The 55,910-nt window shown below is 73.5% G+C and carries 58 protein-coding genes and 2 pseudogenes (2 of these 60 running past the window's edge); 25 read left to right on the top strand and 35 right to left on the bottom strand.

Annotation, left to right across the window (positions count from 1 at the left end):
• From PSD17_RS26705 to PSD17_RS26695, 3 genes are all read left to right on the top strand, one after another.
• Positions 1-769 carry the 3' portion of a cytochrome P450 gene (locus PSD17_RS26705; protein WP_339125058.1) on the top strand. The gene continues 449 nt to the left of window position 1, outside the view, so the window shows 769 of its 1,218 coding nt (coding positions 450-1,218); the start codon falls outside the window, past its left edge; its stop codon occupies positions 767-769.
• Between the two features lie 112 nt (positions 770-881).
• Positions 882-2,156 (top strand): aminotransferase family protein, encoded by a 1,275-nt coding sequence (locus tag PSD17_RS26700; protein ID WP_339125057.1) that lies wholly within the window; start codon positions 882-884, stop codon positions 2,154-2,156.
• A 43-nt stretch (positions 2,157-2,199) separates the two neighbouring features.
• Entirely contained in the window at positions 2,200-2,457 is a 258-nt protein-coding gene (locus PSD17_RS26695) for a hypothetical protein (protein ID WP_339125056.1), read from the top strand.
• On the opposite strand, the gene PSD17_RS26690 is transcribed toward PSD17_RS26695, so the two are convergent.
• Complete coding sequence (locus PSD17_RS26690; protein WP_339125055.1) at positions 2,454-3,233, bottom strand: alpha/beta fold hydrolase; 780 nt, start codon at positions 3,231-3,233, stop codon at positions 2,454-2,456. The two genes, PSD17_RS26695 and PSD17_RS26690, sit on opposite strands and share 4 nt — an antisense overlap.
• A 120-nt stretch (positions 3,234-3,353) precedes the next feature.
• Here PSD17_RS26690 and PSD17_RS26685 point away from each other — a divergent pair, with 120 nt between their 5' ends.
• The 4 genes from PSD17_RS26685 (at position 3,354) to PSD17_RS26670 (ending at position 6,964) form a co-directional block, all read left to right on the top strand.
• On the top strand, positions 3,354-4,613 hold the full coding sequence (locus tag PSD17_RS26685; protein WP_339125054.1) for a cytochrome P450: 1,260 nt from the start codon (positions 3,354-3,356) through the stop codon (positions 4,611-4,613).
• A 96-nt stretch (positions 4,614-4,709) separates the two neighbouring features.
• Positions 4,710-5,531, top strand: coding sequence for a polysaccharide deacetylase family protein (locus PSD17_RS26680; RefSeq protein ID WP_339125053.1), 822 nt, complete (start codon positions 4,710-4,712; stop codon positions 5,529-5,531).
• A 103-nt stretch (positions 5,532-5,634) separates the two neighbouring features.
• Positions 5,635-6,243, top strand: coding sequence for a sulfite oxidase-like oxidoreductase (locus tag PSD17_RS26675; RefSeq protein ID WP_339125052.1), 609 nt, complete (start codon positions 5,635-5,637; stop codon positions 6,241-6,243).
• Entirely contained in the window at positions 6,233-6,964 is a 732-nt protein-coding gene (locus tag PSD17_RS26670) for an FAD-binding oxidoreductase (RefSeq protein WP_339125051.1), read from the top strand. The genes PSD17_RS26675 and PSD17_RS26670 overlap by 11 nt, the downstream gene beginning before the upstream one ends.
• A 21-nt stretch (positions 6,965-6,985) precedes the next feature.
• On the opposite strand, the gene PSD17_RS26665 is transcribed toward PSD17_RS26670, so the two are convergent.
• Positions 6,986-8,488, bottom strand: a complete 1,503-nt coding sequence (locus PSD17_RS26665; protein WP_013677942.1) for a carboxylesterase/lipase family protein — start codon at positions 8,486-8,488, stop codon at positions 6,986-6,988.
• Between the two features lie 108 nt (positions 8,489-8,596).
• Positions 8,597-9,169 carry a QsdR family transcriptional regulator gene (locus PSD17_RS26660; RefSeq protein WP_339125050.1) on the bottom strand — a complete coding sequence of 191 codons (573 nt, stop codon included), beginning with the start codon at positions 9,167-9,169 and terminating at the stop codon, positions 8,597-8,599.
• 102 nt (positions 9,170-9,271) lie between these two features.
• On the opposite strand from PSD17_RS26660, the gene PSD17_RS26655 reads away from it, so the two are divergent.
• The 5 genes and pseudogenes from PSD17_RS26655 to PSD17_RS26635 form a co-directional block, all read left to right on the top strand.
• Entirely contained in the window at positions 9,272-11,095 is a 1,824-nt protein-coding gene (locus PSD17_RS26655; protein ID WP_013677944.1) for a glycoside hydrolase family 15 protein, read from the top strand.
• Between the two features lie 36 nt (positions 11,096-11,131).
• Complete coding sequence (locus PSD17_RS26650; protein WP_339125049.1) at positions 11,132-12,133, top strand: cation diffusion facilitator family transporter; 1,002 nt, start codon at positions 11,132-11,134, stop codon at positions 12,131-12,133.
• A 47-nt stretch (positions 12,134-12,180) separates the two neighbouring features.
• Entirely contained in the window at positions 12,181-13,557 is a 1,377-nt protein-coding gene (locus PSD17_RS26645; RefSeq protein ID WP_339125048.1) for a phenylacetate--CoA ligase family protein, read from the top strand.
• Positions 13,558-13,575: 18 nt separating this feature from the next.
• Positions 13,576-14,562, top strand: coding sequence for a phosphotransferase (locus PSD17_RS26640; RefSeq protein ID WP_013677947.1), 987 nt, complete (start codon positions 13,576-13,578; stop codon positions 14,560-14,562).
• Positions 14,563-14,648: 86 nt separating this feature from the next.
• Positions 14,649-15,035: pseudogene (locus tag PSD17_RS26635) on the top strand (mycothiol transferase); the annotation flags it as partial.
• Positions 15,036-15,038: 3 nt separating this feature from the next.
• Here PSD17_RS26635 and PSD17_RS26630 read toward each other — a convergent pair.
• Genes PSD17_RS26630 through PSD17_RS26605 form a run of 6 tightly spaced genes read right to left on the bottom strand, consistent with a single transcriptional unit; the run spans position 15,039 to position 23,141 of the window.
• Positions 15,039-16,241 (bottom strand): serine hydrolase domain-containing protein, encoded by a 1,203-nt coding sequence (locus tag PSD17_RS26630; protein WP_339125047.1) that lies wholly within the window; start codon positions 16,239-16,241, stop codon positions 15,039-15,041.
• A 45-nt stretch (positions 16,242-16,286) separates the two neighbouring features.
• Positions 16,287-17,495 (bottom strand): 2Fe-2S iron-sulfur cluster-binding protein, encoded by a 1,209-nt coding sequence (locus PSD17_RS26625; protein WP_339125046.1) that lies wholly within the window; start codon positions 17,493-17,495, stop codon positions 16,287-16,289.
• A 59-nt stretch (positions 17,496-17,554) separates the two neighbouring features.
• Entirely contained in the window at positions 17,555-18,427 is an 873-nt protein-coding gene (locus tag PSD17_RS26620; protein WP_339125045.1) for an FAD binding domain-containing protein, read from the bottom strand.
• Positions 18,427-19,206: an enoyl-CoA hydratase/isomerase family protein gene (locus PSD17_RS26615; protein WP_339125044.1), complete on the bottom strand. Its 780-nt coding sequence runs from the start codon at positions 19,204-19,206 to the stop codon at positions 18,427-18,429. Before PSD17_RS26615 ends, PSD17_RS26620 begins: the two co-directional genes overlap by 1 nt.
• Before the next feature lies 1 nt (position 19,207).
• Positions 19,208-21,634: a xanthine dehydrogenase family protein molybdopterin-binding subunit gene (locus PSD17_RS26610; RefSeq protein WP_339125043.1), complete on the bottom strand. Its 2,427-nt coding sequence runs from the start codon at positions 21,632-21,634 to the stop codon at positions 19,208-19,210.
• The gene (locus PSD17_RS26605) at positions 21,627-23,141 is read right to left on the bottom strand and encodes a class I adenylate-forming enzyme family protein (RefSeq protein WP_339125042.1); all 1,515 of its coding nucleotides are present in this window, start codon (positions 23,139-23,141) and stop codon (positions 21,627-21,629) included. The genes PSD17_RS26610 and PSD17_RS26605 overlap by 8 nt, the downstream gene beginning before the upstream one ends.
• Positions 23,142-23,314: 173 nt before the next feature.
• Between PSD17_RS26605 and PSD17_RS26600 the strand changes: the two genes are divergently transcribed.
• Complete coding sequence (locus tag PSD17_RS26600) at positions 23,315-23,935, top strand: PadR family transcriptional regulator (RefSeq protein ID WP_013677955.1); 621 nt, start codon at positions 23,315-23,317, stop codon at positions 23,933-23,935.
• Between the two features lie 25 nt (positions 23,936-23,960).
• On the opposite strand, the gene PSD17_RS26595 is transcribed toward PSD17_RS26600, so the two are convergent.
• Positions 23,961-24,629 (bottom strand): peroxiredoxin-like family protein, encoded by a 669-nt coding sequence (locus PSD17_RS26595; RefSeq protein WP_339125041.1) that lies wholly within the window; start codon positions 24,627-24,629, stop codon positions 23,961-23,963.
• 88 nt (positions 24,630-24,717) lie between these two features.
• Between PSD17_RS26595 and PSD17_RS26590 the strand changes: the two genes are divergently transcribed.
• Positions 24,718-25,338 (top strand): TetR/AcrR family transcriptional regulator, encoded by a 621-nt coding sequence (locus tag PSD17_RS26590; protein ID WP_103382585.1) that lies wholly within the window; start codon positions 24,718-24,720, stop codon positions 25,336-25,338.
• 111 nt (positions 25,339-25,449) lie between these two features.
• A complete protein-coding gene (locus PSD17_RS26585; RefSeq protein WP_013677958.1) occupies positions 25,450-25,737 on the top strand; it encodes an isoamylase early set domain-containing protein in 288 nt (95 codons plus the stop codon).
• 60 nt (positions 25,738-25,797) lie between these two features.
• Here the strand turns inward: PSD17_RS26585 and PSD17_RS26580 are convergent, their stop codons facing one another.
• Positions 25,798-26,022: a DUF5652 family protein gene (locus PSD17_RS26580; RefSeq protein WP_013677959.1), complete on the bottom strand. Its 225-nt coding sequence runs from the start codon at positions 26,020-26,022 to the stop codon at positions 25,798-25,800.
• A 113-nt stretch (positions 26,023-26,135) separates the two neighbouring features.
• On the opposite strand from PSD17_RS26580, the gene PSD17_RS26575 reads away from it, so the two are divergent.
• From PSD17_RS26575 to PSD17_RS26560, 4 genes are all read left to right on the top strand, one after another.
• Positions 26,136-27,191 carry an NAD-dependent epimerase/dehydratase family protein gene (locus PSD17_RS26575; protein ID WP_339125040.1) on the top strand — a complete coding sequence of 352 codons (1,056 nt, stop codon included), beginning with the start codon at positions 26,136-26,138 and terminating at the stop codon, positions 27,189-27,191.
• Positions 27,192-27,265: 74 nt separating this feature from the next.
• The gene (locus tag PSD17_RS26570; RefSeq protein ID WP_339125039.1) at positions 27,266-27,913 is read left to right on the top strand and encodes a glycosyltransferase family 2 protein; all 648 of its coding nucleotides are present in this window, start codon (positions 27,266-27,268) and stop codon (positions 27,911-27,913) included.
• Positions 27,910-28,581, top strand: a complete 672-nt coding sequence (locus PSD17_RS26565; RefSeq protein ID WP_103382589.1) for a TIGR04282 family arsenosugar biosynthesis glycosyltransferase — start codon at positions 27,910-27,912, stop codon at positions 28,579-28,581. Before PSD17_RS26570 ends, PSD17_RS26565 begins: the two co-directional genes overlap by 4 nt.
• Positions 28,578-29,189: a class I SAM-dependent methyltransferase gene (locus tag PSD17_RS26560; RefSeq protein WP_339125038.1), complete on the top strand. Its 612-nt coding sequence runs from the start codon at positions 28,578-28,580 to the stop codon at positions 29,187-29,189. The genes PSD17_RS26565 and PSD17_RS26560 overlap by 4 nt, the downstream gene beginning before the upstream one ends.
• 26 nt (positions 29,190-29,215) lie before the next feature.
• On the opposite strand, the gene PSD17_RS26555 is transcribed toward PSD17_RS26560, so the two are convergent.
• The 3 genes from PSD17_RS26555 to PSD17_RS26545 all read right to left on the bottom strand — a co-directional run bounded on the left by PSD17_RS26555 (position 29,216) and on the right by PSD17_RS26545 (position 31,450).
• Positions 29,216-29,548 carry a hypothetical protein gene (locus PSD17_RS26555; RefSeq protein WP_339125037.1) on the bottom strand — a complete coding sequence of 111 codons (333 nt, stop codon included), beginning with the start codon at positions 29,546-29,548 and terminating at the stop codon, positions 29,216-29,218.
• 71 nt (positions 29,549-29,619) lie between these two features.
• Positions 29,620-30,666 (bottom strand): sensor histidine kinase, encoded by a 1,047-nt coding sequence (locus tag PSD17_RS26550; protein ID WP_339125036.1) that lies wholly within the window; start codon positions 30,664-30,666, stop codon positions 29,620-29,622.
• Position 30,667: 1 nt separating this feature from the next.
• The gene (locus PSD17_RS26545; protein ID WP_013677966.1) at positions 30,668-31,450 is read right to left on the bottom strand and encodes a response regulator transcription factor; all 783 of its coding nucleotides are present in this window, start codon (positions 31,448-31,450) and stop codon (positions 30,668-30,670) included.
• 46 nt (positions 31,451-31,496) lie between these two features.
• Here PSD17_RS26545 and PSD17_RS26540 point away from each other — a divergent pair, with 46 nt between their 5' ends.
• Both PSD17_RS26540 and PSD17_RS26535 read left to right on the top strand, forming a co-directional pair.
• Entirely contained in the window at positions 31,497-32,687 is a 1,191-nt protein-coding gene (locus PSD17_RS26540) for a molybdopterin-dependent oxidoreductase (protein WP_339125035.1), read from the top strand.
• Positions 32,684-33,148, top strand: a complete 465-nt coding sequence (locus tag PSD17_RS26535; RefSeq protein ID WP_339125034.1) for a hypothetical protein — start codon at positions 32,684-32,686, stop codon at positions 33,146-33,148. Before PSD17_RS26540 ends, PSD17_RS26535 begins: the two co-directional genes overlap by 4 nt.
• Here PSD17_RS26535 and PSD17_RS26530 read toward each other — a convergent pair.
• The 21 genes from PSD17_RS26530 to PSD17_RS26430 form a co-directional block, all read right to left on the bottom strand.
• Complete coding sequence (locus PSD17_RS26530) at positions 33,120-34,469, bottom strand: hypothetical protein (RefSeq protein WP_339125033.1); 1,350 nt, start codon at positions 34,467-34,469, stop codon at positions 33,120-33,122. The genes PSD17_RS26535 and PSD17_RS26530 overlap by 29 nt on opposite strands.
• A gap of 88 nt (positions 34,470-34,557) precedes the next feature.
• Positions 34,558-35,982, bottom strand: a complete 1,425-nt coding sequence (locus PSD17_RS26525) for an amidase (protein ID WP_013677970.1) — start codon at positions 35,980-35,982, stop codon at positions 34,558-34,560.
• Positions 35,979-36,221, bottom strand: coding sequence for a hypothetical protein (locus PSD17_RS26520; protein ID WP_013677971.1), 243 nt, complete (start codon positions 36,219-36,221; stop codon positions 35,979-35,981). The genes PSD17_RS26525 and PSD17_RS26520 overlap by 4 nt, the downstream gene beginning before the upstream one ends.
• Positions 36,218-36,646 carry a nitrile hydratase accessory protein gene (locus PSD17_RS26515; protein ID WP_103383822.1) on the bottom strand — a complete coding sequence of 143 codons (429 nt, stop codon included), beginning with the start codon at positions 36,644-36,646 and terminating at the stop codon, positions 36,218-36,220. The genes PSD17_RS26520 and PSD17_RS26515 overlap by 4 nt, the downstream gene beginning before the upstream one ends.
• Before the next feature lie 4 nt (positions 36,647-36,650).
• Entirely contained in the window at positions 36,651-37,280 is a 630-nt protein-coding gene (nthA, locus tag PSD17_RS26510) for a nitrile hydratase subunit alpha (protein WP_103383821.1), read from the bottom strand.
• Positions 37,281-37,321: 41 nt separating this feature from the next.
• Positions 37,322-38,002 carry a nitrile hydratase subunit beta gene (nthB, locus tag PSD17_RS26505; protein WP_013677974.1) on the bottom strand — a complete coding sequence of 227 codons (681 nt, stop codon included), beginning with the start codon at positions 38,000-38,002 and terminating at the stop codon, positions 37,322-37,324.
• Between the two features lie 138 nt (positions 38,003-38,140).
• Positions 38,141-39,577, bottom strand: coding sequence for a substrate-binding protein (locus tag PSD17_RS26500; RefSeq protein ID WP_339125032.1), 1,437 nt, complete (start codon positions 39,575-39,577; stop codon positions 38,141-38,143).
• A gap of 41 nt (positions 39,578-39,618) precedes the next feature.
• On the bottom strand, positions 39,619-39,966 hold the full coding sequence (locus tag PSD17_RS26495; protein ID WP_339125031.1) for an ArsR/SmtB family transcription factor: 348 nt from the start codon (positions 39,964-39,966) through the stop codon (positions 39,619-39,621).
• Positions 39,967-40,069: 103 nt separating this feature from the next.
• A complete protein-coding gene (locus tag PSD17_RS26490) occupies positions 40,070-40,942 on the bottom strand; it encodes a hypothetical protein (RefSeq protein ID WP_339125030.1) in 873 nt (290 codons plus the stop codon).
• On the bottom strand, positions 40,939-42,054 hold the full coding sequence (locus tag PSD17_RS26485; RefSeq protein WP_339125029.1) for an agarase: 1,116 nt from the start codon (positions 42,052-42,054) through the stop codon (positions 40,939-40,941). The genes PSD17_RS26490 and PSD17_RS26485 overlap by 4 nt, the downstream gene beginning before the upstream one ends.
• A 109-nt stretch (positions 42,055-42,163) precedes the next feature.
• Positions 42,164-43,324 carry a hypothetical protein gene (locus PSD17_RS26480; RefSeq protein ID WP_013677979.1) on the bottom strand — a complete coding sequence of 387 codons (1,161 nt, stop codon included), beginning with the start codon at positions 43,322-43,324 and terminating at the stop codon, positions 42,164-42,166.
• A gap of 97 nt (positions 43,325-43,421) precedes the next feature.
• Complete coding sequence (locus PSD17_RS26475; protein ID WP_339125028.1) at positions 43,422-44,147, bottom strand: nitrile hydratase subunit alpha; 726 nt, start codon at positions 44,145-44,147, stop codon at positions 43,422-43,424.
• Between the two features lie 332 nt (positions 44,148-44,479).
• A complete protein-coding gene (locus PSD17_RS26470; RefSeq protein ID WP_339125027.1) occupies positions 44,480-45,247 on the bottom strand; it encodes a hypothetical protein in 768 nt (255 codons plus the stop codon).
• Complete coding sequence (fdxA, locus tag PSD17_RS26465; RefSeq protein WP_339125026.1) at positions 45,244-45,582, bottom strand: ferredoxin; 339 nt, start codon at positions 45,580-45,582, stop codon at positions 45,244-45,246. Before fdxA ends, PSD17_RS26470 begins: the two co-directional genes overlap by 4 nt.
• Before the next feature lie 25 nt (positions 45,583-45,607).
• The gene (locus PSD17_RS26460; RefSeq protein ID WP_339125025.1) at positions 45,608-46,399 is read right to left on the bottom strand and encodes an ABC transporter ATP-binding protein; all 792 of its coding nucleotides are present in this window, start codon (positions 46,397-46,399) and stop codon (positions 45,608-45,610) included.
• Entirely contained in the window at positions 46,396-47,373 is a 978-nt protein-coding gene (locus PSD17_RS26455; protein WP_013677983.1) for an ABC transporter permease, read from the bottom strand. The genes PSD17_RS26460 and PSD17_RS26455 overlap by 4 nt, the downstream gene beginning before the upstream one ends.
• A gap of 13 nt (positions 47,374-47,386) precedes the next feature.
• Entirely contained in the window at positions 47,387-48,775 is a 1,389-nt protein-coding gene (locus tag PSD17_RS26450) for an ABC transporter substrate-binding protein (RefSeq protein ID WP_339125024.1), read from the bottom strand.
• 50 nt (positions 48,776-48,825) lie between these two features.
• Complete coding sequence (locus PSD17_RS26445) at positions 48,826-49,053, bottom strand: 4Fe-4S dicluster domain-containing protein (RefSeq protein WP_013677985.1); 228 nt, start codon at positions 49,051-49,053, stop codon at positions 48,826-48,828.
• A gap of 58 nt (positions 49,054-49,111) precedes the next feature.
• Complete coding sequence (locus tag PSD17_RS26440) at positions 49,112-50,020, bottom strand: HEAT repeat domain-containing protein (protein WP_202946322.1); 909 nt, start codon at positions 50,018-50,020, stop codon at positions 49,112-49,114.
• A complete protein-coding gene (locus PSD17_RS26435; protein WP_202946323.1) occupies positions 50,017-51,777 on the bottom strand; it encodes a fumarate reductase/succinate dehydrogenase flavoprotein subunit in 1,761 nt (586 codons plus the stop codon). Before PSD17_RS26435 ends, PSD17_RS26440 begins: the two co-directional genes overlap by 4 nt.
• Positions 51,778-52,117: 340 nt before the next feature.
• Positions 52,118-52,930 carry a GntR family transcriptional regulator gene (locus PSD17_RS26430; RefSeq protein ID WP_339125023.1) on the bottom strand — a complete coding sequence of 271 codons (813 nt, stop codon included), beginning with the start codon at positions 52,928-52,930 and terminating at the stop codon, positions 52,118-52,120.
• Between the two features lie 382 nt (positions 52,931-53,312).
• Here PSD17_RS26430 and PSD17_RS26425 point away from each other — a divergent pair, with 382 nt between their 5' ends.
• The 4 genes and pseudogenes from PSD17_RS26425 to PSD17_RS35450 form a co-directional block, all read left to right on the top strand.
• Positions 53,313-54,083: an aromatic ring-hydroxylating dioxygenase subunit alpha gene (locus tag PSD17_RS26425; RefSeq protein WP_339125022.1), complete on the top strand. Its 771-nt coding sequence runs from the start codon at positions 53,313-53,315 to the stop codon at positions 54,081-54,083.
• A 5-nt stretch (positions 54,084-54,088) separates the two neighbouring features.
• Positions 54,089-54,934, top strand: a pseudogene (locus PSD17_RS35460) (Rieske 2Fe-2S domain-containing protein); the annotation flags it as partial.
• Between the two features lie 16 nt (positions 54,935-54,950).
• A complete protein-coding gene (locus PSD17_RS35455) occupies positions 54,951-55,271 on the top strand; it encodes a 2-oxo-4-hydroxy-4-carboxy-5-ureidoimidazoline decarboxylase (protein ID WP_379653013.1) in 321 nt (106 codons plus the stop codon).
• Positions 55,272-55,549: 278 nt separating this feature from the next.
• Positions 55,550-55,910: the 5' portion of a tautomerase family protein gene (locus PSD17_RS35450; protein ID WP_013677988.1), read on the top strand. The gene runs 134 nt beyond the window's last position; only the first 361 of its 495 coding nucleotides appear in the window; the start codon lies at positions 55,550-55,552; the stop codon falls past the right edge of the window.

The following is a 55,910-nucleotide window of genomic DNA, read 5'->3' as shown; positions in this document are numbered from 1 at the left end:
GCTGCCCGTGCTCGTCATCTGCGAGCTGCTCGGGGTGCCCTACGCCGACCGCGACCGGTTCCGGGCGGCGTCCGAGGGTGCGGGCGGGCTGACCGACCGGGAGGCGTCGGCCCGCGCGATGGGCGAGCTCGTCGCCTACATCCACGAGATCGTCGACCGCAAACGCCACGAGCCGGGCGAGGACGTCCTCAGCGACCTCGCCCTCCGGATCCCGCGCGGCGACGACGGGTCCGGCGACGCCGCCGTCGCCCAGCTGGGCGCGGGCCTGCTGTTCGCGGGCCATGAGACGACGGTGACCCGCATCGACGTCGGCACGGTCCTGCTGCTCACCGACCCCGGGCAATGGTCGGCGCTGGCCGCCGACCCGGGCCGCGTCCGCGGCGCCGTCGAGGAGATCCTGCGGCTCGCCGCGCCGTCGGCCGGCGGCGGGCTGCCCCGCTACGCCCAGGCCGACATCGAGATCGGCGGGGTGAGGATCGCGACCGGCGACGCCGTCCTGCTCTCCCCCGGTGCGGCGAACCGCGACCCGGCACGGTTCGACGAGCCCGACCGCTTCGACGCGGCGCGCCCGTCGAACCTGCACCTGGCCTTCGGGCACGGCGCGCGCTACTGCGTCGGCGCCGCGCTGGCCCGCGTCGAGCTGGCCGCGGTGTTCACCGAACTGCCGCGGCGCTTCCCCGGCCTCGCGCTCGCCGTGGACCCCGCCGACCTCGCCCTGCGGACCGACCTGCTGACCGGCGGATTCGACGCCCTGCCCGTGCGGTGGTGACGACGCCCCGTCCCGGTCCCCGGCGCCCGGTCCGGGACCGGACGGGGCGGTCCGCATAGGGTCGACCAGGAGCTGCTCCGACCGCGCGCACCCGGTGAAAGGACGACACATCGTGTCCCGCACCCCCACCGTCCTCGACGGACCCGCCCTCTGGCCCGCCCAGGCCCATCTCCCGTCGGTGCTGGGGCGCCAGATCGTGATCGACCGCGCAGCCGGGTCCTACCTGCACGCCGTCGACGGACGCCGGTTGTTCGACGGCACCGCCGGGCTCTGGTACGCCAACATCGGGCACGGGCACCCGGCCCTCGCCGAGGCCGCGCGCGAGCAGATGCTCCGGCTGGAGACCTACCACGTCTTCTCCCGGTTCGTGAACGACCAGGCGATCGCGCTCGGCGAACGGCTCGCCGGGCTGTCGCCGATCGCCGACCCCAAGGTCATCCTCAACTCCGGTGGGTCCGACGCGATCGACGTCGCGTGCAAGCTCGCGCGCCGGCACTGGCAGCGCGAGGGACGGCCGGGCAAGACCGTCGTCATCAGCCGCGAGCACGCCTACCACGGCCTGCACGCCTTCGGCACCAGCATCGCCGGGATCGAGGTCAACCGGGAGGGCTACGGCACCGAGTCGCTCGTCCCGGAGACCGTCCGGGTCCCGGTGCACGACGTCGACGCCCTCGCCAAGACGATCGCCGAGCTGGGGGCGGACACGATCGCCGCGTTCGTGACCGAACCCGTCCAGGGCACCGGCGGCGTCAACCCGCCCGCGCCGGGCTACCTCGAGGCCGTCCAGGAGCTGTGCCGCGACAACGACATCCTGTTCGTCCTCGACGAGGTCATCACCGGCTTCGGCCGCACCGGCACGATGTTCGCCGCCGAGCGCTACGGCCTGCAGCCCGACCTGGTCACCTTCGCCAAGGGTGTGACGTCGGGCTACGCGCCGCTCGGCGGCGTCCTCGTCGCCCCGCGGATCTGGGAGCCGTTCTACGCCGACGGCGCCGACACCCCGGCCTTCCGCTACGGCGCCACCTACTCCGGCCACGCCACCGCGTGCGCCGTCGCGCAGGCCAACCTCGACGTGCTGGAGCGGGACGGTCTGGTCGCCCGCGCCGCCGAGCTCGAGCAGCTGCTCGACACCCGGCTCGCGCAGCTCGCCGCGAACCGCCCGAGCGTGGCCGAGGTCCGGGTCGGTGGCTTCCTGGGCGGCGTCACCGTCGTCGACGAGATCCGCGCCGAGGACGTCACCGACGCGCTGCTCGACCTCGGGTTCGTCTCCCGGCCCCTGCGCGGCAACAACCTGCAGATCAGCCCGCCGTTCATCACCACCGACGACGAGCTGGTCGCCTTCGTCGACGCGATCGACCACGTGCTCGCCGAGCAGGAACGCGGCTGACGCGGCCGGGCGTCGTCGCGGCCCGGACCGGGTACCGGGTTGCGTGCCGGTCTTCCTCGCCTGGACCTCCCAGCCGCCCACCGACCTCACCGGGCCGTGGGAGGAGACGCGCCCGGTCGCGCCGGGACTGTTGCTGATCGAGAGCACCGCGTCCCTCTCGGCGGTGTACCACGCCGTGAAGTGGTGCCTGCCCGACGACGCCGCTCTCGTCGTCACGCCGGTGGAGCACACCCCGAAGTCGCGGGGGCTGGCGCCCGGGACCACGTCCTGGCTGCGCGCACGGACCCGGCGGGCAGGTTAGGACATGCCCTCCAGCAGCCTCCACACCTCGTCGGGCCGCTCCCAGTGCGCGTTGTGGCCGGCGCCGTCGATCACCGTCGCGGACGGGTCGACGAGGCGCATCGCGTCGAGCGACGTCCCGGGGTCGGCCGACCCCGCGGCGAGGCGCAGCGGTGCGCGGCACAGTGCCATCAGCGCGCGGACGTCGGCGCCCACGACGGAGAAGGTCCTCGGGTCGACCGCCGCGGCGAACCCGCCCGGCACCTCGACGACGTCCTGCTGCGCCCGCGGGTCGCCGGGGTCGAGCAGGCCCTGCAGACCCGCGAACCTCAGGGCCTGCCCGGCGGCCTCGGCCCGCGTCGCGAACACGCGGCGGTCCCGCTGCGCGACCCTGTGGCCGCCGGCGATCTCGTCGTCGGTCCAGTCGAGCTTGACGCCCACCGCCAGGACCCCGCGGACGGGCAGGCCGAACACCTCGCTCGCGAGCACGGCGCCGAGCACCCCGCCGAACGAGTGGCCCACGACGGTGACGCTCTCGGCGCCGGTCTCCGCGACCACCGTCGCCACGTCGGCGACGTGCACGCCGACGCTGTACGGCGGCCCGTGCGGCGAGCGTCCGTGGCCGCGCAGGTCGGGCACCGCCCACGTCCCGTCCCAGCGGTCGAGACCCCGCGCCGTCGCGCGGGCGTCGCCCAGCATCGGGTCCCAGACGGCGCCGGACGCACCCAGGCCGTGCAGGAACAGCAGGAGGTCGGGGCCCTCACCGCCGCGGTCGAGGACGAGTCGGCCGGGTTCCACGGGACCTCCTCGTCGCCGGCCGGTGCGCGCCGGGCGATCACGGACACTACGCCGTGGCGCCGGCCCGCCGGAGCGGGCGATCCTGGGTGGCATCGGCACCTGACCCGCAGGAGAAGCTCGATGCCCGCGTCACCGTCCGCCGTGAACGTCTTCGACCCGCACGTCTTCGCGCGTGGCCTGCCGCACGCGCAGCTCGCCCACCTGCGCGACCACGAGCCCGTGTCCTGGCAGGACGAGCACCCCGTCGGCGACTGGCCGGCCGGCCCGGGGTTCTGGGCGGTCACCCGGCACGCCGACGTCAGGCACGTGCTGCGGACGCCCGCGGTCTTCTCCTCGTGGGCCGGCGCGACGCAGATCCGCGATCCCGAGGGCGCCGATCTCGACTTCATCCGACGGATGATCCTCAACATGGACGCGCCGGAGCACATGCGCCTGCGCAGCCTCGTCGCGGGCGCCTTCACCCGGCGGCGCCTCGAGGAGTCCGCGACCCGCATCGCCGAGCGGGCCGGACGGCTGATCGACGCCGTCGCCGGGACTGGTCGCTGTGACCTCCCGCGCGACGTCACCGACGGGTTCCCGCTGGCCAACCTCGCCGACCTGCTCGGCGTCCCGGCCGCCGACGAGCCGCTGCTGCTGCAGTGGACGAACCGGGTCATCGGCTACCAGGACCCCGAGCACGCGCAGGTCGTGCGCGACGAGGCCGGGCGCCCGATCAACCCGCGGTCACCGGCGATGCTCGCGGACATGTTCGCCTATGCCCTCGAGCTGGCCGAACGCAAGCGCGCGGAGCCCGGACCCGACGTCATGACCGCACTGGTCGAGGCCGAGGTCGACGGCCGGACGCTCAGCGAGCCCGAGCTCCAGATGTTCTTCTTCCTGCTGGTCATCGCGGGCAACGACACCGTCCGCAGCGCGTTGCCGGGCGGCGTCGTCGCGTTGTGCGAGCACCCCGACGAGTACGCGCGGCTGCGCGCCGATCCGGGGCTGCTGCCGACCGCGGTCGAGGAGATGCTGCGCTGGCACCCGCCGGTGCTGACGTTCCGCCGCACGGCCGTCGCCGACACCGAGCTGGGGGGCGTGCCGATCCGGGCGGGCGACAAGGTCGTCGTCTACCACGCCTCCGCGCACTACGACGAACGCGAGTTCCCCGAGCCGCACCGCTTCGACGTCGGACGCACGCCGAACAACCACCTCGCCTTCGGGCAGGGCCCGCACCAGTGCCTCGGCGCGTACTTCGGCCGGCTGCAGATGCGGATCTTCTTCACCGAGCTCCTGCGGCGGCTCCCCCAGGTCGAGCTCGACGGGGCGCCCACGCACCTGACGTCGAACTTCATCAACGGCTTCACCCACGTCCCACTGCGCTGGGCGGCCACCGCCTGACACCGCCACCGCGCTTCCCGTTCGGCCACCCGGCCGACACCCGGTGCCGGTGCCGGGGGCTACGGTCGGCCGGTGCTGCCGCAAGAGGGTTCGGACGTGCCGAGGCGCCCCGGGTCGCCCCTGCTGCGCCGCACCGTCGACCGCCGCTCGTTGCTGATGCTCGCCGTCGGGACGGCGGCGCTGCTGTCGGGCTGCGGCCATCCCGGCGACACTCCCGGTCCCACGCCGGGCGCGCCGGCCGCGGTCCCGCCGCTGCCACCCGTCCCGGGGCCGCACCCCGGGCCGAACCAGGTCCTCAGCCACGGCCCGACGGGCGCGACCGACCGGCGCATCGCGCTCACCGTCGACGACGGGACCGCACCCGACGTCGTCGCGGGCTACGTGGACTTCGCCCAGCGCACCGGCATCCACCTCACGTTCAGCCCCAACGGCACCTACAACCGCTCGTGGGCCCCGCACGCGCCCGTCCTGCGCCCGCTCGTCGCCACCGGTCAGGTGCAGATCATCAACCACACGTTCACCCACCGCGACCTGCGCAAGCTCGGCGACGCGGACCGGCGCACCGAGCTCGAGCGCAACGACGACTGGGTCGTCACCACCTTCGGCGTCACGACCCGGCCCTACTACCGGCCGCCCTTCGGGTTCCGCACCCCGGCGATCGACGCCCTCGCGGGCGAGCTCGGCTACACCCGCACCGTGCTGTGGGACGGCTCCTTCTCGGACTCGGAGACGGTCACCCCCGAGTTCCTGATGGGCATGGCGCGCAAGTACCTCCAGCCCGGGGTCATCAACCTCGGGCATGCCAACCACCCGACGATCCTGGGACTGTTCGACCAGGTCACCGACCTGATCCGGCAGCGGCGGCTCACCCCGGTGACCCTCGACGAGATGTTCGGGACGAGCCGCGCCACGGGCTGACGCCCGACACCCGCCCTGCCCGGTACCGTCTGCGCGGGACCGCCACCGGGACCCGGGCGGGCCGTAGGCTCACCCCGACGACGCGACGACTGCGAGGTGGATCATGGCCGTCACGAGGGGGTTCGTCGGACGACGGGCCTCGGCGCGCGACCCCCGGCTGCCACCGGGCCAGTACGACGTCGGCTCCTCGTGGCCGGTGCTGACCGCGGAGTCCACGCCGAGCATCGGCACGGACCGGTTCCGGCTCACCGTCGACGGGGCGGTCGAGGAACAGGTCACGTGGGACTGGGCGCAGCTGCGCGCGCTGCCCGCATCGACCTGGCGCGGCGACATCCACTGTGTGACGACGTGGTCGAAGCTCGACACGTGGTTCACCGGCGTGCCGGTCGACGTGCTGCTCGACGCGGCGCGCCCGCTGCCGACGGCCACCCACGTCATGGTGACCTCGTCGACCGGTTACACCACGAACCTCCCGCTCGCCGACGTCGTCGACGAGAAGGCCTGGGTGGTCTGGGAGCACGAGGGCGCACCGCTGGCCCGGGAGCACGGCGGCCCGGTGCGGTTGATCGTCCCGCACCTGTACTTCTGGAAGTCCGCGAAGTGGATCAGCCGGATCACCCTGCGGGACTCCGACGAGCCGGGGTTCTGGGAGCGCAACGGCTACCACATGCGCGGTGACCCCTGGCTGGAGCAGCGTTTCGATGGTGACTGACGACCTGACCAGAGCCGCGGCCGCGCGGGCGACCCGGTGGCGCGACGCCCGCGTCGTCGACGTGACCCACCACGGCGACCGCGGCGTGGTGCTGCGCCTCGACGTCCCGGACCGGATCCCGCACCGGCCCGGCCAGCACTACGTGCTGCGGCTGCGCGCCGAGGACGGCTACACCGCGAGCCGGTCGTACTCGGTGGTCTCGGCGCCGTCGGAGGACCTGGTCGAGCTCTACGTGGAGCGCATCCCCGACGGGGAGGTCTCGACGTTCCTTGCCGACGTCGTCGAGCCGGGGGACCTGCTCGAGACCCGCGGCCCGATCGGGCGCTGGTTCGTGTGGGACGGGCGGAGCCGGGCGCTCGGCATCGGCGGCGGCAGCGGGGTCGCGCCGCTGGTGTCGATGCTGCGGCACGCCCACGAGATCGGCCGTCCCGAGCTGCTGTCGCTGGCTGTGACGGCCCGGTCCGCGGCCGAGCTGCCCTACGTCGACGAGCTGCGCGCCGCGAAGGCGCTCGTCGCGCTCACCCGGGTGAACGACCTGCCGCCCGGGCCGACCCGGCTCGACGCGGCGGTGCTCGGCGCGCTGGTCGACCCCGGCGCGACCGTCTACCTGTGCGGCTCCACGCGGTTCACCCTCGCGATGGAGACGCACCTGGCGGTGGGCGGTCAGCCGGCGTCGACGATCCGGGTCGAGCGGTTCGGCGCGGGCGTCGCGCCGGGCTGACCCGGCAGCGACGCGGCCGGGTTACCGCACGCCCTCCCACAGCAGCCGGTCCGACCGGTTCGGGTCCGGCACGCCCTGCGCCTTCTCGGCGATCAGCCCGGTGATGCGCCGGTCGAGGTCGTAGGCGTCCCAGCCGGGATTGCCGCGCGTCACGAACGCCGTCCAGGCGCCGTGCGCGGCCTCGGTGACGGCGGCGGACGGCGGGCCGATCCGCGTGCGCGTGCTCTCGTGGTCGGCCGTGCCGAACACGAAGGGGATCTCCACGCCGTGGCAGGCGCCGAGCCCGCCGTTGACGCCCGGTTCCGGGTGGTCGAACCGGTAGACCCAGCTCGTGCCGGTGCCGGCGGTGACCCGCGCCTCGGCGTAGCGCAGTGCCGGGACCCCGAAGAACCAGTCGGTGACCAGGGCCGCCATGAGGTCGCCGGGGCTCGCCCCCGGTCGGGCCTCGCGATACGCGGCCACCCCGTCGGGGCCGAGGCCGTAGGCGGCGGCGCCCCCGAGCAGCGTCGGTTCGTCGACCAGGTCGATCGTGCCCGCGGCCACCAGGAACAGGCGGGCCTCGTCGCGGTTCCATCCGGTCAGCAGGTCGACGGGCGCGGTCCGGCCGGCGCGGGCGGCCTCCAGCGGATGCTCCGGGAGCAGCGTGCCGTCGACGACCGGGGCGAACGGCAGCAGGCTCATCGCGATGCTGCCCCACTTCTGCGGATCGGGTGCCGTCTGCACCTCGACGACCAGGTCCGATGCCACCTGCACGAGCCGCGGCAGCGGGACCGCGGCGATCGCCTCGCGGGTCGCCGGCACGCCGAGCGCCTCGGCGAGCAGCCTGCCGACGGTGCGACCCAGCTCCGGGGTGAGCGTGTGCGCCCAGGCACCGGACTGCGTGATCGCGCGGCCGAACAGGCCCCGTGCCGAGGGCATCGCCGTCAGCGTCGTCACGCTCATCGCGCCCGCCGACTCCCCCGCGACGGTCACCCGGTCCGGGTCGCCGCCGAACGCCGAGATGTTGTCGCGCACCCATTCCAGCGCCGCGACCTGGTCCTGCAGGCCGAGGTTCGCGACCCCGGCCTCGGCGGAGTCGTCGAGGAACAGGAAGCCCTCCGCGGCGAGCCGGTAGTTCACCGCGACGCAGACGACGCCGTCGCGGGCGAACGCCGTCCCGTCGTACTCGGCGACGGAGTTGGACCCGTTCATGAACGAGCCGCCGTGGATCCAGACCAGGACCGGCAGCCCGGCCGCGCCGGGATCGGGGGTCCAGACGTTGACGTTCAGGCAGTCCTCACCCGGGACGACGACCTCGGGGAACAGCGGTTGGTACTGCGGCGGGTAGTCGCCCTTGGGCACGGTCGGGCCCATCCGGCCCGCGTCGCGCGTCCCGTCCCACGCCTCGACCGGCCGCGGCGGGGCCATCCGGTTCGCCCCGAACGGCGGCGCGGCGTAGGGGATGCCCAGGAACGCGGCGACCCCGTCGCGCCACCGGCCCTCGACGGCACCGGACCGGATCGTCACTCGCGGGTGCTCCGTCATCTGTCGGCTCCTTTGCCACAGATCGGCGAAATGTTGCACTCCCACCGTGGCCCCGCGCGGAACGGCTGTCAACGGCCGGATGGCGGCAGCGGCGGCGCCGCCCGACCCTCACCGCGGCCGGGAGGCCCCACGCAGCAACGCCGTGACGGCCGCCTCCGCCTTGTCCGCGTCCGGATCCTCGCCGCTGATCAGGTCGGTGTAGATGAACGACTCGGCGATGCGGGTCACCAGGTAGGCCAGGTCGGGCAGCGGCATCGTCGGCACCCGGTCGCTGCGCGCGAGCTCGGCCCGGACGAGCTCCCGGACCGCCTCGACGACGTGGCGCTGCACCGGCCCGGCCCGGGTGGTGATCAGCCTGAGCGCACGCTCGGTCTCGCGACGCAGGAACGCGCGGTAGTACGGCGCCTCGATCACGGCGCGGGAGAACTCGCCCATGATCCTCCCGACGCGCTCGGGGCCGCACCCGCCGGTCCGTTCGGCGACCCCCCGCAGGGTGGGGTCGGCCAGCGAGATCAGCACCGTGCCGATCAGCTGGTCGCGGTTGCCGACCCAGCGGAACAGCGTCGTCCGGTCGACCCCCAGTTCGGCGGAGAGCCGGTTGAGGTCGATGCGCTCACCGGCCACGAAGGCCCGGCGCGCCAGCCGGACCGCCGCGGTGACCCCCTCGGCCGTCCCCGTCATGGCGACATCGTGCCCGGCCGTCGCGGCCCGGTCGACGGGGCCTGGCGCCGGGCTGCGGCGACTGAAAAGCTGATCACGGCCGGACGAGCGAGGGGGACGACGATGGTCGAGGCGGCGATCGCCGAGCACGGTCTCATCGGGGACCTGCACACGGCGGCCCTGGTCAGCACCGACGGGTCCATCGACTGGTTCTGCTGCCCTCGGTTCGACTCCCCGTCGGTGTTCGGGGCTCTGCTCGACGACGCGAAGGGCGGCCACTTCCGGATCCGTCCGAGCCGGGCGGTCTATCAGTCCAAGCAGATGTACCACCCGGACACGGCCGTGCTGATCACCCGGTTCATCTCCGAGGGCGGCGTCAGCGAGGTCGTCGACTTCATGCCGCCCGCCGGCCCTGACGTCACCGGCCACCACCGCATCGTGCGGATGCTGCGGTGCGTGCGCGGCGAGGTGTCGTTCGACGTCGACATCGCACCGCGGTTCGACTACGGGCGGGCCCGGCACGCACTGCACCTCAACGACCACGGCGCGGTGTTCGCCACCGACGACCTCACGCTCACGCTGCACGGCGTGCGCGAGCCCGGCGACCCGGAGCTCGGGCATGTCGCGGTCGACGACGGCGACCTGCAGGTGCGCGTCGACCTCAAGGCGGGTGATCTGCGCGGGATGGTGCTGGAGGCGGGCGCGTCCGGGCCGCCGCGGGACATGCGGGTCGCCGAACTGCGACAGCTGTTCGACGAGACCGTCGGGTTCTGGCGGACCTGGCTGGGCCGCTCCACCTACCGGGGCCGCTGGCGGGAGATGCTCGGCCGGTCCGCGATCACCCTCAAGCTGATGACCTACCGGCCGACGGGTGCGCTCGTCGCGGCGCCGACCGCGGCGCTGCCCGAGCAGCTCGGCGGCGAGCGCAACTGGGACTACCGCTACACGTGGGTGCGCGACGCGTCGTTCAGCGTGTACGCGCTGCTCAAGATGGGCTTCACCGGGGAGGCGGCGCAGTTCGTCGGCTGGCTGCGCGAACGGGTCGGCGAGGCGGGCGACTCGGGCTCGCCGCTCAAGATCATGTACCGCGTCGACGGCACGTCCGACCTCTCCGAGGAGGAGCTGCCGCACTGGTCGGGCCATCGCGGCTCACGGCCGGTGCGCATCGGCAACGGCGCCGCCGACCAACTGCAGCTCGACATCTACGGCGAGGCGCTCGACAGCATCTCCTTCGCCGACCGGCGCGGCATCGCCTACGGGCACCGCGGCTGGAAACAGATCGGCGGGGTGCTCGACTGGCTGGCCCGCAACTGGGACCAGCCGGAGGAGGGCATCTGGGAGACCCGCGGCGGGCGCAAGGACTTCACGTACGGCCGGCTGATGAGCTGGGTGGCGTTCGACCGCGGCATCCGGATGGCCGGCGAACGCGGCCGGCCCGCCGACGTCGCGGGCTGGACGGCGGCCAGGGACGCGATCTACGACCAGATCATGACCCGCGGCTTCGACGAGGAGCGGCGGGCCTTCGTCCAGCACTACGACGACAAGGTCCTCGACTCGTCGCTGCTGCGGATGGCGACGGTCGGGTTCGTGGTGCCCACCGACCCGATGTGGCACTCCACCCTCGCCGCGATGGAGCAGGAGCTGGTCACCGACAGCCTCGTGTACCGCTACGACCCGGCCGCCTCCCCCGACGGTCTGCGCGGCTCGGAGGGCACGTTTTCGCTGTGCTCGTTCATGTACGTCGACGCGCTGGCCCGGGCGGGTCGGCTCGACGACGCGCAGCTCGCGTTCGAGAAGATGCTGACCTACGCCAACCACGTGGGCCTGTTCTCCGAGGAGATCGCGCTGACCGGCGAGCAGATCGGCAACTTCCCGCAGGCGTTCACCCACCTCGCCCTGATCGACGCGGCGGTCACCCTCGACGAGGCGCTCGACCGCCGACGCTGATTGCACTTATGCGCATAACACTATAAGTTCCGGGGCGTGGGAGCACTGCGCGAGCCGGCCGGCGCCGCCACCGGACACGGGCACGGCCACGGGCACGGGCACGGCGTGTCCGCCGCCACCGACCGGCGTTGGCTCACGTTCGCGCTGGTCCTCATCTCGGCGTTCATGGTCGCGGAGTTCGTGATCGGGCTCGTCGCGGGCTCGCTGGCGCTGCTGTCCGACTCGGCGCACATGCTGACCGACGCCGCCGCGATCGTGCTGGCGCTCATCGCCATCCGGCTCGCCGCCCGGCCGGCCACCGGCGGGTACACCTACGGCCTGCGGCGCATCGAGATCCTCTCCGCCCAGGCCAACGGCATCACGCTGCTGCTGCTCGCCGTCTGGTTCGGATACGAGGGCATCAGCCGGCTCGTCGACCCACCGCAGGTCGAGGGCGGGCTCGTCCTGATCACCGCGCTGGTCGGCATCGTCGTGAACCTGGCCGCGACCTGGTGCATCAGCCGCGCGAACCGCACCTCGCTCAACGTCGAGGGCGCCTTCCAGCACATCCTCAACGACCTCTTCGCCTTCGTCGCGACGGCCATAGCCGGCGTCGTCCTCGTGACCACCGGGTTCACCCGGGCCGACGCCATCGCCGCGCTGGTCGTCGCGGCGCTGATGGTCAAGGCGGGCTGGGGCCTCGTCCGCGAGTCCGGCCGCATCTTCCTGGAGGCCGCCCCGCGCGGGACCGACCCCGAGGCCCTCGGCGCCGAGCTGGTCGCCGTCCCGGGCGTCGCCGAGGTGCACGACCTGCACCTGTGGGAGATCACCTCCGGTGAGGCCGCGCTGTCCGCGCACGTCCTCGTCCGCCACGACGAGGACTGCCACCGCGTCCAGAGCGACATCGAGGAGGTGCTGCGGAGCCGGCACGGGCTGCGGCACACCACGCTCCAGGTCGACCACGAGAACGGCGCGCACGACGAGTCCGACCACTGCGAGGAGGCGCACGGCCCCGCCCACCGGCCGGTCCCGACGGGCCAGGGCGAGGGCACCGGCTGAGGTCCCGCACCCTCGACCGGGCCGCGCCACCGGTCCACACTGGGCCGATGTCCGACCCGAAGGCGGCCTACGAGCGGCTGCGCGGCGCCCACCTCGCCGCCGTCCGGGCCGCGCTGGAGGACCACGTCGCACGAGCGGACTGGCCCCTGGAACGCATCGAGCGCTACCGGACCCAGCGGCTGCGCTCCCTGCTCGCCTTCGCCCGCGAGCGTTCGCCGTTCCACGCGGCACGGCTGACCACAGTGGACCCCGCCACCGCCACGGTCGAGGACCTCGTCCGGATCCCCCCGATGCTCAAGAGCGACGCCCAGGACCGATGGGACGCGATCGTCACCGCACCGCGCGTCGACCGGGCCGGGGCCGAGGCCGTGCTGGCCTCGCAGCAGTGGTTCTCCTACGGCCCCGACGGCCTGCAGGTGTTCAGCTCCGGCGGCTCGACCGGCGTCCGCGGCGTCTACGTCTGGGACTGGGACCAGTTCGTCACGCTGGCGTGCCTGGCCTGGCGGTGGCAGGTGCGCGGCGCGCGCCGCTCCGGCCCGTCGGGCCCGTCGGTGCTGGGGGTGCTGGAGGCCGGCGGGCCGCCGCACGCCAGCACCCCGCTCTTCGACGTCGCGACCGACGACGCGATGCGGACGGTGGTGATCCCCGCGGCGGCCCCCTTCGACGAGGTACGCGCCGCCGTGGCCGACGCCCGGCCGACCCAGCTCGTCGGGTACGCGTCGGTGATCGGACGCCTGGCGCGCGAGGTGACCGCGGGCAGGCTCGACGTCGCACCCACCCGGGTGAGCACCAACTCCGAGCCGCTGAGCGACGAGGACCGCGATGCCATCACCGCCGCCTGGGGCGTGCCCGTGCACAACCTGTGGGGCTCGACGGAGATCGGGGTCCAGGCCGTCGGCTGTGGGGAGGGCGAGGGCCTGCACATCTGTGCCGACGAGGTGATCCTCGAACGTGTCGACGCCGACGGCCACCCGGTCGGCCCCGACGAGCCCGCGGTCCGCACGCTCGCGACCGGGCTCGCCGGGCGCACCTTCCCGTTCCTGCGCTACGACCTGGGCGACGAGGTCACCCTGCTGCCGGGACCGTGCCCGTGCGGGAGCGCGATGCCACGGGTCGCCTCGATCGCCGGTCGCCGCGACGACGACTTCCACTACCCGACGGGCGCCACCGTCCCGGCCGCGGCGTTCCGCTACGTGCTGGGGACCGACCCCGCGATCGCCGAGTACCAGGTCCGGCAGACGCCGGACGGCGCGGAGGTGCTCGTCGTCGGCACCCCCGACGTCGACGCCGTCACCGCCGCGCTGGTCACGTCGGTGGCGCCGCACGGGCTGGCCGACGCGGCCATCCGGGTCGAGACCGTCGGACGGATCCCGCGGCACGCCGCGACGGGCAAGCTCCGCCGCTTCGTCGCACTGCCCGGGTGAGCGCGCGATGATCCGGTCGTGCTGACGGCGCCACGGGCCTGGTCCGACCTCACCCCGTCGTGGATGAGTGCCGCGCTGGGCAGGCCCGTCACCCGGACCCGGGTCGGGGACGTCGTCCACGGCACGAACTCCCGGGCCCTCGTCGAGGTGTCGTACGCCGACGGACCCGGCCCGCCGCGGGTCTTCGTCAAGCGCGAGGGCCGCGTGCTGGGCCGCCTCGCGCTGACCGCCCTCGGTGCCCGCGAGGCCGAGACCGACCTCGTCCGCCACGGGACCCGGCTGCCGCTCGAACACCCCGCGTTCCACGCCGCGGCCGCCGACCGCCGCCGGCTCGCGACCGTCGTCGTCATGGAGGACGTGACCCTGCGCGGCGGCCGCCCCCACAGTGCGCTCGTACCGCTGGGCGTCGAGCAGGTGGCCGCCGGCCTGCGCGAACTGGCCGGACTGCACGCGGCCTACTGGGACGCCCGGCTGCCGGCCTTCGCGCGACCGTGGCGGCTCGGCCCGGCCTGGGCGCCCGTCGTCCGCGGCGGCTTCGTGCACGCGCTGCTGAAGCTGCGGCGCGCCGGGCACCGGCTCCGCGTCGGCGCGGCCGATCTCGACCGGGACTTCCGGGCCTGGGCGCGCACCGCGTCGACCGGCCCGCAGACGCTGCTGCACGGCGATCCCCACCCCGGCAACACCTACGGCGTCGGGACCGGCGTCGGTTTCTACGACTGGCAGCTCGTCCGCTCGGGCAGCTGGGTCCACGACGTCGGCTACTTCGTCACGTCGAGCCTGTGCGTCGACGACCGGCGCGAGCACGAGCGGGCCCTGCTGGAGGGCTACCTCGACGCGCTGGGCCACCGCCCGGCCGACGCCTGGTCGCGTTATCGGCGCACCCCGGCCTTCGGCCTCGGCTCCTGGTTGCAGACCTGGGCCGCGGGCACGTTCCAGCCCGACGACGTCTGCCTGGCCACGATCGAGCGGTTCGCCGCCGCCCACGACGACGCGCGGTCCGGATGAGCGACCGCCGCGGCGTGCCGTTCCGGCAACGACCGGGGCGCGGCGCCGTCGCGTCCGGTAGGACCTGACCCGCGAAGGGAGTCGCCATGCCCGCCACCTCCGGCCGTCGACGCGACACGCCGCCACCCCGGACCGGGAACACCGAGGCCGAGGTCCTCCGCGGCTTCCTCGACCACCTCCGCGCCGGTGTCGCCGCGAAGGTCGAGGACGCCCCCGAGCCGCAGGTCCGCACCGCAGGCGTGCCGTCGGGCACCAACCTGCTCGGCCTGCTCACCCACCTGACCGCCGTCGAGGCGGCGACGTTCCTCGGTGCGCAGGTCGCGAGCTGGGCGGCGACGTTCCGGGCTGACCCGCAGGACACCGTCGCCGAGGTCGTCGCCCGTTACCGGGACACCGTCGACCGCGCCAACCGGATACTCGACGGCTGCGCCGAGCGGGCACGAAAACCCGCCCGGCGCACCCCCGCCGGCCGGCCGTCAGCCGAACTCGGCGTAGACCGCGCGCTCGAAGTCCGCGTACACGCCGAGCGCGGCGTCGGTGATGAACGGGAGGAACTGGCTGTAGATCGCCCCGCTGACGCCCGTCGTGGGGTCGACCCAGAAGTGGGTGTTGAACACTCCGGCCCAGGCGCCGCTGTAGGGCGCCCGCATGCCGGGGGCCTGGGCGGTGTTGAGCAGCAGCCCCAGCCCCCACTTCAGACCCGCCGGACCGTTCCACGGGCCCGAGGTCTCCGGTTCGGCGGTCGGGATGTGCACGGGGAAGTCGAGGTCGCCGATCTGGTTGCGGAACGCGTTGCCGACGGTCTCCGGGTTCAGGATCGTCGCCCCGTCGAGCGATCCGCGGTTGAGCAGCATCTGCTGGAAGCGCGCGTAGTCGCGCGGGGTGCAGTAGATGCCGTGGCCGCCGGCCCACCACTGCGGGGTGGGCGACCAGTCGATCTCGGTGGCCGCCCACCCGTCGTCGGTCGGGACGTGCACCGCGACCAGGTCCTTCCGGGCCTGCGCGGTCGGGGCGAACGTCGCGCTCCGCATGCCCAGCGGCTCGAACACGTGCGCGGCGAGGTAGTCGTTCAGCGGCTGCCCGCTGACCGCCTCGACGACCTCCCCGAGCCAGTCGGTGTTGATGCCGTACTCGAAGCGGGTCCCCGGGTCCGCGACCATCGGCGCGGAGAAGATCGCCCGGTCGCCCGCGAGCACGTTCGGGGTGCCGGTGACCTCCTCCCAGCGGTGCACGTCGGCGTTCCAGAACCAGTAGCCGAACCCCGCGGTGTGGGTGACGAGCTGGCGGACCGTGGCGGACGACGCCGGGGGCCGCAGCGTCGGGGTGTCGCCGTCGAACCCCGTGAGGACCCGGACGTCGGCGAACTGCGGCAGGTACTTCTCGACGGGCGCGTCGAGGTCGAGGTCACCGCGCTCGGCGAGCTGCAGTGCGGCGACGGTCGCGACGATCTTGGTCATCGACGCGATGCGGAACATGGAGTCCGGCGTGGCGGGCCGTTCGGCCCCCGCGGCCGCCGGCCCCGCGGCGCCCTCGTAGAGCACACCGTCCCGGCCGACCACGAGTGCCACCGCCTGCGGAACCGCGCCGCCGGCGACGGCGTCGGAGAGCACCTGGTCGATCGAAGCGGAACTCGTCGAAGCAGAACTCACTGCGGCCTCCTTGCCGATGGATGGGAGCACCAGCAAGATAGTGCAGAATATATGGTTGAAGCTAGATCGTCTGGCTCACCCGTTCGGTCCGTGGGCACGTCGACCGCGTCGCGGTCGGGGTCGCAGTCGGGTCCGCAGTCGGACCACCGCCTCGGCCGCGACCCGCCGCACGGCGTCGCGCGCGACCCCCAGCAGGACCCGCGCGGGACCCGGCACGGACACCACCGGGTCGGTGCCGGTGCGGGCGGCCTCGTCGACCGCGCGGGCGAGCTGCTCGAACATGCGCCGACTGACGTCGCCGGCCAGGGCACGGCCGAACTGCGCGATCCGGCCGGTGAGATGGAGGTCGGCCGCCGCCACGAGCACGGTGCCGCCGTCGGGACCCGGGCGCGCGGCCAGCCGGATGTCGGCCTGCGTGGCGCTCCCGCCCACGTCCGTGCCCTGCGCGACGAGCCGCATCCGGTGCTGCTCCGGATCCGACTCCAGCACCTGGGCGAGACCCTCGAAGGCGAGCGTGACCGGGCCGAGCGGCACCCTGGCACGTCCGCGGAACAGCCCGCCGTCGAGCGTCTCCACGAGCTCGGCACCGGGCAAGCACCTGGCCAGCCTGCGGAAGTCCAGCACGACGGCCCAGACGTCGTCGATGTCGGACGTGAGCTCGCTGCTCACCGCCACCGAGGCGGACGGCGCCCCCGACGGCACCCGGACCTCGGTCGCGCCGGCCCGGCCGGACGCCGGCTGCTCGGTCCCCGGCTCCGCCGCGGCCGGGCCCCGCGACCGGGCGAGCACCGTGCGCGGCTCCAGGTTCCCCGGTGGCGGCAGCCCGTCCGGATGTGCCGCGGCCGTGTCGGCGACCGCGGCGAGGATCCCGCGGTACCCGGTGCACCGGCACAGTACCCCCGACATCTCGGCCGGCAGCTCCTCCGGCGTCACCGAGGTGCCCCGCGGGCCGTTCGCGAGCAGGTCGTAGCTGCTCATCAACATCCCCGGCGTGCAGAAGCCGCACTGCAGCCCGTGATGGGCCGAGAAGGCGCGTTGCAGCGGGTGCTGGTCGTCGGCACGCCCGAGCCCCTCGACGGTGACGACCTCGGCGCCGTCGCACTGCACGGCGAGCAGCAGGCACGCCCGCGCGGCGTCGCCGTCGACGAGCACCGTGCACATCCCGCACACGCCGTGCTCGCAGCCGAGATGGGTACCGGTGAGGCCGACCTGTTCGCGCAGCACGTCGGCCAGGTGCATCCGCGGCGTGACGGCGACCGTGACCTCGGCTCCGTTCACGGTCATCCGGACGTCCGTCGCCTCGCCGGGCCCGACCCTGCCGGGGCGCGGTCGCGGGTACCCGGTCATCGTGACACCTCGCTCGACCGGGCCCGGGCGAGCGCCGCGCCCAGCTCGCGCGCGGTCAGCACGGCGAACAGGCGTCGCCGGTAGCCGGTGGAGCCGTGTCCGTCGCCCCCGGTGTCGACGAGCTCGCGCGCCAGGTCAGCCGTCGCGCCGCGCAGGGCGTCGGGGTCGTCACCGACCGCGGTCATCAGCGCGGTGACGTCGCGGAAGACCGGGCGGTCGGAGATGCCGAACCCGGCGAGCCGTGCGGCGTCGACCGCGCCCTCGCGGACGGTCACGGCCGCGGCGACCCCGGCGAGCGCGAAGTCGCCGTGCCGGCGCGCGACCTCGCCGAACCCGAAGCCGTCCCCCGGCGCCGCGACCGGGAACTCCACCGCCGTGACGACGTCCTCGGCACCCGCGGCCGTCGTCATCGCGCTGACGAAGAACCCGCGTGCGTCGACGGTCCGCCGTCCCGCGGGACCGGCCAGCTCGATCCGGGCCCCGAGGCAGCAGGCCACGGCGGGGAGCTCCGCGGCCGGGTCCGCGTGCGCGAGGCTCCCGCACACGGTGCCGCGCGAGCGCAGCTCGCGGTGCCCGACGAACGGGAGGGCCATCCCGAGCAGCGGGACCGCGGCCGCGTCCGCGGCGCGCTCGACGCCGCGCTGCCGCACGGCCGCGCCGACCCGCAGCCGGTCCCCGGTGCGGCGCAGCTGCTGCAGCTCCTCGATGGCGGTGATGTCGACCAGCGTCGCGGGCCGGCCCAGCCGCATCGCCAGCACCGGCACCAGCGACTGGCCCCCGGCCAGGACCTTGCCGCGGCCGTCGGCGAGCTCGGCGACGGCGTCGGCGACGGCGGCCGGGCGGACGTAGGCGAACGGTGCGGGCTTCATCAGCGACCCGTGAACTCCGGCTTGCGCTTCTCTCCGAACGCCTTCACGCCCTCGGCGAAGTCGTTGCTCGACCGCAGCATCGCGTAGGCCTTCCGCTCCAGGTCGATGCCGGTGTAGAGGGGCCCGTCGACGCCCTTGTCGAGAACCTCCTTGGCCGTCCGCTGCGCGATCGGCGAGAACGCGGCCATCTTCGCCGCAAGCTCGTCGGTCGCGGCCGTCAACGCGGCGCGGTCGTCGTGCAGGCCCGCGACGAGACCCCAGTCCAGGGCCTGCTGCGCCCCGATCCGGGTGGCCGTCATGATGTGGAACTTCGCACGCGACAACCCGATCAATCGGGCGAGCCGCTGGGTGCCGCCCGAGCCCGGGATCATGCCGAGGTTCATCTCCGGCAGCGCGAACTGGCTGCGCGGCGTGGCCAGCCGGATGTCGCAGGACAGCGCGAGCTCGAGCCCGACCCCGAAGCAGTAGCCGTCGATCGCGGCGATCACCGGCTTCGGGCTGCGCGCCGCGGCGGTGACGTTGTGCCCGAGATCGGTGAAGTCGATCGGGTCGACCTCCATGAAGCCGGCGATGTCACCCCCGGAGGTGAAGTGCTCGCCGTCGCTGCGCACGACGACGACACGCACGTCGGGATCGGCGTCGATCTCGGCGAACCGCTCGGCGACCAGGCCGCGCATCTCCCAGGTGATCACGGTGTACGTGCCGTGCGACAGGGTCAGGTAGGCGACCCGTCCGTCGCCGCTGCGTTCGAGGAGGACGTCCCCGCCGGTCAGCGCCATGTCAGTCGGTTCCTTTCTGCTGGTCCGCGTCGAGGAGCTGATGCAGCACCTCGCCGTGCAGCGGGAGGCTGCGGATCGACACCCCGGCCGGGGCGAGCGCGTCGGCGACGGCGTTCGCGAAGGCGACGGGGAAGCTCATCGACGACCCTTCGCCGCAGCCCTTGGCACCGAGCGGCGTCAGCGGCGACGGGCTGACGACGTGGTCGGCACGAAGGTCGAACCCCGCCTCCGCGCTCGTGGGGCAGAGGTAGTCCAGGAACGTGCCCGCGGTGGGCTGGCCGGAGTCGGCGTAGGTGAACTGCTCGTACATCGCCCCGCCGAGCCCGTGGGTGAGCGCCCCGTGCACCTGCCCGTCGAGCAGCTGCTGGTTGAGGACCGTGCCCGCGTCGTGCACCGACGACACCCGGTCGATGTCGATCTCGAGGGTGTCCGGGTCGATCCGGACGGCGACGATCTCGGCGACGAACCCGTAGCACAGCGAGGAGTTGATGCGGTCGTCCTGCGTCGCCGCGCGGATCTCCCGCGGGGTGAACGCGGCCTCCTCGTAGAGCCGGGCCGACACCCCGTCCGGGAGCGCGCCGGGGTCCCAGTGCACGAGCCCGGCCGCGTGCCGGAACTGCACGGCCCGCGCGTGGTCGTCGCGGTGGCGGACCGTCCCGTCGACGAGCTCCAGCTCCTCGGGTGCCGCGTCGAGCAGGACCGACCCGGCGGCCCGCACGGTCTCGGCGATCCGGTCGGCCGCCTGCACGACCGCGCTCGTCACCAGCGGGGCGAAGCGCGACGAGTAGCTGCCGGAGGTCACCGTCCACGGCGTGGTCGCGGTGTCCATGTCGACGACGGCGCGGACCTGCTCCTCCGGCAGCCCCAGCCGGCGGGCCGCCACCGACCGGGCCACGGTGGCGTGGCCCTGCCCCTGCGGGACGCTGCCGAGCAGCACCGTGACCCGGCCCTGCAGGTCCACCGAGATCCGGACGTGCTCGGTGGAGCCGGACTTGTCGCGCCCCGGCTTGCGCTGCTCGGCGGGGGTGGCCAGACCGACGTAGCCGATGTTGGTCCCGGACGGGTCGACGACCAGGCCGACCCCGATCCCGTAGTACGCACCGTCGGCGCGCGCGGCGGCCCGACGGGCCCGGAGCTCGTCGAGCTCGGCATTCTTCTCCGCGAGCGCCAGTGCGGCCCGGTAGTCACCGGAGTCGTACACCCCGCCCGACGGGGTCTCGTGCGGGAACGCGTCGACCAGGTTGCGCCGTCGCACCTCGAAGGCGTCGGTGCCGGTCGCGGCGGCCACCGCGTCCATCAGCCGTTCCAGCCCGAAGTAGAGCTGCTGGCCGCCGAACCCCCGGTTCAGCCCGGTGGGCATCGTGTTCGTCACGACGGCACGCGCGCGGATCTCCACCGCCCCGATGCGGTACGGGCCGGTGACGTTCCCGAAGCAGCGGTAGAGCGTCGACGGTTCGGGTGGGCGCAGGTAGGCGCCGACGTTGTCGACGAGGTCGACCTTCAGTGCGGTGACGCGCCCGTCGGCGTCGACGGCCGCGGCGCAGTGCATCGCGCGGTCGGCCCCCGTCGAGCTGGCGAGCAGGTGCTCGAGGCGGTCCTCCGTCCACCGGACCGGCCGGCCCGCGTGCTTGGAGGCCAGCGCCATCAGCACCACGTACGGGTAGATGCCGGCCTTGATCCCGAAGCTGCCGCCGATGTCGGCCGGCACGTGCAGCCGCACCTGCGAGGTCGGGACGCCCAGCGCCCCGGCCATCACCGGGACCATGGTGAACGGGCCGTGGAAGTTTGCCCACGCCTCGACCGCGGGACCCGCATCGGTGTCCTGCCAGTGCGAGATGACGCTGTAGCACTCCATCGGCACCGACGAGTAGCGCGGGAAGTCGTAGTCGGCCTCGACGACGGTCGCCGCCGCGGCGAAGGCCTCGTCCACGGCACCGAAGGAGAACGTGCGGTCGGTCGCGACGTTGCCGTCGGCGTCCTCGTGCAGCCGCGGGGCGTCGGGCTCCAGCGCGCGCCGCGGGGACACGACCGCCTCGAGCGGCTCGTACTCGACGTCGACCAGCTCGGCGGCGTCCTCGGCGGTGTAGCGGTCGGTCGCGACGACGACGGCGATCGGCTCGCCGACGAATCGCACCCGGTCGACCGCGGTGGGGTGGTACGGCATCGGGGTCGCGGTCGACAGGGGGAAGGGCCGGACCGCGGCGCGCACGTCGTCGGGACCGATGACGGCCGCGACACCGGGGTGGGCCCGGGCCCGAGTGAGGTCGACCGAGCGCAGCCTGCCGTGTGCGACGGTCGAGCGGACGACCGCCGCCACGAGCGTCCCCGGCAGCGGGTCGAGATCGTCGAGGAACCCGCCGTGCCCGGTCAGCAGCGCGGCGTCCTCGACGCGCGACGGCGTCCACCGCGCAGCGCGAACGTCAGACATGCACCTCACCCCGCGACGTGTAGTCCCCCGCGGCCAGCACGCGCCGCAACGTCTTCCCGACGGCCGACCGGGGTACGGCGTCCACGCAGATCACCCGCTTCGGGCGCTTGAGCGAGGGCAGCTGGGTCCTGGCGAAGTCCATCGTCGCCTGCGCGGCGACCACCGGGTCGCTGCCGGCGGCCGGGACGACGAACGCGGTCACGGCGTGCCCCCAGCGCTCGTCGGGCAGGCCGACGACACACACGTCGGCGACGTGGGCGCACCGGACGAGGGCCGCCTCGATCTCGTCCGGGTAGATGTTCTCGCCGCCGGAGTTGATCATGTCGTCGACCCGGCCGGAGACCCACAGGTCGCCGTCCTCGTCGGCGACCGCGAGATCACCGGTGAAGTACCAGCCGTCACGGATCGCCTTCGCATCGGCGTCGGGCCGCCGCCAGTAGCCGCGGAAGGCCTCCGCGCTGGCCATCGAGACGATCACCTGGCCCTGCTCACCCGCGCGGACCTGGTCGTCGACCGCGGCTCCCACCGAGGGGTCGACGAGCCGGACCCGCGAATGGATCCCCGCCCGGCCCGCGCACCCCGGCTTCGCGCCGACGTCGGGGTTGATCGTGAACGTGTAGATCTCGGTGCTCCCGAAATGGTTCACGAACGACCGCGGGCCCACCTCGGAGACCAACGTCTCGGCCAGGGACGGCGTCATCGCCGCACCGGCGTAGGCGAGCCGGTCCAGCTGGTCGGCGGCCCCCAGCTTCCCGGTGCGCACCAAGGACCAGTACATGGTCGGCACGAGGTACAGCGACGTCACGGCGTTCGCGCGGATCAGCTCGACGGCCTCGTCGGCGTCGAAGACCGCCTGGCCGACCCAGGTCCCGCCGACGAGGACGCTCGTGAGCAGGGTGCGCAGACCCATCGTGTGGAACAGCGGCATCACGCCGAGAACCGTCTCGCCGAGTCGCTGCTGGGTCTGCACCGCGTGCGCGACGGCGGCGCTGTACTCGGCCCGATGGGTCCGGGGAACCCCTTTCGGCCTGCCGGTCGTCCCCGACGTGTAGAGCATGACCGCCACGTCCGACTCCGCGGGCGCCGTCGGCGCGGCTCCGTCCTCGCGGCCGGCGGCGCGGTCGAGCTCGGCCGCATCGAGCAGGGTGCAACCGTCGCCCGCCGCGGCCCGCCCGCGCTCCTGCGCCGAGTCGTCGGCGACGAGGAGCCGGGCGCCGCTGTCCTGTACGCAGTAGCGGGTCTCTCCCGCGTCGAACCGCGTGGACAGCGGCACCGACACCGCCCCGAGTCGCTGCACGGCGAGGTGCAGGCTGGCCAGCGGTTCGCCGCCGCGCATCGTGACCGCGACCCGGTCACCGCGGCGCGCGCCGTGCCGGGCCAGCGCCAGCGCCAGTCGCGTCACGCGGTCGTCCCAGGCGGCGTAGGTCAGGTGGCGGCCGGTGCCGACGACCGCGGGCCGGGACGGGAATCGCTCGGCTGCGCAGCGCAGCATCGTGCTCGCGTCCATCGACGGCGCTCCTGTCAGTCCGACGGTATAAATTCGACGGTATAGGAGCGACCGTTTGGAGGCAATCCGGGGCCGGCGGTGGCCGACTAGGCTTCGCGGGGCCGGCACAGGAGGCATCGCGGGGCGACGCCGTACCCGAGAGACGCCGTACCCGAGATCGGAGGAGGCCCGGGGTGTCCGAGGTGCGACTGTCCCCGTCGTCCTACGTCGTTCTCGGCATGATCGCCCTGCGCGGACCGTCGACGCCCTACGACCTCAAACGCGGGGTGAGCCACTCCGTCGGCTACTTCTGGAACTTCCCGCACGCGCAGCTCTACCTCGAGCCCGACCGGCTGGCCCGGCTCGGGCTGCTCGACGTCGAGATCGAGAACGCCGGTCGCCGCCGCAAGACCTACTCCCTCACCGAGGCCGGCCGCGACGCGCTGCGGCGATGGCTCGCGTCGCCGACCGAAGAGCACTTCGAGATGCGCGACATCGCCGAGCTCAAGCTCTTCTTCAACGAGGCGGGCGAGCCCGAGAACGTCACAGCGCTGGCTCGCGACCAGATCCGTCAGCACCGGGACCGCATCGCCACCTACGAGTCGATGGTGGAGCGCTTCGGCGGCAACCCCGACGCCCGGCCGCGGATGATCACCCTCGAGCTCGGGCTGGAGATGGAGTACGCCGCCCTGCGGTTCTGGACTGCGCTCGACCGCGGCGAGGTCGACCACCTGCGGGCACGTCGCGACACCGAGCGCGCCACCCTCCTCGAGGAGCCGACCCCCGACCTCGCCGGACCCGCCTCCGACGCCTGACGCAGTCGTTCCCGGCGCGCCGCGCTCAGCCCGCCCGTGCGTCCAGCGCGCGCAGGATGTCCGACGGCTCGGTCCGGCTCGCGTAGTCGGGGTGCACGTCGATCCAGGTGATCGTGCCGTCGGCGGCCGTGACGACGACGGTCGGCATCGGCAGCCCGGCGGTGCCGTCCGCGTTGACCGCGGTGAGGTCCAGACCCAGGCCCGTCTGCACCTCACGGGCCTCGGCCGACGGCTCGGTCAGCACGCCGAGCGCACTCGCGATCCGGTTGCCCTGGTCGGACAGCACGGCGAAGGTCAGCTCGTTCTTCTCCTGCATGGTCAGTGAGCCGTCGGCCTTCTGGGGGCTGATCGCGATCAGCGCCACGCCCCGCCGGTCGAGCTCGGGGAGCAGCTGCTCCTGGTAGGTGCGCAGTGCGACGTTGCAGTAGGGGCACCAGGCGCCGCGGTAGAGAACGACCACAGCAGGGCGCCCGGCCGCCACCGTGGACACGTCGGTCGGTGCGCCGGTCGGGTCGAGCAGCTCGACGGCCGGGAACGGGGTGCCTGCGGCCGCCACACCCGTCGGGACGCCGCGCTCGCGCAGCGCCGCCTGCTCGGCGGCGAACGCGCTGCTCGCGTCGGCCGGCATCGCGTCCGCCATGCCCGCCTGCAGTGCCTCGACCCGGCTCGCGATCGTGTCGTGCGTCGCTGTCATCGTGCTCCTCCACAGAATGGATTGATCAATCCATTCTTACCCACGTCGCTTCTGGAACGTCAAGTCCAGAACGCGGTACGTTCAGGACATGGAGGCCGTCACGGACGAGGGGCCGCGGCTCACCCGCAAGGGACGCGCGACGAGGCAGCGCATCGTCGAGGCGGCGGCGCAGCTGATGTTCGAACGGGGTGTCGCCGGCACCAGCACCGAGGACGTCAGGGCTGCGGCCGGGGTGAGCAGCTCGCAGCTGTACCACTACTTCGCGAGCAAGCAGCACCTGGTCCGCGCCGTGATCGCACACCAGACCGAGGCAGTGCTGGCCGCGCAGGAGCCGCAGCTGAGCCGGCTCGACTGCATGGGTGCACTGGAGGCGTGGCGCGACCTCGTCGTCGCGCTGCAGACGCAGCGCGGGTGCGAGGGCGGGTGCCCGCTCGGGTCGCTCGCGGCCGAGCTGTCGGAGATCGACCCGGACGCCCGGCAGGAACTCGTCGCGGGCTTCGCGCGCTGGGAGGCCGCGATCCGCGACGGGCTGACCGCGATGCAACGACGTGGCGAGCTCAGCGCGCGGGCCGACCCCGGGCTGCTCGCGCTGCAGACGCTCACCGCCGTGCAGGGCGGCCTCCTGCTCACCCAGGTCCGTCGCGACGTCGATCCGGTCCGCGCCGGACTCGACATGGCGCTGTCCCACATCAGGACGTTCCTGATCTGACCCGCCGACGGCTTTCACGATTCAGAATCGTTACCGCAGGCCGCGTGTCGCACCACGGTCGGCCCCGGCCTCGTCCGTAGGGTCGCCCCGTCGTTCTGCGAGGGAGGGCTCATGCTGAGGCGCGCACCACTGTTCGGCGGCAAGAACCGCGTCACGTTCAGCCTGCCGGGGCACGAGCCGGCCGGCCGGGTGAGCGTCGTGGGCGACTTCAACTCGTGGGAGCCCGGCCGGCACGAGATGGTCACGCGGCGCAACGGCACCAGGACCGTGTCCGTCGTGCTCGCACCCGGCGAGCACCGGTTCCGCTACCTCGCCACCGGCGGCGTGTGGCTCGACGACGAGACGGCCGACGCCGTCGACGCGCACGGCAGCTGGGTGCGGGTCACGCCGGCCACCTGACCCGACGCCCGCCGCGCGGAGCCTGCGCGCTGCCGGCCCGGCCGGCGCAGGCCGTCCGGATCACCGGCGCCTGCCGAACACGAGGTAGACGATCGGCAGGACGCCGACCGAGTTGACCAGCGTGATCGCCGGCGCCCACAACGCCTTCCGCCCCCGGACCTCGGCGTCGGGCCGGCGGGCGAGGTCGACGAGAGCGACTGCCTTCAGTGCCCCGTCGATCGCCGCGGCAGCGATGATCAGCTGTCGGGACCGGGGGCTGAGGTCCGCCCAGCGCTTTCTGGCCATCGCCCAACTGTGGCCCGGGCGCGGGTCGAGGGCAACCGGCGTCCGCCCGGCCGTCGTGCCGTGCCGCCCCGGCTGCCGACGCCCGTCCCGACGGCGGTGGCTACGGTCGAACCATGCGCGTTCTGGTCACCGGCGGCGCCGGGTTCATCGGGTCGCACGTGGCCGACCTCCTTGCGGCACAGGGCCACCAGCCCGTCGTCCTCGACGCCCTGCTGCCCCAGGCACACGGCGCCGGGGTTCCGGAGTGGACGGCGGCGCACGAGTTCGTCCGCGGCGACGTCCGCGACGCCGAGGTGCTGCGGCGGCTGCTGCCGGGTGTCGACGCGGTGTGTCACCAGGCGGCGATGGTCGGGCACGGCGTCGACCCGTACGACGCGCCGGACTACGCCGCGCACAACGACGTGGGCACCGCGGTGCTGCTGGCCGAGATGCACCGCGTCGGCGTGCGGCGCCTGGTGCTGGCCGGGTCGATGGTCGTCTACGGCGAAGGGCGGTACGACTGCGCCGAGCACGGCGTCGTCCGGCCCGGCCCGCGCGCCCTCGCCGACATCGAGGCCGGTGTGTTCGAGCCGCGCTGCCCACGGTGCGGTCGCGAGCTCGTCCCCGGGCTGGTCGCCGAGGACGCCCCGCTCGACCCCCGCAGCACCTACGCCGCGACCAAGCTCGCGCAGGAGCACCTCGCGAGCGCGTGGGCCCGTCAGACCGGGGCCTCGGTGTGGTCGCTCCGGTACCACAACGTGTACGGGCCGCGGATGCCCTTCGGCACGCCGTACGCGGGGGTGGCGTCGATCTTCCGGTCCGCACTGGAGCGCGGCGAGGCGCCGCGGGTCATGGAGGACGGGCGGCAGCGGCGCGACTTCGTGCACGTCACCGACGTCGCCGCGGCCAACCTCGCGGCCCTGACCACGCCTGCCGACGGTGTCGTCGCCGTCAACGTCTGCTCGGGCGAGCCGCACACCGTCGGCGACCTCGCCGACGAGCTGGCCCGCGCGATGGGCGGGCCGGCGCCGCAGGTCGTGGGCGGGGCACGTCCCGGCGACGTCCGGCACGTCGTCGCCGACCCCGCCCGCGCCCGTGACCGGCTCGGTTTCCACGCGCAGGTGCGGTTCGCCGACGGGGTGGCGGCGTTCGCGACGGACCCGTTGCGGGCCCCGGTCGCCACGGCCTGAGGCGACCAGCCGTCACTGATCGGTAAGCACGCGCGGCGTTCCGCGACCCCCGTCGCGCACCGAAGATCGAATGCGTGGAACGTGCTGAGATCGTGCTCCCCTGCCTCGACGAGGCGGAGGCGCTCCCGGGGGTGCTGGCCGGGCTGCCTGCGGGCTGGCCCGTACTCGTCGTCGACAACGGCTCGTCCGACGGCACCGCCGACGTGGCGCGGGCGCACGGTGCGCGGGTCGTCGTCGAACCCCGCCGCGGCTACGGGGCCGCGGTGCACGCCGGGCTGGTGCACGCCACCGGAGATCTCGTCGCCGTCCTCGACGGCGACGGGTCCCTGGACGCCGGGGCGCTGCCCGCGATGGCGGAAGCGGTGCGGTCCGGGCAGGTCGACCTCGCGGCCGGGCGCCGGGTGCCCGAGACGGGCAGCTGGCCGTGGCACGCGCGGGCGGGCAACGCACTGATCGCGGCCGAGCTGCGCCGGCGCGGCCTGCCCGTGCACGACATCGCCCCGATCCGGGTCGCGCGCCGGGACGCGCTGCTGGGCCTCGGGATCCGCGACCGCGCGTTCGGCTACCCCCTGGAGCTGCTGCTGCGCGCGGGCGCGGCGGGATGGCGCATCGCGGAGCGGCCGGTGCGCTACTCCCGGCGCGCGGGCGGCCGGTCGAAGGTGTCGGGCTCGGTGGCCGGCACCGCGAGGGCGGTCCGCGACATGGCCGGGCTGCTCCGGTGACCGCGACGATCATCGTGCTGGCGAAGGCTCCGGTCGCCGGTCGCGTCAAGACCCGGCTGTGCCCGCCCGCCACCCCGCGGGAGGCGGCCGATCTCGCCGCCGCCGCCCTGCTCGACACCCTCGACGCGACTGCCGCGGTGCCGGACGCCCGCACGCTCGTGGCGTTCACCGGCCGGCTCACCGACGCCGCCCGGGCGGGTGCGCTGCGCGCCTCGCTCGGGCGGGCCCGGACCACCGTCCAGCGCGGCGACGGCCTTGGTGCCCGGATCGTCGCGGCGCACGAGGACGCGGCCGACCGCTGGCCGGGCGCGCCGACGCTGCAGCTGGGCATGGACACCCCGCAGGTCGACGCGGCGCTGCTCACCGGGTGCCTGCTCCGTCTGGCCGACGCCGACGCCGTGCTGGGACCCGCGCCGGACGGCGGCTGGTGGGCGCTGGGCCTGCGGGACCCGCGCGCCGCCGCCGCGATCGGGGACGTCCCGACGTCACGCGCCGACACCGGCGAGCGCACCCTGTACGCGCTGCGCGCCGCGGGTCTGCGGGTCGGGCTGCTGCCCGAGCTGACCGACGTCGACACCGCCGACGACGCGGTTGCCGTCGCCGCGGACGCGCCCGGGAGCCGCTTCGCCGCCGCCGTCGAGCAGGTGTTCGCCGGGGCGTCCCGATGACGGGGACCGCGACGGTCTTCGACGGGGTGTTGGCCGGCCGGACCGGACACCTCGTCCGCGACGACGGGATCGTCGTGCCGATGGACGCGGGCCGCTGGCGCGCCGCCGCCGACGTCGACGACACGTGGCTGCTCGACCGCTGCACGGGCCCGACGGTCGACCTGGGCTGCGGCCCCGGACGCCTGGTCGCCGCGCTCACCGAGCGGGGCGTGGCGGCGCTCGGTGTGGACAGCAGCCCGGTCGCGCGGGCGCTGTGCCGAAGACGTGGCGCCCCGATGGTCCGCCGCGACGTGTTCGCCCCGCTGCCCGGCGAGGGCAGCTGGGCACACGTCCTGCTCGTCGACGGCAACATCGGCATCGGCGGTTCTCCGGAACGGCTGCTGGCCAGGGCCGCGGCGCTGCTGGCGCCCGGTGGCAGCGTGCTCGTCGAGGCCGGCCCGCACCCCGGGGAGTGGTGGTGCGGGACCGTCCGCGCCGGCGCGGGCCCGGACGTGCCGTGGGCGTGCGTGGGGGCCGACGCGCTGCGGGCCCTCGCGCCGGCCGCCGGGCTGGCGGTCTACGCGGTATCCGAGCGCGGAGCGCGAACCTTCGTCGAGCTCGTGGCGTGACGCGCGGGCCGGACGGGCGCCGCGGCCTACACCGTCGTGCCGTGCCCGCGGGCGGTGCGAATGCGCCGCACGATCTCCGGCATGGTCCGCAGCATCTGGTGCCCGGCGACGCAGCGCAGCTCGTAGACGAGCTCGCCCAGGTTCTGCTCGACGTAGCGGGCCCGCGGGTCCTCGGACCGGGCTCCCGGCTGCAGCTGCGCCAGGAGGACCGCGGCGCTGGTCGGCTGCATGATCGTGCCGTCGGCGGCCCGGAGGGTCAGGTTGGGCGGGAGGCGTCGGTAGGCAGCGTCGGCGAGCAGGGTGCCGCAGACCGGGCACAGCAGCTGCCGGCGGATGACCAGCCCGGGACCGAACGGCATTCGCGCCACGCTAGTTCCGTCGGCCGGAGATCGCTCCCCGGAGGGCGGCGCCGCGTGCCCGCCCGGCGCCCCTACGCCCCGGCCGGCACGGGGACGCGCGCGGCGGCAGGCAGGACCAGCTCGAACACGCAGCCCGGTGACCGGTTGCGCACACCGATGCTCCCGCCGTGCGCCTCGACGAAGGCCCGCGCGATGGCGAGCCCGAGCCCGGCGCCCGACCCCTCCCCGGGCGTGCGGGCGGTGCCGCCGCGGAACCCCACGGCGAACACGCGCTCGAGGTCCGCCTCGGGGATGCCGCCGCACCCGTCCTGCACGCACAGCCAGGCGACGTCGCCGCGGTGGCCGGCGGTGAGCTCGACGCGCCCACCCGCCGGGGTGTGCCGGATGGCGTTGGCGAGCAGGTTGCGCACGGCGCGGGTCAGCTCGGAGTCGCTGCCGTGCACGACGGGCCACACCTGCGGCCGGTCGGCGACGATCTCCACCCCCGCGGAGGCCGCGGCGGGCGCCTCGGCGGCGACGGCGTCGGAGACGACCTCACCCAGTGCGAGCGGCGCCAAGCGCAGCTCCAGCGCGGCCGACGTCGCGCGGGAGAGCTGGAACAGGTCGTCGACCATCGACGCCATCCGGTCGGACTCGCGGCGGATGCGGGCCAGGTAGTCCGCGACGTCAGCGGGCTCGCGGACGATGCCGTCGGCCAGCGCGTCGGTCATGGCGCGGATGCCGGCCAGCGGCGACCGCAGGTCGTGGCTCATCCAGGCGACGAGCTCGCGGCGGGCCGCCTCGGCACTGCGGACGGCGTCGAGCTCGGCGGCGTCGGCCTCCCGCTGCCACAGGGCGTCGCGGGCGACCCGGCGACCGAGCCACCACGCCACCGGGACGACCACCACGCCGACGACGACGCACACCGCGATCGTGCCGATCAGCTCCGGGGTGTACATCAGCCCGCTGACGCCGACGACGCCGCCCAGCGCCGCCGCCAGGGGGACGAGCGCGAGCGTGATCATCGCCGCAGCGATCGAGCGGCGCCGCATGACGTGCATCAGCACGGCCCCGACGACGGCGACGGGCACCGCGAAGAGCAGCGCGAGGGGCGCGGCGTGGGCCAGTTCGGTGAGCACGTCAGCCTCCCGGTGTCGTACCGCGGTCGTAGCGGTACCCGGTCCCCCAGATCGTCGCGATCCGACGCGGCGCGGTCGGGTCGGCCTCGACCTTCTCACGCAGCCGTCGCACGTGGACGGTGACCGTCGAGCGGTCGCCGAACTCCCAGCCCCACACCCGGGACAGCAGCTCCTCGCGGGTGAACGCCTGCCCGGGGTGCGCGAGCAGGAAGGCGAGCAGGTCGAACTCGCGGGTCGTCAGCGCCAGCGGCTGCCCGTCCAGCGACGCGACCCGGGCGGCCGGGTCGACGCGCAGGCCGCCGTCGACCAGCTCGGGCGCCGTCGCGGGCGCGGCCGTGCGGCGCAGGATCGACCCCACCCGCAGCACGAGCTCGCGCGGGCTGAACGGCTTGGTCACGTAGTCGTCGGCGCCCAGCTCCAGGCCGAGCAGCCGATCGTCCTCCTCGCCCAGCGCGGTGAGCATGATGATCGGGGGCCGGTCACCGTCGGCGCGCAGCGCGCGGCAGACCTCCAGGCCGCCGAGGCCGGGCAGCATGAGGTCCAGGACGACGACGTCGGGCGGGGTCGTCCGTGCCGCCCGCAGCGCCCCCGGTCCGTCGAGGGCGAGCTCGACGTCGTGCCCGGCCGCCCCGAGGTAACGGGCGACGACGTCGCGGACGGTCGCGTCGTCGTCGACGACCAGGACGTGTGCGCACACGAAGCCAACGCTAGCGCCGCGCGTGCCGGCCGTCGGGGCCTCGTCACCGGTCGGTAAGACGGGTCTGACGAAGTGCTTACCGATCACCGTGATCGGCCTGCGGGCGTCCGACCTGCGCCTACCGTCGACGGCCATGCGGATCCGTTGGCGCAGCCCGATCCGAGGCCCGTGGTTGACCTCGGTGTTCGGTCTCGTGCTCCTGTGTGCCCTGCCGGTGGTCATCGTGACGGGGCTGTTGGACTGGGTGGCGTACGGCTCGGGGTCGATCCCCGGCGACGTCGGTGGCCTGCACCTGCCGAGGTTCGACTGGCCGACGCGGCCGGCGTGGCTGTTCCGGCTCACCCAGGGTCTGCACGTGGGGCTCGGGATCGTCCTGGTCCCGGTGGTGCTCGCGAAGCTGTGGTCGGTGATCCCGAAGCTGTTCACCCGGCCCGACCGCGACCTGCTCGAGCTCGCCGAGCGCGGGACGCTCGTGCTCCTCGTCGGCGGGATCCTGTTCGAGATCGTCACCGGGCTGCTCAACATCCAGTACGACTATGTCTTCGGGTTCAGCTTCTACGCCGCGCACTACACCGGGGCGTGGGTGTTCATCGCGGGGTTCGTGCTGCACGTCGCGCTGAAGCTGCCGACGATGGTGCGCAGCCTGCGGTCGCGTTCGCTGCGCGCCGAGCTGCGGACCCCGCTCGCCGAGACCCGCCCCGAACCGCCGCACGACCTCGTCGCCCCCGAGCCCGCGCGCCCGACGATGAGCCGCCGCGGTGCGCTCGCGCTGGTGGGCGGTGGCTCGCTGCTGCTCGCCGGGCTCACGGTCGGCCAGACCCTCGACGGCCCGTTGCGCGCGACCGCCCTGCTCCTGCCCCGCGGCCGCACCGCCCCGGGCGACTTCCCCGTGAACCGGACGTTCGAGGCGTCCGCGATCGACGCCCGCGACGTCGGCGACTCCTGGCGGCTCGCCCTCGGGAACGTCCGGCTGACCCGCGCCGAGCTGGCCGCGCTGCCCCAGCACACCGCCGAGCTGCCCATCGCGTGCGTCGAGGGCTGGTCCACCCAGCAGACCTGGAGCGGGGTGCGGCTGCGCGACCTCGCCGCCCTGGCCGGCGTCCCGAGCCCGTCGGGTGCCGACGTCCGGTCGGTCGAGAACGGGCCGTTCGCCCACGCCGCACTGACCGCGGACCAGGTCCTCCATCCGGACGCCCTGCTCGCGCTGCGCGTCAACGGCGCAGACCTGTCCCCCGACCACGGCTACCCGGCTCGGGTCATCGTGCCCGCGCTGCCGGGCGTGCACTGCACGAAGTGGGTCGCCGCGATCGGGTTCGCCCGATGAGCGCGCCCGCGCCGACGCGGACACCGGTCCGCCTCGCGCAGGCCGTCGGTGTCCTCGGCTGCGTCGCACTCGCCGGGTACGCGGCGACGATCGTCGTGCGGGACCCGACACTGCACCCGTCGATCCCCTGGATGCTGGTGTGGTTCGCCGGGGCCGTGCTGCTGCACGACCTCGTGCTGTTCCCGCTCTACGCCGCCGCGGACCGCGCGCTGGCGCTGCTGCCCGCCACCCGGGTTCCGCTCGTCAACCACGTCCGGCTGCCGTTGCTCGGGGCGGGGCTCACGCTGCTGGTCTACCTGCCGGGGATCATCCGGCAGGGCGGCCCGGTGGTGCACGCCGCGACCGGGCTCGACCAGGAGCCGTTCCTGGCGCGCTGGCTGTGGCTGGTGCTCGCGATGGCGGGGGTGTCGGCGCTGGTGTGGGTCGCGCGGGTCACCAGACGGTCAGCAGCAGATGGTTGACGGCGAGGGCCAGCAGGGCCTGGGCGAGCAGCCATCGCCGCGGGTGCGGCAGCGTCCCGCAGGCCACGACCGCCCACACCACGAACGGCAGCCAGATCCGCTCGACCTCGGCCTTCGACATCCCTGACAGGTCCGCCAGCAGGATCGCCGCCGTCGCGGCGCCGACGAGCAGCAGGGCGGCCCGCGGCAGCGCGGGCGCCCGCCGCAGCGCGGCGACGGCGGCGGGCCCGAGGGCGAACGCCGCGGCCGCCAGGTTCGCCCAGACGAAGTAGGCGTAGGGCCGGCTCGCGGCGATGCTCGCGGCGTAGATCACCTTGACGTCGGCGTACCCGGTGAACCACCAGAATCCGGCCGCGGTGAACCCCGCGACGACGACGAGCACCCCGACCAGCGCCGGCCCGACAACCCACCACCGGCGCGTCGCGACCACGACGGCGAGCGGCAGCAGCGCGCCGAGGACCAGCCCGTAGGACAGGTACAGCGCGTACCCGAGGACGAGTCCCGCGCCGGTGGCGGCGGCCGTCGAGGCGAGCCCGCGGCGGACCGTCGCGACCGCCAGCAGCGCGACGCCCCAGGCCAGCCAGCCCGCGAACAGCCCGTCGGCCGACACCCCGACCCACACCGCGCCGGGGAGCAGCACCGAGAACGGCAGCACCCGCCTCGCGGGGTCCTCGTGTCCCAGGGCGCGCACCGTGACCGCGACCGCCGCGGCCGCCGACGACCCCACGACCATCACGACGACGCCCGCCGCGCCGCCGGAGCCGAGGCCGATCCGGTCCAGCACCGCGAACAGCAGGAACGCCCCGGCGGGGTGCCCGCCCACGTGCGTCGTCCAGAACCACGTCTGCCCCGGGTCGACGGCGGTGGTGAGGATGTGGTCGGAGAACACACGCAGCATCGGCCCGATGCCGCCGAGCGCCGTCACCCGCGGTACGTCGTGCAGGTACTCCTGGGAGCTCGTCAGCCGCTCGACGATCCCGCGCTGCCAGCCGTCGACGAGCGCCAGCGCCATGGTCCACACGAACGCCGTGCCCCACGCCAGCCAGAGCAGCGGCCGCCACCGCAGCCGGTCCGCGACCTGCGGCCCCCACACCACGACGGCGACGGCGACGACGAGGGCCGCCGGCGTCCCGGGTCCGACGTGCGGCAGCCACTCCGCCAGCAACGGCGGCCAGCCGAGGAAGATGTCGACGCCCTCGTCGAGCAGCCGCCTGCCGACGTAGGCCGAGGCCGCGACCAGCACCACCACGGCCCCGACCACGAGTGCGTCGGCCCGCCCCCCTGCTCGCACCGCGGCACGTCGCTCGCGCGTGTCAGTCACCCGCCGACGCTATCGGCGCCGCCGACGCCCGACCCTTACGAGATCGAGACGCTCCGCGGCCGGCGGTGCCACCCCACGCCCGCAGTGATCAGGCGCTCGCCACCAGGGGAGGCACCCGGGTGTGGAAGTCGGTGCAGCGCTGGAACGCCGCGGCGACCCGCAGGAGCGTCGCCTCGGCGAACGGCTTCCCGATCAGCTGGACGCCGATGGGCAGGCCGGCGTCGTCGAACCCGCACGGGACGCTGATCGCCGGCAGCCCGGTCAGTGACGGCAGCCCGGTGAACTGCATGATCGCCGAGAGCATGTCCTCGCGGACGCCCTCGTCGATCTCGACCTCGACCTCGCCGAGCGCGGTGGCCGTGAACGGCAACGTCGGGCAGGCCAGCACGTCGGCACGGGCCAGCGCGGCGAGGGTCTGGCGACGCAGCAGCGCCCGGTAGCGCTGGGCCTGCAGGTACTGCGTCGCGAGCAGCAACTCGCCGGCCTCGAGCAGCAGCCGGACGTCGTCGCCGTAGTCGTCGGGCCGTTCGCGCAGCCACCGCTGGTGGTAGGTGCTCGGTTCGGCGGCCTCCACCGTCAGCTGGGCCGAGATGTTTCCCTCGATGTCGTCGACCACCACGTCGACGACCCGGGCGCCCGCGTCGTCGAGCCTGCTCAACGCGCCCCGCACGGCCTTCTCGACGGGCGCCTGGACGTGGTGCAGCGAGTAGCCCTCGATGAGGCCGATCCGCAGACCGTCGACACCCAGGTCGAGGTCGCGGGTGTAGTCCTCACCGGAGCGGTCGGCGGACCCGGCGTCGGCGGGGTCGTGGCCCGCGAGGACGCCGAACATCACCGCACAGTCGGCCGCCGTGCGGGCCATGGGGCCGACGGTGTCCATGCTCCACGCAAGCGGGACGACGCCGGCGTTGCTGACCCGCCCGATGGTGGGCCGCAGCCCGGTCACCCCGTTGAGGGCGGACGGCAGGCGGATCGAGCCACCGGTGTCGGTGCCCAGGGCGCCGAAGCAGGACCGGGTCGCCACCGCGACACCCGAGCCGCCGCTCGACCCGCCCGGCATCCGCGAGGTGTCCCAGGGGTTGGTGACGAACCCGTAGTGCGGGTTGGCCGACGTGCCGCCCCACGCGAACTCGTGCAGGTTCGTCTTGCCGATGATGATCGCGCCCGCCGAACGCAGCCGCTCGGTGACGGTGGCGTCGGCCTCCGGGTGGTGGTCGGCGAGCACCTTGCTCCCGGCGGTGGTGCGCCGGCCGCGGACGGAGATGTTGTCCTTCAACGCGATCGGTACACCGTGCAGCGGGCCGAGCCGGTGCCCTGCCGCGATCATGGTCTCGCTGGCGCGGGCGACGGCGAGGGCGTCGTCGGCGAACACCGAGATGTAGGCGTTGGTCTGCTCGATCGACTCGATGCGCCGCAGCGCCGCCTCCACCAGTTCGACCGGCGAGACCCGGCGGTCGGCCACGAGCGCGGCGGTCTCGGTCAGGCTGCGGTCGAGCAGCTCGTCGTCGCTCACGCGCCGGTCCCTCCGTCCTCGTCGTGGTCGGCGGGACCCTGGGTGAACACGACCGCGGGCATGAGGTCGCACACGTCGTCGGACTGCATGCGGGTGCTGAGCGCGTTGGCCGCCGGCACCCAGGCCGCGAGCAGCGCCGTGACCTCGGCGACCCGCGCCTCGGGCAGCGGCAGGCCGGCGAGCGCGGCCGCGGCCCGCACGGTGTCCGGGGTGATCGCGGTGCCGGGGACGTCGGTCACCGGTCGCCGCCCGCGACGACCGCGACCGGCTCGCGCACGGCGTGCTGGTGCATGTAGTTGGCGGGCAGCGCGAGGATCTCCGCGGCACGCGCGTCGACCTCGTCGCGGGTCGCCCAGCCCTTGCTGCGGGCGAGCTGCTCGAGCGCGGCCATCCAGCGCTCGTAGTAGCTCCACTGGTCCAGGTCCGACTGCTGGGACTCCCACGTGCGGATGGCCTCGATCAGCGCCCGCTGGAACTCCTCCCAGGGGAACCCCAGCTCCTCGTGCAGCGCCACCGTCATGCTGAAGGCGCGGATCTCCCAGGAGTGGTCGAACGCGACGTCTCCCGAGCGGCGCGGGATGCGGTCCCCGAAAGGCAGGACGTCGACGAGCGAGTCGACGCGCGACCTCGTCTCCGGCTGCGGACGCGAGCTGATGCGCTCCACCGGCTCAGACCTCCGCCGTGACGGCGTCCGGGCTCAGCGCGGCGGTGACCCCGATCAGGGAGTCGCGGGTGACGAGCGCGGCGAGCTGTTCCTCGCTGAAGCCGTCGGTGCCCTCGGGTCGCTCGGGCAGCACCCAGTACCGCAGCTCGGCGCTGGAGTCCCAGACCCTGATCTCGACGCTCTCGGGCAGCTCGAAGCCGAACTCCGCCATCACACCGCGCGGGTCGCGCACCGCCCGCGAGCGGTAGGCCGGGTACTTGTACCAGTTCGGCGGCAGCCCCAGCACGGGCCACGGGTAGCACGAGCAGAGCGTGCACACGACGATGTTGTGCACCTCGTCGGTGTTCTCCAGGACGATCATCTCCTCGCCCTGCATGCCGCCGATGCCCAGTTCCTTGCAGGCGGCGGTGGCATCGGCGAGCAGCCGGGCCTTGAAGTCCGCGTCGACCCAGGCGCGGGCGGTGACCTTCGCGCCCAGCTGGGGACCGACCTCGTTCTCGTACACCGAGGACATGTAGTCGATCGCGTCGGAGCCGATCAGCCCCTTCTCGACCAGGATGGCCTCCAGCGCCTTCACCCGGGCCGCGATGAGGTCGTCCTTACCGGGTGCGGAGTGGTCGTGCTCGAGAGACATGGGAAACCTTCGTTCGTCGTGGTCGGACGGGTCGGCGCGCGTCAGGCGCTGGTGAGGTAGGGCTCCCACAGGTCGATGTGGACGACCGAGTTGGCCGCACCGGGCTCGTCGCCCCAGAGCTCCTGTGAGGTGAACCGGACCGTGTACAGGTGGTGCGGGTCCTCCCCCAGTCCGAGCGCGTTGCTGTCGGGGTAGACGTAGGCGCCGTGCGCGGCGACGACCTCGCCGACGCGGCCGCGCACGTAGCCGGCCCGGCGGGTGTGGGTGGTCGAGACCTGCGGCAGGACGCGCACCGTGTCGCCGACGTCGTACTTCGCCGGGGCGTCGGTCTCGCGGCGGTAGTCGTCGCCGGTCGGGATCAGCTGCTCCAGCGTCGCCACCATGTCGGGCTTGGCCGCCTTCGGCGCGGACTCCTGCGGGTTCTCCAGGTAGTGCTGCGTGCGGCGCTGCAGGTCCTCGGGATCGATGATCCCGGCCTCGGTGCCGTAGTGGATCATCGAGTGCAGCCAGTGCTCGTAGTAGGTGGCCTGCAGGTACTCCGCGGGCGGGATCTGTTCCATCCCGGAGCGGAACTGGTCGAGGTTGAACGCACCCGCCATCGCCATCGCCGGGAACATGACCAGGATCGACCGCTCCCAGTCGTAGTGGAAGACCGGCTCGTCCGGCTCGGGGTTGATCGCGCCCAGCCCGTGGCGGCCGCCGAGATCGTGCACACCGTCCATGTCGCAGATGCCCTCCCGTCGCGCTGTGTCGGTGGGACACTAGCGACTCATGGAGAATATGTCGACACTTATCGACACATCAACGACGCGATGCGCGGCGCCCGCTCCCGGACGGACGGCGACGGGGCCGGCGCGAGGTCACCCGGCCTCGTCGAACACGTGCAACGCACCCGCGCGCACCTCGGCCAGGTACAGCGGCGGAACCAGCAGGTCGCGGGCGCCGACGCCGGTGCCGCCACGGCCCCCGCGGTGCTGGAGCAGCGCCCGGCGCTGCGACCGGGCACCGGCGTCCGGGTCCCGTCGCACCGCCTGCGCGTACTGGTGGATCGCCTCGTACACGGTCTCGGAGAGGGTCGAGATCGGCGGCGCCCACCGCCCGTACGCATCCTGGTAACGGGTGAGGAGCTCACCTGCCCCGGTCGCGGGCCCGTCCTGGAAGTACGCCAGCGCCGTCCAGACGCCCTCGGCGGCCGAGCCGATGTGCGCACACGTCGACTCGTCCATGACCAGCGACATCCGGCTGACCGACGACCGCAGACCGGCTGCGGCGCACTGGCGTTGGAACTCCACCTCGTCCGACCCGACCAGCGACGACATGACGATCTCGGCGCCGGACCGTTGGATCTTCTCGATGACCGGTCCGAAGTCGCTGGTCCCGAGAGGTGTGAACGTCTCGCCGACCACCCGCCCGCGCATCGCGGGCACCACCGAGCGCGCCGCCTCGTGCGCGCCGTAGGACCAGCTGTACCCCTCGCCGACCAGGTACCAGCCCCGCCCGCCGGTGCTCTGCACGAGCCGCCGGGCAACGGCCTCGATCTGTGCCGAGGGCTGCTCCCCGAGCCGCAGTACCGACGCCGTGTCGTGCGTCCCGCGCTCGTTCATCACGGGCTGGACGAGCAGCACGTCGTCGGCGCGCGTGACGTCCTCGATCGCGGCGAAGCTGCTCGACGTGGTGCAGGCGAAGATGGCGCGACAGCCCGCTCGGACGAGACGGCGCGCCTCCGCGGCGGCGACCTCGGGGTCCGTGGCGTCGTCGACGACGAGCAGCTCGAGCCGCCGGCCGTCGAGCCCGCCGTCCCGGTTCACCTCGTCGACGGCCAGCTCGGCCAGGTACTCCGTGGCCATCGAGTAGATCGCCGCCGGCCCGGACTTGCTGGTCACGACCCCGATCCGGACGGCGTCCGGACGCACCGGGGGGACGGACAGCACCCCACCCGTGTGCCGGACGAGCCACTCGAGGCCCGAGTTCGACACGTCGGCCCGCACGCGAAGGCGCGTGCGGCTCCTGCCCAACTTCTCGAACGTGAGTCTCAGCCGCCCGCGCCAGGGTTGCGCGTGCTCGATGACGACCATCGTGTCCGGCCGGACGGCCGACAGTCTGCCCAGGAGCTCGACATCGTAGCGCTGGGTGTCCGGCCCCACCGGGAGCGTCACCCGGACCGCGGCGCCGACCGAGAGGGACTCGCACCGCGCACCGAAGAGCCAGCTGCCCGACTCCGGCCTGCCGAACATCCGGTAGACCTCGTGGGCAGCCAGCTCGACGACCGACTCGGCGGTCAGGGTCGTGCTCGTCACGACCGGGCAGATCTCATCGCGCCTGCCTCATCCCGGGCGGGTCAACCAGTGTCGTGGTGGAACTCGTCGGGCGAGTCTGCCTGTGCGGCAGCCCCGCTGTCGAGCCGCACCCCGTCCTGGAGGAGGCCCTGCAGGAAGCGGAAGGCGTCGCGCACGGAGCCCTCCGTGTCGACCGAGTAGTAGCGATGACGGCCTTCCCGGCGCTCGATCACCGCCCCTGACGTGCGCAGGATGCGCAGGTGGCTCGAGACCGTACTGCGGCTGACCACGCCCACCCGCTCCGCGAGCTGGCCGGCCGTGAGCTCTCCGCCGTCGCCGAGCGCTGCCAGGATCCGCCGCCGTACGCGGTCGGACAGCGCGTCGAAGGCGAGGTTCTCGTTGACCGTCACGCCACCACGATAGCAACCGTCGATAAGTGTCAACACGTTCATTCGACAATCACCTGCCGCAGCGGACGGCTCCGGCCGCCGCAGTCCGCCTCCGAGGCCCGCGTCACCGTACGGCCGCCTCCTCCGGGACCGGCAGGAGCGCGCGCATCACGGTACCGGCCACGACCATCCGGCCGATCATGATCGACGCGAACTCCTCCACGGCGGACCGGATGCGGGACCGGACACCTTCGTCGAGCGCGGGGCGTGCGGGCGCGAGCAGCGGGAGCAGCCGGTCGGCACAGGTCGGGCGGGCGAAGTCGATCAGGTCGCGCTGCGCCGCCTGCAGCGCTCCGCTGCGGTGCAGGGGTGCGAGCGCGACGTAGGCCGTCGCCAGGAACGGCGGCCACAGCGCGAGGTGCCGGTAGAGGCTCGCGTGGGCGGTGCTCGACCCGAGCCGGCCCAGCTCGTCGCAGGCCTGCACCACCGCACGAAGGTCCGGCGACAGCGCGTCCGCGGGCGGGAGCGGCGGTACGCCCGACAGCCCCGCCCCCGCGCCCGAGGGCGCCCCCGACGCGGCAAGGCGGCGCCCCGGGTCCGGTGGCCGGGACTCGCCGCGCAGCAGGGCGTCGACCGTGGTGAACACGAGGAAGTTGATCGTGTTGGCCCGGTTGTAGAAGCCGACCAGGTCGGCGATGTCGACGCGGGCCGCCTCGTCCACGCCGAGCGTCGCCCACACCTCGCCGGGAACCGGCGCGACCCCGTCCGGCCGGGCGCGCGCCGAGATCCCGGTGGCCAGACCGGCCAGCTCGGCGGTCGAGTACAACGGGCGGACGGCGCTCCACACCGCGGGGAGCGCATCCGGCACCGTCGCGAGATGGCGCCAGATCAGGTTCACGAACGGCAGACCGAGCGTCGCGCGCAGGTCGGCGAAGATCTCCGCCGTCGCGCCGACCGCGTCCTCCTCGCGGACGGCGGGGATCGGGTCGGCGTTCATCGCGTCGCACCTCCCGGCGCCGCGAGCGGCCGGGCGTCGGCCCACCGGGCGACGACCTCGCGGTTCACCGCGCTCATCGCCGCCACCAGCTCGGGGTAGGGCTCGTCCCACGGGTCCTTGATCCCCCAACCGCGCTGGGGGTTCTCGAGATAGCTGCACCAGTGCCAGCCCAGGCACCAGTCGAGGGCGGCGAGCGCCTCCGCCGTCCGCACGTAACCGGCGGCCCGCTCGGCCTGGTCCCGGGCGCTGCCCGTGCGGTGCGGGTTCATCGTCGTCGGGCACCAGTTGCCGGTGTCGGCGATCAGCACCGGCAGGCCCGTCCGCCGGTGCCAGCCCTCGACGACCTCGATCGCCGCCTCGAACGCGCCCGGTGCGGGCCCGGGGAAGGTCTGTACCGACAGGACGTCCATGTGCCGGGCCGCGGCGTCGAGCACCTCGGGCGGCGCCCCCGCGCGGGTCCCGAACCGGTCACCGAGCAGCAGATGGTTCGGGTCGTGCCGCCGGACGGCCGCAGCCACCGTCGCGTAGTACGCCTCGGCGATCTCGTCCAGCGGGCCGTCGAAGCCGGCCCCGGTCGGGTGCCCGCGCCACGCCGGGCCGTCCACGAGCACGTACCCGACGAGCAGCGCGTCGTCGGGACGGCAGATCGTCCGGGCGACGTGGTCGCACCACTGCGCGAAGGCGGGGTCGCGAGGGTCGCGGTAGGCCGGGTGCCCGTTCCACGCCTCGATCTGCAGCACGTGCAGCTCGAGGACGTAGGGCAGGCCGCCCGTCGCCAGGTCCGCTCCGTCCAGGCCGGCGGAGTGACCGAGGTCGACCGGGCGACCCGTCACGCCCAGGCCCGTGCCGCTGACGTACTCCGACGTCGCGCCGATCGTCGTGAACCCCCACGACTCCAGGTCGGCGACGAGCCCCTCCCGGAGCCACCGTCGGCGCGAGCCGCCGTACCGGTCGCGCCACACGGTCTCGTTGTGCGGGTACCGCAGGTTCGTGTCGTCGGCATGGGTGACCCCGAGCGACGGGAAGGGGCGGCCGTCCGGGCCCACGAACGACCACCGCCCCCGGCGCTCGACCGTGATCGCACCGTTGCCCGCCTCATCGGCCGTGCCCATCGACGCTCCTCAATTGATGAATGACCAACCAACAATATGAGGCGCATCGGCGACGGGTACAGAGCACGTGAAGCGGTCGTGAGATACCTCATGTGGGACGCTCGACCGCTCAGGGCGCCTCCGGTCGGGCTTTCGGCAGCCCGTAGGAACCGAGGAACAGCACGTACCAGAGCATCCACTGGATCACCCAGTCCAGGAAGCCGAGCGCGTTGCCGGACAACGTCCCACCCGCGCCGGGCTCGTGCAGCACGTGCTCGGCGAGGACGAAGTAGTAGAGGACGTAGGTGAGCGCGGACATCACGAACGTCACCACGATCCGGACCGCGATGTTCACGCCCGGGGAGAAGCCGGTGGGCTTGTTGCCGAAGATGTTGGCCCACAGGATCATCCAGACCGCGAAGCACACACCGAACTGAGCGGCGTACTGCGTCACGCCGGCGCCCAGCGCGGTCACGTTCACGGGTCCGATCAGCAGCTTCGCCACGGCGAGCAGCACGAAGTACAGGACCGTGCCGAGCGCGATGTTCCCCACCACGGCGGCGGCCGCGACCCGGCCGGGCGACCCGGCTCGGCTCCACGGCCGGTTCTCGGTGATCAGCCCGGTCATCACGGTGGCGACGACGATCGAGTAGAACCAGCCGATCACCGTCGACAGGCTCATCAGCGGCGAGCCGTCCGGCTGTGCCCACGTCGCCAGGTTCGGCAACGCGAACACGAGGTAGAGCGCGAGGGTCGGGATGAACACCAGTGCGATCTCGCCGATCCCGGCCCACGGGTGGCGGATCCGCCCCCCGAACGGCCAATGCGCTCCGTTGACCGCCGAGAGCACGTAGGAGAAGAAGCCGAACAGCACGAAGAGGTTGCCGGTGGTGAAACCCGCTCCGCCGTCCCGACCGGCCGAGAACGTAGGGTCGAGGGCACCCCACCCGTACGCCAGTACGACGGTGATCGCGATACCGATGGCCAGGGTCAGGCCTACCCCGACCAGACCGCGCCACGGCTGGCGCAGCCCGGCCGGACCCAACCAGCCGAAGGTGAAGCCGACCCAGACCGTCGCCAGGATCGTCCAGAACAGGACCGCGGTGTAGGGCTGTGGGTACACCGACAACGGGCTCCACCGCGGATCGACGAGGAGCCACCAGGAGGCGAACGCCAGAGCGAGGACCACGGCGAGGTTCGCCAGGCCGAACCCCCACCAGGGCAGGGTGCGTTCGCGGGGGTCGACGGCAGCGCCGTCGCGGACGTCGTGCTCGTCGTCGGTGACGGACATGTCTGCTCCTCTGCAGGGCGCCTGGGGTCGGCGCGCGGAACCGCGCCGGCACCGTGCCGGTGGCGGCGCGTGGTGACGTTCGGGGATCGCGGAAGTCTCAGCCCGGGCCGACGAGCAGCGCGCGCAGCCAGGCGACATAGATGCTGCGGCGCACCGGGAGGTCCTTCGCGGCGCGCTCGACCTCGGCGCGCAGCGACGGCTCCCGGTCCGGACTGTCGGTGAGCGTCGCCAACAGCAGCGCGAACACGCGGAGCTCCCAGGGACTGTCGAGGGCACGCTCGTCGTGCGCGTAGCCAGGGAGCCCGCAGCCGATCTCGGCAGGGGGTGCCGCGTGGGGTGCCGGCGTGTCCTCGAAGCCCCGCAGTGCCGTCCGGCTGACCAACGCCGCGAGCTCGAACGGTCCGGCGTCGCGCGCCTCGATCGGCCGCAGCGGTACGACCAGATGGTGCGTGGTCGCGTCGTCGGACCAGAACGTGACCTGCCGGCCGGTCCGGGCATCGGGTTCGCGGTAACGGGTCGGCGGCGCCCCGAGAACCCGCCATCCCGTACACCGCGGCGTACCCGGCAGCACCACGTTACGCACTGTCGGGGTGTCCGGCACGTACCGCCAACGCCGACCGCAGGCGCACCGCCCGAGCACGGCGGCCGCGGCCGCCGTCGCGTCGAGGTGAAGGCCTGATCCCCAGACTCTCGCGACGGCCTGGGCACCGTGCCGGGGACCGACCTCGTCGGCGTGTCGGTCGGTCCACCGGTCGACGCTGTCGCGCGTGACCAGTCCTCGACCGAGCAGCTCTCCCTCCAGCCGGTCCAGCAACGGATTCATCGCCCGAACCCCGACGACGCGGGCGACGGAACCCGTGCCGGGAATCGCGTGTGCCCCTGACGACCTGCGCTGACGACCCCGCCACGAACCGGGACGGAACCGGTCGAGATCGACGACTCCCGTGATCGCCGTCGTGGGGGATCCCTGGGGAACCGGGCGTTCGAGTTCCGCGTCGACCACCGGCCGTCCGCCTCGGAGCCGACGACCCCGCGGCCGTGACGAGGTCCCACGTCGTGCACACCGTCCATGTCGGCACACCTTCCCGCTCGGTGGTGCGCCGACTCTAGCGACGAGTGTCATATATGTCGATACTTATCAACATATTCTGCAGATCAGCTCGCCAGACCGTGCCGGACCGTGGTCCCGTCGACGGGCGGCAGGGTCCCGCCCAGCCTGCGCGCGCTGCTGCACCGCTGCCCGCCACCGCCGCCCGACGGACCGGCGTCCTCGACGGGAACGCCCTCGAGCGCGGCGACATACCGGGCGAACCGCCGTCCTGCGCGACGGCTCCGCTGCCCCGCGACGGAACCGTCCATCAGGGTCGCGGCCCGTCCGGCGCTGTGCCGGGCCCGGCGCAGCGCACGCGCCGCGTCCGCCGGGTCGCAGACCCCGGGAGCGCGGGCCCGCGCCGGGGCGGGGAACTCCGTCCGCGGGACCGGCCCGAGCCCGAGCGCACACAGTGCGGGCAGGACGTCGCCGACGTCGTGGTCGCCGAACGGATCCGTGAGGGCCCAGCGGCCGACCCAACGTCCGTCGGGCCCGAGCACCCCCAGCCCGTCGTCGGCACGGGCGAGCGCGGGGTCCCAGCTGCCGACGGCCCTCGCGAGCGGCTCGGCCAGCGCAGCGGGCAGCGGCGGCGGGAGCCCCCAGGCCGCCATCGCGGCGGTGCGCCGGTCCAGGGGCTCGTCGACGGTGACGTGCAACTCCGCACCGGCGTCGGCGTAGCGGTGCGCGCTCTCCCGCACGGCGGCGGCCAGCCCACAGGAGTACGGCCAGCGCACGCTGCGCAGGACGACGGCGACGACGGCCGCGCCCGGCCACCTGCGGGTGCCCAGCAGGGTGTGTTCGAGGGATCCGGGTTCCGGCCCGGCACCGGTCACGGCGCCTCGTAGGTCCGGACGAAGGAGCTGTCCGCGCCGACCTCGCCCACCTGGCCCGCCCCGCCCGGGTTGCCGAGCGGCTCGTCGCGGCCCGGCAGGACCTCCAGGAAGAAGGCCGCGTTCGCCGCGATGAAGTCCTGCTCGGACTCCGCGACGTCGCTCTCGGGCACGATCGCCTCGACCGGGCAGACGGGCTCGCAGGCGCCACAGTCGATGCACTCGGTCGGGTTGACGTAGGCCATCCGGCCGCCGACGTAGATGCAGTCGACGGGGCACTCGTCGACGCAGGCCCGGTCGGTGACGTCGACGCACGACGCGCCGATGACGTAGCTCATGGGGTGTCCTCTCCGTGTGTGGTGGTCAGCCGGCGGCCGACGTGAGTGCCTCGTCGGGGGACTCCCCCAGCAGCGCGAGGATCTCGTAGCGACGGCGGGCGAACTCCGGCTCGAACTGGGCGCCGGGGCGTCGCGGCTCGGGGATCTCGATGACGCGGTTGACCCGGGCCGGCCGGGGCGTCAGCACGACGACGCGGTCCCCGAGCAACAGCGCCTCGTCGACGTCGTGGGTGACGAACAGGACCGTCGTGCGGTACTCGCGCCACACCGTGACGAGCAGTTGCTGCATGTCCGAGCGCGTCTGAGCGTCGAGCGCCCCGAACGGCTCGTCCATCAGCAGGACCCGGGGCCGGGTGGCCAGGGTGCGGGCGAGCTGGACCCGCTGGCGCATCCCGCCGGAGAGCTCGCCGGGCATGTGGTCGGCGAAGTCCTGCAGGCCCACCTGCGCGAGCAGCTCCTCGGCCTCGCGCCGGCGGGCGCGCCGCTCGACCCCGCGCAGCGTCAGCGCGAACTCGACGTTGCGTCGCGCGGACCGCCACGGCAGCAGCGCGTCCTCCTGGAACACCATGGCGCACCGGGACCGGCTCTCCGCGACACTCGTCCCGTCGAGCTCGGCGCGGCCGGCGTCCGGCGTCAGCAGGCCGGCCAGGGCGCGCCAGATCGTGGACTTGCCGCACCCGGACGGGCCGAGCAGCACGAGGATCTCACCTGCCGGCACGTCCAGATCCACCTGCGCCGCAGGCATTCCGCCGAACGAGATCGTCAGTCCGTCGAGAGTGACGCGCGCGCCACCGGCAGCCCCCGTCACGTCGCTCACTCGGCGGCCCTCGGCAGCCAGTGGTTGACCCGGGCCCCGATCCGCTCGACGACCCACGCGGTGCCGAAGCCCAGTGCGCCGATCGAGAGCATCCCGACCACGACGCCGGCGTAGTCGAGCAGACCGTAGGCCTGCCACGTGTAGTAGCCGATCCCGAACTGCCCGGAGATCATCTCCGCACTGATCACGCAGATCCAGGCGACGCCCATCGAGACCGACAGGCCCGAGAAGATCCCCGGCATGGCACCCGGCAGCACGATGTGGGTGAGCACCGCGACCCGGCGGGCGCCCATGGTGCGGGCCGCCTCCTCCCACACCTTCGGCAGGCTCTTCATCGCGTGGATCGTGCTGACCGCGACCGGGAAGAACGCCGCGAAGAAGGTGATGAAGACGATGCCCTGCTCGCTGGTCGGGAACAGCAGGATCGCGAGCGGCACGAGGGCGATCGCCGGGATCGGGCGGGAGACCTCGATCACCGGACGGATCGCCGCTCGCGCGACCCGGGAGCGGCCGACGGCGACGCCGGTCACCACGCCGACCACCGTCGCGAGGCCGAAGCCCAGCAGGATCCGGCGGACGCTGGCGAGCAGGTCCTGGTAGTACGTGCCGCTGGTGAGCTGCGCGCCGAGTGCGGTGGCCACCTCGCCCGGGGTGGGCAGTTTGTCGAAGCTCAGCCAGAACTCGACCTTGCCGACGGTGAGCAGCTGCCACAGGGCCAGCACGACCAGCAGCGGAAGGACCGGGAAGGCGGCCTTGGCCAGCCGTGTCGTGGGGCCGAAGGGGCCCCGGGACCTGCGCCTCCCTCCCGGGAACGCGGCGGAAACGGTCTCGGTCGCGGTGGTGGGCGCGGACAGTCCGGTCTGTGCGGTCATCTCGTCGCTCTCGGCCTCGGCGGTCGCGGTCAGGGTCCTCCCGCCCCGCCCGGGCACGGACCCGTGCTCCGGGGCGGGCGGCAGTGGTCTGCGGGTGCTCATGCGTCCTCCGTACTCAGGCGGCCGCCCTGGCGGCCGCGTAGTCGAGTTGGCGGGTGCCGGGATGGGCCGCGAGGTATGCCGCGGCCTCCGCCTCGGTGGCGAAGGGCAGCAACGTGGCCGTGGGCGGGGCCGCGGGGTCCAGGACCCACGTCGCCGCGGAGGCGAACATGCGGGTCCCCGTGGGCGTGTCCGGGACGTAGACCGCCCGGACCTTCTTGCCGTTGCTCTCCTCGACGGCCCGCATCGCGCAGGTCGGGGTGGCCGCGACCTGGGTCCGGGCCGCGCCGTCGAACCAGACCTCGGAGGCGGTGCGCGGGTCGCCGACCGGCATGCCGCACACGGGGTCCGTGCCCGCCAGCACGTCAGCCGGGGGGGTCGAGGCCCTGGCGGCGTCGTACCCGGCGCCGTACACCGCCCGCAGGGCGGTCTCGTCGACGAACTTCGCGACGTCGAGGTCGCCGGCGGAGCCGACCTGCTTGAGGAACGGCAGGTCCGCGGCCAGCGCGTCGACCAGCGGCTGCTTGATCGTGGGGTCGAAGGTCACCAGGCCGTTGGGGCCGTTGTAGAGATAGACGACCTCGGCCTCGATCCCGGTGAGCCGCGAGACCGTCTCGGCCGCGGCGAGCGGCTCGTGGTCGATGTAGTCGCTCGTGTCCTTCACCGACTGCAGGAAGGCCTGCATGAGCTCGGGGTGGGCGGTGCCGAACGACTCCCGCGCGACGATGCCGTGGAAGGTGGGTTTGCCGTTGTCACCCCCGTCGTAGAGCAGCTTGGCCTGCCCGCGGAAGATCAGCAGCTGCGGCCACGGCACGAACTGGGCGTACGCGCCGACCTGGTCGGCCTGGACGGCGGACGCGCCGACGGCAGGCTCCTGGTTGAGCAGTTGCACGTCCGTCGTGGCCAGGCCGCTGCGCTGCAGCCCGTCGACCAGCATGCCGTGCCCGGCGGAGCCGAGGCTGGTCGAGACGATCCTGCCGCGCAGGTCGTCGAGCGTCGTCGCGCCCGACGCGCTGGGCACGACGACCTGGTTGAGCGAGCCGCGCAGGTTGTAACCGGTGACGCCGACCAGCACGGACCGGTCGGCGCCGAAGCCACTGGTCTTGGAGCCGTTGACCAGCAGGGGGTAGTCGCCCATCGAGCCGATGTCGACCTTGCCCGCGATCATCTGCGCGGTGAGGGGTGCGCCCGAGGGGAAGTCCTGCCACTCGACCTGGTACTTGCGGCCGGTCGTGGCGCCGAGCTCGGCGAGCTTCCGCTCGAAGGTGCCCTGCTCCCGCAGCAGGGTGCCGGCGTTGACGGTGTTGATCGTCTTCGACTGGTAGCCCACCCGGACGACGACCGTGGCCGCGTCCGCCGACCCACCCGACGAGCATCCGGCCACGACCGCGGCCAGGACGCCCACCAGTGCGCACCACCGTGTGCGGCGGCCGATCCGAGCGAGCCGGCCGCCGCTCATCGGAGCAGGTAGGGGATGTTGACCGTGACCGCGTCGACGGGGCAGCGGGCCGCGCACGGCCCGCAGTACCAGCACTCGTCGACGTGCATGTACGCCTTGTTCGTCTCGGGGTCGATCGCGAGGGAGTCGAGCGGGCAGACGTCGACGCACAGCGTGCAGCCGTCGATGCACTTGCTCTGGTCCACGGACACCGGGACGTCGACCCGGTTCGTTGCCTGTGCCATGAGGTACCTCTCGGGACGTGTCGGAAGGGGGTGCTGCGGTGACGGTCCGGCGCGGAGCTCAGTTCGTCAGGCTCATCCGCGCGTACGCGCGGACGTCGGCGTCGACGTCGGACAGGGCCGACTCCAGGGAGGACCGCACGGCCGGCCGGCTGGGCAGCCAGGCCCCCAGCGTCTTGACCGCGGCCTTGCGGACATCGAGGTTCTCGTCCCCGAGCGCCGTGACCAGCGCGGCGGCGCCACGCTCGTCGGGAGCGGCCGACGACAGGGCGTTCGCCGCGCCCTGCCGCACCTCCCAGGCGTCATCGGTGAGGGCGGCGACGGCGACGTGCACGGCCTCGTCGCCGCACCCGGTCCGCGCCATCGCGGTGAGCGCGGCCGCCCTGACCAGGAACTCGGGATCGGCGGCCAGGCAGGTGAGGGTTGCGGTGCCGCGCGGGTCGCCGACCGCGCCCAGGCCGCGGGCGACGGCGAGCCGGACGGACGGGTCCGGGTCGTCGGCGGCACGGGCGAGGGCGTCGAGGGCGTCGAGCGAGACGAAGCCCAGAACGACCTCGCACCGCACCGCCGCGTCCGGGTCGCCCGACAACCCGGTCAGCTCGTCGACGGTCGTGAGCCGGTGCCGCCACAGCGCGTCGATCGCCTCGAGGCGCACGGTGGCGTCCGCGTGGGTGGTGGCGCGGCGCAGTGCGGCGTCGAACTCCTCCCCCGGGACCAGCACCTCGCTCAGCTCGCGCACGAGCCGGGTCGCCGCCGCGCGGACGGCCGGATCCTCGTCCGTCAGCGCCGCGGCGAACACGGGTGAGGCCGCCGTCCAGTCCTCGGTGTGGTCGCTCAGCACGCCGAGCGCGTTGCGGCGGACCTCGGGAGCCGGGTCGGCCAGGTACGGCTCGAGCTCCTCGTGGGTCGGGTCCTCGTCGGCGAGGTCGAGCAGGCCGAGGATGCGGGCCGCGACGGCGTCGGGACTCATGCCCACGCTCCCGCGAGCTCCGTCCCCACCGGCTCGTTCGGGATGCCGTCGGGCCGGGTGAACCCGGGCACGTCGACGATGTAGGGCGCCACCGGCCTGGTCAGCATCTCCATCGCCCCGGTCGCGTCCTTGCGCAGGTTGAGGTGGCAGAACCAGCGCTCGTCGTCGGAGGCCGGCAGATCGGCGCGCTGGTGGTAGAGGCCCCACCGGCTCTCCGTGCGCGCGAGCGAGGCACGCGCCGCCATCTCCGCACAGTCGCGGATGAAGGTGACCTCGGCGCAGCGCATCAGCTCGTGGGGTGTGGTGGCGCCCATGCGGGCGATGTCCCCGCGCATCCGCTCGAACGACTCGAGCCCCAACGAGAGATAGCGCTCGGTCTTCGGCGGCTGCATGTAGTCGTTGACGAAGCGGCGCAGCTTGAACTCGACCTGGGCCTGCGGCGGACCGTCCGGGTTGGACAGCGGACGGTAGATCAGTTCGTGGGCGGCGGAGATCTGGTCCTCGGGCAGCGCCGGGCGCGACGCGGTCCTCGCGAACACGCTGGCGTGCTCGCCGGCGATCTCGCCGAAGACGAAGGCGCCGATCATGTAGTTGTGCGGCACGAGCGCCATGTCACCGGCCGCGTAGAGGCCCGGGACCGTGGTGGCGGCGTGCTCGTCGATCCAGACGCCCGACGCCGAGTGGCCGCTGCACAGCCCGATCTCGGAGATGTGCATCTCGATGTCGCGCTCGCGGTAGTCGTGGCCGCGGCCGGCGTGGAACGTGCCGCGGGTGGGCCGCTCGGTGGTGTGCAGGATGCCCTCGATCTCGGTGATCGTGGCGTCGGGCAGGTGCGAGAGCTTCAGGTAGATCGGGCCGCGCGCGCTGTCGAGCTCCGCCTTCACCTCGGCCATCATCTGACCGGACCAGTAGTCGCAGTCCACGAAGCGGTTGCCCTCGGCGTTGACCTGGTAGCCGCCGAACGGGTTGGCGACGTAGGCGCAGGCCGGACCGTTGTAGTCCTTGATCAGCGGGTTGACCTGGAAGCACTCGATGCCGCTGAGCTCGGCGCCCGCGTGGTAGGCCATGGCGTAGCCGTCGCCGGCGTTCGTGGGGTTCTCGTAGGTGCCGTAGAGGTAGCCGCTCGCCGGCAGCCCGAGACGACCGGCGGCCCCGGCGGCCAGGATGACCGCCCCCGCGGAGATGGTGACGAACTCCCCGGTCCGGGTGTCGAAGCCGACCGCGCCCACGGCACGACCGTCGACGGTCAGCACCCGGACCGGCATGACCCGGTTCTCGATGGTGACCCTGGCACGCACGTTGCGCGCCCGGAGCTGCCGGTACAGGACCTTCTTGACGTCCTTGCCCTCGGGCATCGGCAGGACGTAGCTGCCCGACCGGTGCACCTTGCGCACCGCGTACTCGTTGTGCTCGTCCTTCTCGAACTTGACGCCGTAACGTTCGAGGCGCTGGACCATGGCGAACCCGCGGGTCGCGGTCTGGTAGACGGTGCGCTGGTTGACGATGCCGTCGTTCGCGGTGGTGATGTCGGCGACGTAGTCCTCCGGGCTCGCCTTCCCGGGGATGACCGCGTTGTTGACGCCGTCCATGCCCATCGCCAGCGCGCCGGAGTGCCGGACGTTCGCCTTCTCGAGCAGCAGCACCTGTACGTCGTGCTGCGCCGCGGTCAGCGCCGCCATCGTGCCCGCGGTTCCGCCACCGATGACGAGGACGTCGCACGTCATCTCGCGGCGTTCGGAAAGTGGTGGGATCTGCACGCTTGTCCTCTCGATCGAGCGAGTCGGCCTGCGGCCGGACGACCTCGGTGCCCGACCCGGTCGCCGACACCTGTCGTGGTCGGCCTCGCGAGCCCCTGTCCGGCACCTCGGCTGCCGGCAAGGTTTCGGCGAATCTGTTACGGACGCCGCCTCGAACGATGTCCGAAGAGTTACGCCACCCGCTTGTAGTGCGGAAACGCGTCGTCACGCGGCCGTTTCGAGGCCGTGATCATGCATTCCGCCACCCAGATTTCCCGGACCGCACGACGACGATCCGCTGCCACGGGCAGCCGCAGGTGCGGGTGACCGCCGGGTCGGGAACGTCCGCCGCCCCGGCCCTTCAGCCGGGCCGACGCGCTGCCGGCTCGCGCACGGCGAGCCGGTTCCCCCGGTGCAGCTCGGCGTGGAACGCGATCCGGTCCGCGCGGATCTGGATCGACTCGGTGTCGACCGGTCGCCCGTCCGACATGCGCGTCAGCCGCTCCACGGCGAACACCGCCGCGCCCGACGGGATGCCGAGCAACGCGGCCGCGTCGGGGCCGGCGTTCACGCTGTGCACGGAGATCTCGGCGCGGCCGAGGCGCTGCCCGCTCGTCTCCTCGATCAACGCGAAGATGTCCCGGCCGACGAGGTCGGACTCGAGCAGCGGGAGGCCGATGTCCGCGGCGAGGTACGTGGTGTCCAGCGACAACGGCAGTCCGTTCGACCAGCGCAGGCGCTCGATGTAGACCGCGCCCGCCTTGCGCGGCACCTCCAGCCGCTCGGCGATCACGGCGGGCAGGTGGTCCACGAAGTGCGCGGCGCGCACCTCGTTGGTGACGGTCCCGTAGCCGGTGAGGGCTTCGGCGAGACCGGCGAGGCGATCCATCCCGTGCCCGAACTTGGCCATGACGATCATCGTCCCGACACCCTGCCTGCGGGCGATCAGGCCTTCCGACCGGAGCAGCCCCAGCGCCTCGCGCACGGCGTTGCGGCTCGCGCCCAGACGCTCGCACAACGCCGTCTCGCCGGGAAGCATCCCGTCGGGGAACCGGCCGGTCGTGATCTGATGCCGGAGCACGTCGGCGACGTGCCGTGCCCGCTCCGCGCGCGGTTGCCGGCGTGGCCGTTCCCGGGACGACGTCGGTGGCACCGGCCCGCTCGAACTCGTCATGGCGGTCTGTCTCCGGAGTGCGCTCGTCCGCTCCTTCCGCGGCTCCTCCGACGCTATCCCGGGACCCGTTTCGGCCACGTCATCCCGCCGTTACGTGGGTGCTACGGGCTCGGCGTCTGTTGACGTGCCGGGCGCGGCGGAGCTGACTTCCGCGTCAGCCCAGGCGTTCTGCTGTGCCCGCGCCTGGGGTTCTCGGTCCCCCGACCGATCGGCGATGCACAGCTACCTTCGGCAGAGATGGCAGACCCATGCCTACGACTCTGTGCAAAGACCCTGTCGTCCTCGATCTCTGGCACGCGCTCGCGACCCTCGCCGAGACACCCCCCTCGACCGTGCACACGACCACGCTCCTCGGGGAGCGGGTCAGCTACGCGGTGGACGAGTGCGGGGCGTCCTCGCCTGGCGCAGCCGCGACCACCCGCCCGTCGGCTCGCGTGTCGCGGCGGCCGACGTCCCGGACGTGCTGCCGGCCGTGGCGCGCTACGGCTACGTGTGGACCTCGCTCGGCACACCGCCGGGCGACGTGTTCGCCATCCCGGAGTTCGCCGAACCCGACCGCCGCAACCTCAACGCCGGCACGATCGGCGTGCACGTGTCCGCGCCACGGGCGATCGAGAACTTCCTCGACATGGCCCATTTCCCGTTCGTGCACACCGACGTGCTCGGGGCCGAGCCGCACACCGAGGTCCGCGAGTACGACGTCGAGGTCTCCGACGAGCGCGACGAGGTGCTGGCCACGCAGTGCCGCATGTTCCAGCCCAGGGCGTCGGCCGCGTCGTCGGAGGGCGCGGACGTGGAGTACGTCTACCGCGTCCCGCACCCGTACTGCGCCGTGCTGTACAAGACCAGCGGCGCCGACGAGTCGCGGCAGGACGTGATCGCGGTGTTCCTGCAGCCCGTCGACGAGGAACGGGTGCGCGCGCACCTGCTCCTGTCCGTGCTCGACGACGAGCACGAGGACAAGGAGATCCGGCACTTCCAGGTCTCGATCTTCGGCCAGGACAAACCGATCCTGGAGAACCAGCACCCCAAGCGGCTGCCGCTGGACCCGCGCGCCGAGACACCGATCCGGGCGGACCGTGCGGCGGTGTCCTACCGGCGCTGGTTGAGCCGCAAGGGGATCACCTACGGCGTGATCCCGGCGGGGCGGTGAGCGGCATGAGCCTCACGACGACCGCCCCGCACATCGCGACGTCCGCGCTCACCACCCGCGCGTGGCACCCCGTCGCCGCTTCGGACGACGCCGCCCCCCGGCACGTCTTCCAGGGCGAGCTGCACGACCGGGAGCTGGCGATCTGGCGCGCGGACGACGGATTCGTCAACGTGTGGGAGAACCGGTGCCTGCACCGCGGGGTCCGGCTGTCGATCGGGGTGAACGACGGCCGCGAACTGCGGTGTCAGTACCACGGATGGCGCTACTCGACCCGCACCGCGACCTGCACGTACATCCCCGCGCACCCCGCCGACGCGCCCGCCCGGACCATCTCCAACCGCACCTACCCGGTGGTGGAGCGGTACGGGCTCATCTGGACCACGCTCGACGACCACCGTCCGCAGGACGTCCCGGACCTGCCCGGCGCGGACGGCGACGTGCTGGTGCTGCGCGCGGTCGAGATCGCGGTACCGGCATCGTCGGCCGTCGAGCGGCTGCGCACCCATGGGGCCGCCGACGGGCTCCGCCCGGCGGGCGAGGACGACCTCGTCCTGCGGTTCCGCGGCGATCCCGCGGTGAGCGGCAGCGGGCTGACCCTGTTCGTGCAGCTGACCGGCGCGACGCGGTGCGTCGTGCGCGGGGTGCTGCAGGAACCGGGCCCGGACCACCTGGACCTGTTGCGCCAGCACAACCGGCTCCTCACGCGGGCGCGTGCCCGGATCTGGGTGGTCGAGAACGCGTTCGCCCACCGGCCCTTCGCCGACACCGAGCAGTTGCGCGCGGCCTTCCAGAACGCGCTGTTCAGCGGCCCCCCGGACCAGCAGCGGGAGCTGCTGGCCCGCTACCCCGCGCTCGACGACGACGCGGATCCGCACACCCCGCGCGACGGGGCGACGCCCGACATCGGCCACCTGGGACGAGGACGAGGCGGCCGACCTCGCCGGCATCACCGCGGCCTACCGGGACCGGTACGGAATCCCGCTGATCGTGTGCGGTCACGGTCGCCACGATCGGGAGGCGCTCGTCCGGCACGCCCGGTCACGGCTGCAGAACTCGCCTGCGCAGGAGCACGTCGCGGCACTGCTCGAGGTTGCCAAGATCGCCGGACACCGGTTCGACGACCTGGTGGCCGACGCCAACCCGACCACCAGCGTGCGCTCGCAGCCGTACGGCTCGGCCATGAGCTGAGCCCGGCGCCCCGCGCCGGACGCCGGGTGCTCGCGCCCCGGGGGGTGCGATCGGGCGTCGGGCCACCGAGGAGCCCGCGACGGAGCCACGCTCCACCGGGAACGCCGTCACGCGACAGTCTTGTAGTAAGACTAAGTCTTGTGATCGGACCTACAACGTGGTTTATTGACGCCACGCCGTGTTCCGGGTCACTCCACGCACCGCCGGCCGTCTCCTGGGGGCGGCCGGCGGAGGGATCGCGAGCCGGCGCTTCATCGATCGCAGCGAGGAGCACACCAATGCCGTTGTGGAAGATTCACCACCCCGTGGGCGCGTACTCCGCGGACGACAAGAAGCAGTTCTCGGACGCGATCACGGAGGTCTACACCTCGATCCCGATCCCGCGCTTCTACGTCGTGGTCCTGTTCGAGGAGGTGGCCGCCGAGAACTTCTACGTCGGTGGCGACGTCCACGACCACTTCGTGCGCATCAACATCGACCAGATGGCCCGGACCCTGCCGGGCGCGACACTGCGCGAGTTCTGGGTGCGCAACCTCGACCGGGTGATCGCCCCCTGGGTCAAGGACCGCGGGTACGACTGGGAGTTCACCATCACCGAGCCACCGTTCGACCTCTGGTCGCTGCAGGGCGAGATCCCAC

The sequence above is a fragment of the Pseudonocardia sp. D17 genome (assembly GCF_036984265.1).
Taxonomy (GTDB): Bacteria; Actinomycetota; Actinomycetes; order Mycobacteriales; family Pseudonocardiaceae; genus Pseudonocardia; species Pseudonocardia benzenivorans.
The sequence above is the reverse complement of the archived record's forward strand: the minus strand, read 5'-3'. Positions and strand labels throughout refer to the sequence as shown.

What these genes read in the sequence shown, in the direction of transcription:
- PSD17_RS26685 (WP_339125054.1), top strand. Translation starts at nt 3,354, where the DNA reads ATGCCCGCGTCACCGTCCGCCGTGAACGTCTTCGACCCGCACGTCTTC.
- PSD17_RS26675 (WP_339125052.1), top strand. Translation starts at nt 5,635, where the DNA reads ATGGCCGTCACGAGGGGGTTCGTCGGACGACGGGCCTCGGCGCGCGAC.
- PSD17_RS26670 (WP_339125051.1), top strand. Translation starts at nt 6,233, where the DNA reads ATGGTGACTGACGACCTGACCAGAGCCGCGGCCGCGCGGGCGACCCGG.
- PSD17_RS26665 (WP_013677942.1), bottom strand. Translation starts at nt 8,488, where the DNA reads ATGACGGAGCACCCGCGAGTGACGATCCGGTCCGGTGCCGTCGAGGGC.
- PSD17_RS26660 (WP_339125050.1), bottom strand. Translation starts at nt 9,169, where the DNA reads ATGACGGGGACGGCCGAGGGGGTCACCGCGGCGGTCCGGCTGGCGCGC.
- PSD17_RS26655 (WP_013677944.1), top strand. Translation starts at nt 9,272, where the DNA reads ATGGTCGAGGCGGCGATCGCCGAGCACGGTCTCATCGGGGACCTGCAC.
- PSD17_RS26645 (WP_339125048.1), top strand. Translation starts at nt 12,181, where the DNA reads ATGTCCGACCCGAAGGCGGCCTACGAGCGGCTGCGCGGCGCCCACCTC.
- PSD17_RS26625 (WP_339125046.1), bottom strand. Translation starts at nt 17,495, where the DNA reads ATGACCGTGAACGGAGCCGAGGTCACGGTCGCCGTCACGCCGCGGATG.
- PSD17_RS26620 (WP_339125045.1), bottom strand. Translation starts at nt 18,427, where the DNA reads ATGAAGCCCGCACCGTTCGCCTACGTCCGCCCGGCCGCCGTCGCCGAC.
- PSD17_RS26615 (WP_339125044.1), bottom strand. Translation starts at nt 19,206, where the DNA reads ATGGCGCTGACCGGCGGGGACGTCCTCCTCGAACGCAGCGGCGACGGA.
- PSD17_RS26610 (WP_339125043.1), bottom strand. Translation starts at nt 21,634, where the DNA reads ATGTCTGACGTTCGCGCTGCGCGGTGGACGCCGTCGCGCGTCGAGGAC.
- PSD17_RS26605 (WP_339125042.1), bottom strand. Translation starts at nt 23,141, where the DNA reads ATGGACGCGAGCACGATGCTGCGCTGCGCAGCCGAGCGATTCCCGTCC.
- PSD17_RS26595 (WP_339125041.1), bottom strand. Translation starts at nt 24,629, where the DNA reads ATGACAGCGACGCACGACACGATCGCGAGCCGGGTCGAGGCACTGCAG.
- PSD17_RS26590 (WP_103382585.1), top strand. Translation starts at nt 24,718, where the DNA reads ATGGAGGCCGTCACGGACGAGGGGCCGCGGCTCACCCGCAAGGGACGC.
- PSD17_RS26585 (WP_013677958.1), top strand. Translation starts at nt 25,450, where the DNA reads ATGCTGAGGCGCGCACCACTGTTCGGCGGCAAGAACCGCGTCACGTTC.
- PSD17_RS26580 (WP_013677959.1), bottom strand. Translation starts at nt 26,022, where the DNA reads ATGGCCAGAAAGCGCTGGGCGGACCTCAGCCCCCGGTCCCGACAGCTG.
- PSD17_RS26575 (WP_339125040.1), top strand. Translation starts at nt 26,136, where the DNA reads ATGCGCGTTCTGGTCACCGGCGGCGCCGGGTTCATCGGGTCGCACGTG.
- PSD17_RS26560 (WP_339125038.1), top strand. Translation starts at nt 28,578, where the DNA reads ATGACGGGGACCGCGACGGTCTTCGACGGGGTGTTGGCCGGCCGGACC.
- PSD17_RS26555 (WP_339125037.1), bottom strand. Translation starts at nt 29,548, where the DNA reads ATGCCGTTCGGTCCCGGGCTGGTCATCCGCCGGCAGCTGCTGTGCCCG.
- PSD17_RS26540 (WP_339125035.1), top strand. Translation starts at nt 31,497, where the DNA reads ATGCGGATCCGTTGGCGCAGCCCGATCCGAGGCCCGTGGTTGACCTCG.
- PSD17_RS26535 (WP_339125034.1), top strand. Translation starts at nt 32,684, where the DNA reads ATGAGCGCGCCCGCGCCGACGCGGACACCGGTCCGCCTCGCGCAGGCC.
- nthA (WP_103383821.1), bottom strand. Translation starts at nt 37,280, where the DNA reads ATGTCTCTCGAGCACGACCACTCCGCACCCGGTAAGGACGACCTCATC.
- nthB (WP_013677974.1), bottom strand. Translation starts at nt 38,002, where the DNA reads ATGGACGGTGTGCACGATCTCGGCGGCCGCCACGGGCTGGGCGCGATC.
- PSD17_RS26490 (WP_339125030.1), bottom strand. Translation starts at nt 40,942, where the DNA reads ATGAACGCCGACCCGATCCCCGCCGTCCGCGAGGAGGACGCGGTCGGC.
- PSD17_RS26485 (WP_339125029.1), bottom strand. Translation starts at nt 42,054, where the DNA reads ATGGGCACGGCCGATGAGGCGGGCAACGGTGCGATCACGGTCGAGCGC.
- PSD17_RS26480 (WP_013677979.1), bottom strand. Translation starts at nt 43,324, where the DNA reads ATGTCCGTCACCGACGACGAGCACGACGTCCGCGACGGCGCTGCCGTC.
- PSD17_RS26475 (WP_339125028.1), bottom strand. Translation starts at nt 44,147, where the DNA reads ATGAATCCGTTGCTGGACCGGCTGGAGGGAGAGCTGCTCGGTCGAGGA.
- fdxA (WP_339125026.1), bottom strand. Translation starts at nt 45,582, where the DNA reads ATGAGCTACGTCATCGGCGCGTCGTGCGTCGACGTCACCGACCGGGCC.
- PSD17_RS26455 (WP_013677983.1), bottom strand. Translation starts at nt 47,373, where the DNA reads ATGAGCACCCGCAGACCACTGCCGCCCGCCCCGGAGCACGGGTCCGTG.
- PSD17_RS26445 (WP_013677985.1), bottom strand. Translation starts at nt 49,053, where the DNA reads ATGGCACAGGCAACGAACCGGGTCGACGTCCCGGTGTCCGTGGACCAG.
- PSD17_RS26440 (WP_202946322.1), bottom strand. Translation starts at nt 50,020, where the DNA reads ATGAGTCCCGACGCCGTCGCGGCCCGCATCCTCGGCCTGCTCGACCTC.
- PSD17_RS26430 (WP_339125023.1), bottom strand. Translation starts at nt 52,930, where the DNA reads ATGACGAGTTCGAGCGGGCCGGTGCCACCGACGTCGTCCCGGGAACGG.